We start from the raw sequence: 56,762 nt of genomic DNA on the forward strand, positions 1-56,762 counted from the left end.
CCCAACGGGGATCGGCCTTGATCCGTTCACTGACCTCGAACCCGGTCATGTCGCCGAGCCGCACGTCGAGCACGATCAGGTCGACGTCCTCGTGTTCCATCCGTTCCAGCGCCGCCGCGCCACTGTCGGCCTGGATCACCGTGAAACCGGCCCGGGTCAGCCAGCTCACCAGCAGGTAACGCTTCGCGGCCCGGTCGTCGACCACCAAAATCGTGGCGTCGGATGCCCTCTGGTTCGGCGCGGTCATGGCATCGGTCGTACGGGTAGGCGGACGGTGAAGGCGCTGCCCGCGCCGGGGGTGCTCTCGACGTCGAGGGTGCCGCCGAGCAGGGTGGCCAGCCGACGGGCGTAGGGGAGCCCGAGCCCGGTGCCGCCCGGTGAGCGGCCCGGCACCTGGTAGAACTCCTCGAAGATCCGCTCCTGGAGTTCGGGTGCGATGCCGATGCCGGTGTCGCTGACCCGCAGCGTCCAGGTCTGCCCGTCGCTTTCGGCGGTCATCCGCACCTCCCCCCGTTCGGTGAACTTGAGCCCGTTGTGCAGCAGGTTACGCAGCACATGGGTCAACAGGACCTCGTCCGAGCGGATCACGGCCGACGGGTCGGGCTCGACCACCACCAACTCGACCTCGGGACGGGTGCCGAGCGCCCGTGCCGTACCGCGCAACTGGCCGAAAACGGCCCGGAGTTCGATGTCGGACCAGGTCGGCTCGATCGTGCCGGACTCGGCCTTGGCCAGGTCGAGCAGGTCGTTGACCAGCGCCAACAGGTCGACCGCCGAACCACGGATCAGCTCTATCTGTTGCTGCTGCTCGTCGGTGAGCGGATCCGAGGACGGGTCGACCAGCAGCCGGGACAGCCCGATCACCGCGGTCACCGGCGCCCGCAACTCGTGACTGGCGTTGGCCAGGAACCGGGTTTTCGCCTCGCTCGCCGCCCGCAACCGCACCGAGCGGTCCTCCAACTCGGCGTGCAGGGCGACCACGCCCCGGTTCGTCTCGTCGAGTTCCTCGGAGAGCTGGGTGTAGAGCGCCAGCACACCCTGGTTCGTCTCGCTGAGCTCGTCGTTGAGCCGGGCGAGTTCGTCGCGCTGGGCCCGCGCCTGCTCCAGCGCGGCGAGCAACTGCTCGTTCTGCTCGGCCATCTCCTCCAGCGGCGTACGGGCGACCGAGGTGCCGAGTTTGTCGCGTACCACCGCCAGTCGGGCGGGAGTGAGCGGACCGGCCGACGCGGGGATGCGCCGGGACATCCGGATGACCGCCGTCGTCCCGTCCTGCCGTACGGCGAACGTGTCGACGAGCCGGGCCACGGCCAGCGCCTGCGACAGTTCCCGCTGTGACGTACCGGCCGTCACGCCGGTGGTGACCTCGATGACCAGTACCGCCTCCGCGTCGACCTCGACCGAGAACACCACCTCGCTGCGGGTCGGCGTACGGACGGCGCCCAGCAGGTAGCGGCCGATCTCGCTCAGCGCGGTGGCCAGCCGTACCTGGTCCTGGTGCTCGAAACCGACGGCGGCGGCCACCTCCCGGCCGCGTTGGCGGACCACGAACACGTCCGACTCCGTACGCAGCGCCATCCGCAGCAGCGGTGTGCCGGTGTCGGTCATGGTCGGGTCCGGGCGACGAGTACGCAGGCGTCGTCCCGGCGTACGCCCGCGTCCCGCAGTAGCGTCGCGGCGATCACCTGCGGGGAGCGGCGTTGCAGCCCCGGATAGTCCGTCAGCCGCCACCGGTCGGTCACCCCGTCGCTGTGCATGACCAGGTTCGCGTCGTCCGGCAACGGATACTCGAAGTCGCGTAACGTCCGGCGCTGGTGGCCGACGATTCCGGGCAGGGACACCAGTCCGCGTCGCTCCTCGCCGTCCGCCACGAACCCGGCGATGTTGCCCAGCCCGGCGTACCGGACCAGGTTGGCGTCCGGGACGAGTTCGGCGACCGCGGCGGCGGCACCACGGGTGTGGGAGATCGACCGGTGCAGGTGCTCCAGCACCGCCGACGGTGGCCCCACCGGAGCGGAGTGGAAGGCGTGTACGGCGGACTGAGCCGCCATCGCCGCGAGCGGCCCGTGGCCGAGCCCGTCACAGACCAGCACCTGCCGCCGGCCGTCGACGACCCGTACGGCGAACCCGTCGCCGCACGACTGCTCGCCGGTCATCGGGCGGCTGATCCCGGCGGTCCAGACCGGTTCGGGTTGTTCCGCCGGCCAGACCCGGGCGACCGTCACCGTGCCCCGACCGGGCGTCGAGAAGACGTCGACCCAGGTCGACTGCCGCAGGATCGCGCCGAGTCCGATGCCGAGCGAACCGGCGGTCGAGTGCCCGTCCCGCGACGACTTCGCCACGTCGGCCATGCCGGGGCCGGAGTCGACCGCGACGAGTTCCACCCCGGCGACCTTCCCTGCCCGGGCCGGACGGATCAGGAGCAGCCCGTCGTCGGCGTGCTTGACCAGGTTGGTGGCCAGTTCGGTCACCACGATCGCGAGCGCGTCGACCCGACCCTTGTCCAGGCCGACCCGCACCCCGAGTTGTTCGGTGGCCCGGCGGGCCGTACCGATCGTGCCCGGCTCCTCGACCCGGAACCAGACCCCGTCGTCGATCAGCCGGTCTTCGCCCGTCACGTCGACCGGGCCCACTTGGTGATGGTCACCCTGGTGCCGCGACCGGCGCCGGTGTCGATGTCGAACTCGTCGACGAGGCGTCGGGCTCCGCTGAGCCCCAGCCCGAGGCCGCCGCCGGAGGTGTAGCCGTCGGTGAGGGCGAGGTCCAGGTCGGCGATGCCGGGGCCGTCGTCGGAGAACACGACCCGTACGCCCTTTCGTCGGCCGCTGTCGACGAAGGTGACCTCGGCGGCCCCGCCGCCGCCGTAGACGAGGGTGTTCCGGCCGAGTTCACTCGCGGCGGTGACCAGTTTGGTTTGGTCGACCAGGGACAGTTTGACCGTGACGGCGGCGGTGCGGACGAGTTGGCGTACCCGGACGACGTCCCCGTCCGAGTTGATCGTCACGACCTGGGCGGTGCCCGGGTCGGAGCCGCCGGTCACGGGGCGGTCGGTGTCGGTGTGTCGAGGTCCGGGCCTCCCGGTAGCGCCCAGACGTCCGCCGGGTAGGGGTCGACCTCGTACGCCGCCTCGTCGGCCCGGGAACGGGCGAGGAGTTCCATGCCCCGTTCCACGTTCAGGGCGGTACGGATGCCGTCCAGCGACAGTCCCAGCTCGACCAGGGTGATCGCCACCGCGGGTCGCATGCCGACCACCACGGTCTCCGCGTCGAGGACCCGGGCGATGCCCGCGATGGTGGAGAGCATCCGGCCGACGAACGAGTCGACGATGTCCATCGCGGTGATGTCGATGATGACCCCGTGGCAGCCGGTCGCAACGATCCGGTCGGCCAGGTCTTCCTGGAGGGTGAGGGCGGTCTGGTCCTCCATGTCGACCTGGATCGAGACCAGGAGCAGGTCGCCGATCTTGAGGACGGGTACCCGGTCCATCAGGCGCTCCGGTGGCCGGTGGCGACCGCGCCGGTCGCCCGCCGGGACGCGTCGATCATCCGGAGCGCGTGCCGGAGCGCGTCGGCGAGGGTGGACTTGGTGGCGATGTCGCCGAACTCGATGCCGAGCGCCACGATGGTTTGCGCGATCTGCGGGCGGATGCCGGAGATGATGCACTCCGCGCCCATCAGCCGGGCGGCGACCACGGTCTTGAGGATGTGCTGCGCGACCTGGGTGTCGACCGCCGGCACCCCGGTGATGTCGATGATCGCGTACGGGGAACCGGTGTCGACCAGGGTCTGCAGGAGCCGTTCCATGACCACCTGCGCCCGTGCCGAGTCCAGCGTCCCGACCAGCGGGATCGCGACCACGCCGTCCCAGAGCTTGACCACCGGGGTGGACAGCTCCAGCAGTTGCTCGGTCTGGTCGGCGATCAGCCGTTCCCGCGACTTCGTGTACTGCTCGAAGGTGAACAGGCCGAGTTGGTCCACCACGGTCGACGCCGCGACGAACCCCGTCAACGTCTCCCGGTCACCGGCGCGTACGTCCAGCACGTCGAGCAGCGCGTCCTTCAACGCGAACACGCTGACCGCGGTCTCGGTGGCGGTGAATCCCTGCCGGGCCCGGGTGCGGGACAGATCCGCGAGCGTGGCCCGCAGTCCGGCGGCATTCTCGGCGGTCAGGTCGAACTGGCCGTTACCCAGGGTCGTGGTCAGGGTGCGGTGCAGTTCCTGCACCTCCTGGCGCAGCTCGGCCTCGGTCATCCGGCCGCGCAGCGACGCGGCGGCGGTCTCCGTCCACCGGGTCACCAGATGCTCTGCGTGCTCGCTCAGCAACGCAGCGAGACGACTGCTCTCGTCCGCCGTGATTCCCATGTTTCCTCCCCAGTTACCGGCCGGCTCGGCCCCTCGCCGGTCAGGCCGGTGGACTGTATCACCGGCGACGGACACGCCCGGTGGGTCGACGACAGGGCGGTGGCCTGCGGAAGTTGACCTTTCCGAATGGCCCGGTTCGTGACCGGAACGGCACCGGTCCGGGTGACGCGTGCCCCACCGCCGCGAGGGCACCGAAGCGGGGTCCGCAAAGCCCATAGGGTACGAGGATGGCCCACTCGTACGAGGATCCCGGGAAGCCGGACGTACGCGGTCCCGGGCGGTATCTGTGGTGGCTGGTGACCAGCCAGTGGCGGCGGGTGATCGCGGGTGCGTCGCTGGGCACGGTGTGGATGGTCGGCCTGGCGCTGCCTCCGTACCTGCTCAGCCGGGCGATCGACGACGGACTGCGGCCCCGGGACACCGGTGCGCTGGTCGGGTGGGTGGCGGCACTGTTCGGCGTCGGGGTGCTGAACGCCTTCGTCGGCATGCTGCGGCACCGGACGATGACCGGGATCCGGATGGACGCGGCCTTCCGTACCGTGCGGGTCGTGGTCGGTCAGGCGACCCGGCTCGGCGCCGCGCTGCCCCGACTGGTCACGGCCGGCGAGGTAGTCACCATTGGTATCGGTGATGTCTGGGTGATCAGCCGGGTGCTGACCCTCACCGGTCCCGGCGTCGGGGCGGTGATGACGTACGTCGCGGTCGCCGCGCTGCTGCTCTCCGTCACGCCGCTGCTCGCGGTGGTGGTACTGCTCGGTGTTCCGCTGCTCGCCGTGCTGGTCGGCCCGCTGCTGGGACGGTTGCAGCGGGTCGGCATGGTGTACCGGGAACGGGAGGGCGCGCTGGCCGCCCGGCTGGTCGACATCGTCGGCGGCCTGCGGGTTCTCGGCGGCCTCGGCGGCAAGCGGTTGTACGCCGAGCGCTACCGGCAGGGCTCGCGGACGTTGCAGGCCGACGGTTACCGGGTCGGTGCGGTGACGAGCTGGATCGAGGCCCTCGGGGTCGGCCTGCCGGCGATCTTCCTCGCCGGGGTGACCTGGCTGGCCGCCCGGACGGCCGCCGCGGGCGACATCACCGTCGGCGAACTGGTCGCCGTCTACGGATACGTCGCGGTCCTCGCCGTGCCGGTGTACTTCTTCATCGAGGGCGGACTCGACCTCAGCCGTGGCCTGGTCGCCGCCCGACGGGTGATCCGCTTCCTGTCCATGGAGCCCGGCTCCACGGTTCCTGCCGCAACGGTGAACCCGCCCGAGGCACCCGCGGTGCTGCGCGACCCCGTGTCCGGTGTGGAGGTGGCGCCGGGGCGGCTGACCGTACTGGCCGGAGCCCGCCCGGCGGAGACCGGGACCGTCGTCGACCGCCTCGGCGGTTTTGTCGCCTCGGACGTCACCTGGGGAGGGACCCGCCTCGACCGGCTCGACCCGGCCCGCGTACGGGACCGGATCCTGGTCGCCGAGAACGAGGCCGACCTCTTCGCCGGCACCCTGCGCGACATGATCGCCGGCCGGTGGGACCGGAACGACGACACCATCATGCAGGCCGTGTACGCCGCCGTGGCACAGGACATCGTCCTCGGCGCCCCGGACGGGCTCGACTCGACCATCGACGCGCAGGGGCGCAACCTCTCCGGCGGTCAGCGGCAGCGGGTCCGCCTGGCGCGGGCGCTGCTGGCCGACCCGGAGGTGCTGCTGGCGGTCGAACCGACCTCGGCGGTCGACGCGCACACCGAGGCCGCCGTCGCCACCCGGCTGCGGGCCGCCCGTGCCGGTCGCGCCACCCTGGTCACCAGCACGTCACCGCTCCTGGCCGACCAGGCGGACATCGTGTACCACCTGGTCGACGGGCGGGTCGCCGACGCCGGCACACACCGGGAACTCCTGGCCGGCTCCGCCGCGTACCGCCGGTTGGTCTCCCGCGACGCACCCGACGGACCGTTCGCGGCCGGTCCGGTGGACCCGCCCGACGAACCGCTCGCGGCCGGTTCGGGGGATCGGTCCGACGAGCCGGGGTTGCCGAACCAGCGGGTGGTCCGGTGACCGCCCCGGCGGAACCGGCGGCCGGCGGGCTGCCGGTCGCCGAACCGGTACGGGTACGCCGGGCGGCGCTGCGGCTGATCCGGCGCGACGGACGTGTCTTCGCCGCCCTCATCGTGCTGAACGCGCTCGCCGCCGCCGCCGGACTGGTCGGCCCGTGGCTGCTCGGCCGCATCGTCAACACGGTCGAGAGTGGCGGCGGGGTGGCCGCAGTGGACCGGATCGCCGTCGCCATCCTGGCCTTCGCCCTGGTCCAGGCGGTGCTGACCCGGTACGCCCGCTACCTCGGCCACCGCTTCGGCGAGCGGACCTCGGCCCGGATCCGGGAGCAGTTCGTCGACCGGGTCCTGACGCTGCCGACCTCGGTGGTGGAGCGGGTGGGCGCCGGTGACCTGACCGCCCGGGGCACCACCGACGTCGCCATCGTCGGCACCACCCTGCGCGACGCCGGGCCGGACGTGTTCATCGCCGGCATCCAGGTTGTTTTCATCCTCGGCGCGCTTCTTGTCCTCTCCCCGCCGCTCGGCGCCTGCGGCCTGATCGGGCTGCTCGGCATCTGGCTCGTCAGCCGCTGGTACCTGCGCCGCGCACATCCCGCCTACCTGGTCGAGGGGGAGGCGAACTCGGGCCTCGCGGAGGTGCTCGCCGCCACCGCCTCCGGTGCCCGTACGGTCGAGGCGCTGGGACTGCAACAACGCCGGATCACCGCCTGCCTGGAGGCGATCGAGCGGTGCCGGCGTACCCGGATGCGGACCCTGTTCCTGCGCAGCGTGCTCTTCCCCGGTACGGACATCTCACAGACCCTGCCGGTGGTCGGGGTACTCCTGCTCGGCGGTCTGCTGTACGGCCGGGGCGAGGTGAGCCTCGGCACGGTCGTCACGGCAGCGCTCTACCTGCGCCAGATGACCAGTCCGCTGGACACGATCCTGGTCTGGGTCGAGCAGTTGCAGAGCAGCGGTGCCTCGTTCGCCCGGGTCGAGGGTCTGGACCGGATCGCCCGACCGGCGCCTCCGACGTACGCCGAACCGGCCGACGACCGGATCGAGGTGACCGGTGTGCACTACGCCTACGACGGCGTACGCGACGTGCTGCACGGCGTCGACCTGACCGTACGGCCGGGCGAGCGGCTGGCCCTGGTCGGGCCCTCCGGTGCGGGCAAGTCGACCCTGGGCCGGTTGCTCGCGGGTGTGGACCGGCCGCGTACCGGCGGTGTGACCGTCGGCGGGGTGCCGATCGTCGACCTGCCACCGGAACGCCTTTGCCGCCAGGTTGTCCTGGTCACCCAGGAGCACCACGTGTTCCTCGACTCGTTGCGGGACAACCTGCTGGTCGCGTCGGCCGGCGCGGGTGACGGGGAGTTGCGCGCCGCCCTCGCCGCGGTCGGCGCCGACTGGGTCGACGACCTACCGGACGGGCTGGACACCGAGTTGGGCGAGGCCGGTCACCGGCTCGACGGGGCACAGGCCCAGCAACTCGCGCTCGCCCGGGTGGTGCTGGCCGACCCGCACACGCTGATCCTGGACGAGGCGACGGCGCTGCTCGATCCGGCCACCGCACGCAACACCGAGCGGGCGCTGGCCGCGGTCCTCGCCGGGCGTACGGTGATCGCGATCGCCCACCGCCTGCACACCGCGCACGACGCGGACCGAGTGGCGGTGCTGGAGGACGGCCGGATCTCCGAACTCGGCACCCACCACGACCTGGTGGCCGCCGACGGCGCGTACGCCGCACTCTGGAACTCCTGGCACGCCGAACGAACCCCGTCCTCCTGAGTGGACATCCGACCCTACGTCGGCCGGTACTCGACCTCGGGGCGGCCGGGGGTGCCGTACCGGGAACTGCGGCTCACCCGGCCGGTCCCGACCAGGTGTTCGAGGTAGCGGCGGGCGGTCACCCGGGAGGTGCCGGTCCGGGTCGACACCTCGGTCGCCGACAGTCCCGGCTCGGCCCGCAGCACCGCCAGCACCGCGTCCAGGGTCTCCGTGCCGAGCCCCTTGGGCAGGGTGTCGGCGTCCGCACCGCGCAACGTGGCGAACATCCGGTCGACCTCGTGCTGGGCCACCACCGTGCCGTCGGCGAGAGCCTGGCGGCGGTATTCGGCGTACCGCTCCAGCTTGTCGCGGAACGCGGCGAAGGTGAACGGCTTGAGCAGGTAGTGGGTCACGCCGAGGGCGACCGCCGCCCGGACCATGGTGAGGTCCCGGGCCGAGGTCACGGCGAGCACGTCGGTGCTGCTGCCGGCCGCCCGCAGCGCCCGGCAGACGTCCAGGCCGTGCAGGTCGGGCAGCCGGAAATCCAGCAGTACGAGGTCCACGCCGTCGCCACCACCCGCGCGCAGGGCCGCCATCGCGTCCCGGGCGGTGTGCACGACCCCGACCACGGCGAAGCCGGGCACCCGTTCGGTGTAGGCGCGGTGGGCGTCGGCGAGCAGGGGCTCGTCCTCCACGACCAGCACCCGGATGGTGGTCACGTCGGGGACTCCCGGGGGATGGGTAGCCGGGCCGGGATCGGCAGCCGGACGCTGAACAGCGTGCCACCTGCGGCGGGACGGCTCACGTCGACCTTGCCGTCATAGCGGGACACCACCTGTCCGACCAGTGCCAGGCCGAGTCCCCGGCCGGCGCTCTTGGTCGACCAGCCCCGCCGGAACGCGTCCGTGACCTGGGTCGGGTCCAGTCCGGGGCCGCTGTCGGCGACCCGTACGGTCACCTCCTGGTCGGTGGCACCGACGAATACCTGGACCTGTCGGGGCGGTTCGGTGCCACCGACGGCTTCGAGGGCGTTGTCGACCAGGTTGCCGACGACGGTGAGCAGGTCGCCGATGGGCAGCGGGTTGCCGTCGAGGCGGGAGTCGGGGTCGACGACCAGGTCCACGCCCCGTTCACCGGCCTGGGCGGACTTGCCGAGCAGGAGGGCGGCCAGCGCCGGTTCGGTGACCGCGCCGACGACCCGGTCGGTGAGTTGCTGGGCGAGGGTCAGCTCGGCGGTGGCGAGCTGCACCGCCTCGTCCGTACGCCCCAGTTCCACCAGCGTCAGTACGGTGTGCAGCCGGTTCGCCGACTCGTGCGCCTGTGCCTGTAGAGCTTCGCTGAGTCCGCGTACGGAGTCGAGTTCGCTGGCCAGGGTGCGCAGCTCGGTGTGGTCGCGCAGGGTCAGTACGGTCCCGACCGCCCGGCCGCCGAAGGTGGTGGGCCGCTGGTTGGCGACCAGGACCCGGTCACCGGCGAGCATCGGCTCGTCGTGTGCGGGTCGGCCGGAGATGATCAGGTCGGCGACGGACGGGGGGAAGCCGAGTTCGGCGACCGGGCGGTCCTGCACCGGTTGCGCCCCGGTGAGCCCGAGCAGGCGCCGCGCCTCGTCGTTCATCAGGGCCACCCGCCGGTCCGGGGTGAGTACGACCAGCCCCTCCCGTACCGAGTGCAGGACCGCGTCGTAGTACTCGTACATGCGGGTGATCTGGGCCGGGCCGAGGCCGTGGGTCTGTCGGCGCAGGCGGCGGCTGAGCAGCCAGGATCCGGCGGCGGCGAGGGCGAGTGCGGCGGCGGTGGCGAGGGCGAGGGCGGGTGCCTGGGCGAGCAGCTTGCGGTTGATCGCCTCGGTGGTGATGCCGACCGAGACCAGGCCGATGACCGTGCCGCCCTCGGCGCGTACCGGCACCACCGCCCGGACGGACTCGCCCAGGGTGCCGATGTTGATCGTGGTGAACGCCCGGCCGGCGAGCGCCGGTTCGATCTCGCCGACGAAGGGGTGACCGATCTGTGCCGGGTTGGGGTGCGAGTAGCGGGTGCGGTCGGGTGCCATCACCACGATGAAGTCGGTCCCGGTGGCCCGGCGGGTCGATTCCGCGTACGGCTGGAGGGTGGCGGCGGGGTCGGGGGAGCGCAGTGCGGTTGCCACGTCGGGGGACCGGGCGACAGCCTCGGCCACCGCGAGCACCTCCTCCTTGGCGGCGTCGCGTACGTCGGCACGGGCGAGCAGCACCGCCCCGGCCATGCCGGCCACCACCAGGAGGGTGACGACCAGGACCTGCAGGGCGAAGAGCTGGCCCGCGATGCTCCATCGTCGTCTGGACATGCGCACCAGTGTTCCCTGTGTGACGGGTCCGGCGCTTGACGACGCCGGGGAACAGCTCGTTGTTTCGGGTTGGGGTCGGCGCGGTGAACACAATGAACGCAAGGATGTGTGCTCGTGAGATCCAGGCCACAGTCTCGGGCATGGACACCCCCACCGCCCGGCCACGACGGGACCGCACCCACTATCTGTACCTCGCCGTCATCGTCGCCGTCGTCGCCGGCATCGTCCTCGGCTTCGCCGCGCCGGAGGCGGCCAAGGAGCTGAAGCCGATCGGTACCGGCTTCGTCGCGCTGATCAAGATGATGATCAGCCCGATCATCTTCTGCACCATCGTGCTCGGCGTCGGCTCGGTCCGGCAGGCCGCCAAGGTCGGCAAGGTCGGCGGCCTGGCGCTCGGCTACTTCCTGATCATGTCGACGGTGGCGCTCGCCATCGGGCTCGTGGTCGGCAACATCGTCCACCCCGGCTCGGGCCTGCACCTCGGTGCCGCCCAGGCCGCCGCCGGCCAGGCCCAGGTCAGCGGCGAGAGCGAGGGTACGGTCGACTTCCTGCTCGGCATCATCCCGACCTCGCTGCTGTCGGCGTTGACCGAGGGTGAGGTGTTGCAGACCCTGCTGGTCGCGCTCCTCGTCGGCTTCGCCGTACAGGCGATGGGACGCCGGGGTGAGCCGGTCCTGCGGGCGGTCGGTGTGATCCAGCGGCTGGTCTTCAAGATCCTGACGATGGTCATGTGGCTGGCGCCGATCGGTGCGTTCGGCGCGATCGCCGCCGTGGTCGGCGCGACCGGGATGGACGCGCTCAAGAGCCTGGCCCAGATCATGATCGGCTTCTACGCCACCTGTCTGATCTTCGTCGTCGTCATCCTGGGTCTGCTGCTCCGCCTCATCGCCGGCATCTCGATCTTCTCCCTGCTGCGTTACCTGGGCCGGGAGTTCCTGCTGATCCTCTCCACCTCCTCCTCGGAGTCGGCGCTGCCCCGGCTGATCGCCAAGATGGAGCACTTCGGGGTGAGCAAGCCGGTGGTCGGCATCACCGTCCCGACCGGCTACTCGTTCAACCTCGACGGCACCGCGATCTACCTGACCATGGCCTCGCTCTTCGTGGCCGAGGCGCTGGGCAAGCCACTCGCCATCAGTGAGCAGATCTCCCTGCTGGTCTTCATGGTCATCGCGTCCAAGGGGGCGGCCGGCATCACCGGTGCCGGGCTCGCCACCCTGGCCGGCGGGTTGCAGAGCCACCGGCCGGACCTGGTCGACGGGGTGGGCCTGATCGTCGGCATCGACCGCTTCATGTCCGAGGCCCGCGCGCTGACCAACTTCGCCGGCAACGCGGTGGCGACCGTACTGATCGGCACCTGGACCCGCGAGTTCGACAAGGAACAGGCGCTCGCGGTGCTCTCCGGTGAGCGGCCGTTCGACGAGTCGACCATGGTCGACGAGCACGGGCCGGCGGACGACGAGACGCCGGACGACGACTCCGGCGACCGGACCGCGTCCGAGGGCGCCGAGCCGGCATCGACGGGCGCTCGGAGCTGACCGTCAGCGTTCCGGTTTTCGGGCCATCCACCCCACGTGACGGGTGGATGGCCCGATAAGTATGTAAAGCGAAACTTGCGAGGTTTCGTCGGTAAAGTCGGGCCGTGACCAGAGGGCAGAAAATCCTCGCCGGGTCCGTGCTGACCCTGCTGATCGCGCTCACCGCCTGCACCGAGCAGACGCCGCGCCCGTCCGGACCGGCGTCGGTCCCGCCCGGCCAGCAGGCCGAGCCGCGGGCCACGCCGGCCCTGGAGCTGATCGCCGGCATGCCGCCCTACACCTCCACCACCAACGTGTACGCCGCCGCCGGCGCCGATCAGTTCATCGAGGCGGTACGCGGTGACAAACCCCTGGTGTACGTGCCGAACACGGGCAGCGACGACGTGTGGGTGATCGACCCGGAGACGTACGAGGTGGTGGACAAGTTCCCCGGCGGCCCGGAACCGCAGCACGTGGTCCCCTCCTACGACCTGCGCACGCTCTACGTCGCCTCCAGCCAGGTCCCGTCCGGCGGGCTGGTGCCGATCGACCCGCGTACCGGCACACCGGGCGAGATGATCGACGTGCAGGACGTCTACAACCTGTACTTCACCCCCGACGGCAAGCAGGGGATCGTGGTCGCCGAGTTCTACCAGCGACTCGACTTCTACGACGCCGCCACCTGGGAACGGACCAGCTCGGTGACCTTTCCGGAGTGCGCCGGGATCAACCACATGGACTACTCGGTCGACGGCCGGACCATGCTGGTGAGCTGCGAGTTCGACAACCGGATGCTGGTGGTCGACGCGGTCACGCGGACCAAGGTGCGCCAGTTCGACCTGGACGTGGTGGCCGACGGGATGCCGCAGGACACCCGGCTCACCCCGGACGGGCGGCACTTCCTGGTCGCGGACATGATGGCGGCCGGTGTGTACGTCTTCGACGGGGCGGCCACCCGACGGACCGGGTTCATCCCCACCGGCAAGGGCGCGCACGGCATCTACTTCAGCCGGGACGGCACCCTCGCGTACGTGACCAACCGGGACGAGGGCACCGTGAGCCTGATCGACCTGGCCACGCTCACCACGGCCGGACTCTGGCGGATCCCCGACGGGGGCAGCCCGGACATGGGCGGGCTCTCGGCCGACGGGCGGGTGCTCTGGCTCTCCGGCCGCTACCACGACGAGGTGTACGCGATAAGCACCGCCGACGGTCGCCTGCTGGCCCGGATCCCGGTCGGCTCCGGCCCGCACGGCCTGACCATCTGGCCCCAACCGGGCCGCTACTCCCTGGGCCACACCGCCAACATCCGCTGACCGGGCCGCCGCCTACCCTGCGGCCATGGATCTCGTACGCGCACAGGAGCTGTGGAACCCCGAGCCGGGCTGGCTCAACACCGCAAGCTACGGGCTGCCGCCGCGACCGGGCTGGGAGGCGTTGCAGCGGGCACTGGGCGAGTGGCAGGTCGGGGCCACCTCGTGGGAGGGGTGGGGTGCGGCGGCCGACCGGTCCCGGACCGCGTTCGCCGGGTTGGTCGGGGTGCCGGTCGCCGACGTGTGCGTGGGCGCCGGGGTCTCCCAGTTGCTCGCCCCGATCGCCGCCGCACTGCCGGCCGGCACCACCGTACTGGCGCCGGAGGAGGAGTTCACCTCGAACCTCTTCCCCTGGATGGTGCACACCGACCGGGGCGTACGGGTACGGACCGTACCGGCGGCGCGGCTGGTCGAGTCGATCGACGCGTCCACCGACCTGGTCGCGTTCAGCCTGGTCCAGTCCGCCACCGGGGCGGTCGCCGAGTACGAGTCGGTGGTGGCGGCGGCCCGTACACACGGCGCCCTGGTGGTGGTCGACGCGACCCAGGGCTGCGGCTGGCTGCCGTTCGACGCGGGACTGGCCGACGCGGTGGTGGTGGGGGCGTACAAGTGGTTGATGGCACCCAGGGGTGCCGCGTTCGGTTACCTCGCCCCGGCGCTGCGGGACCGGCTCACCCCGCTCGCCGCCGGCTGGTACGCGGGCGAGGACCCGCACGGCTCCTACTACGGACCGCCGCTGCGCCTGGCCACCGACGCCCGCCGGTTCGACCTCTCCCCGGCCTGGTTCAGCTACGTCGGGGCGGCACCCGCACTGGAACTTGTCGCCGAGATCGGCCTGCCGGCGATCCGGGACCACAACGTGGCCCTGGCCAACCGGTTCCTCACCGGCCTCGGGCAGCCGCCCGGCAACAGCGCGATCGTCACGGTGGACGTACCCGGGGCGGAGGAGCGGCTGGCCGCCGCCGGCATCCGGGCCGCCGTCCGAGCGGGCCGCGTCCGCGCCTCCTTCCACCTCTACTCCACCCCCTCGGACGTGAACCGCGCCCTCTCCGCCCTCACCTGACCCCACCCCCAACGCGCGTCGATCTAGGGCAAATACGTGTTCCTGGAGATCCACTAGCACGTATTTGCCCTAGATCGACGAGGAGGGGGAGGGGAGGGGGGAGGGGAGGTGGGGGGAGGGGAGGGTGAGGGGGGTCACAATTCGAAACGATACGGTTCCGTATCGGTTAGGAGGGGGCTAGGTTCTTTACGTTACGAGTCTGTTCCGTATCGTTTTGAGGATACGGAGTATCGGGGTAGGGGCGTTTTGATGCAAAACCCACAACCGTTCGAGAACACCGGGCACCCACGGCGGTGGGCGATCCTCGGCGTGCTGGTGATCAGCCTGCTGGTGGTGGTCCTGGACAACACGATCCTCAACGTCGCCCTGCGTACGTTGTCCGACCCGGTACACGGGCTCGGTGCCAGCCAGGGCGAGCTGGAATGGGCGATCAACTCCTACACGCTGGTCTTCGCCGGCCTGCTGTTCACCTTCGGGGTGCTCGGCGACCGGCTCGGGCGCAAGCGGTTCCTGCTGCTCGGTCTGGCCATGTTCGGGGCCTCGTCGCTGCTCTCCGCGTACGCCCAGAGCCCCGGCCAACTGATCGGGGCACGGGCACTGATGGGCCTCGGCGGTGCGGCGATCATGCCGGCCACCCTGTCGGTCATCTCCAACGTGTTCGACCCCCGCGAACGGGCCCGCGCGATCGGCATCTGGGCCGGCGCGGTCGGCCTCGCCGTGGCGATCGGCCCGATCCTGGGTGGCCTGCTGCTGGAGCACTTCTGGTGGGGCTCGGTCTTCCTGATCAACGTGCCGGTGGTGCTGGTCGGCCTGGTGGCCGCGTTCATCCTGGTCCCCGAGTCGCGGGACCCGCGACCGAACCGGGTCGACGTGATCGGCGTACTGCTCTCGGTGATCGGTCTGGTCGGCCTGACCTACGGCATCATCGACGGCGGTGAGCACGGGTTCGACCGCCCGCTGGTCTGGACCGCGATCATCGGTGGGCTCGCCGTACTGGCGGCGTTCGTCTTCTACGAGCGGCGGATCGAGTTCCCCGCGCTGGACGTACGGCTGTTCAAGCTGCCCCGGTTCGCCGCGCCGGTCGCGGTGGTCGGGCTGACCTTCTTCGCCGCCATGGGCGTGATGTTCTTCAGCTCGTTCTACCTGCAACTGGTCCGGGGCTACGCGCCGCTGCACACCGGCCTGCTGTTCCTGCCCTTCGCCGCCGCGCAACTGATCTTCGCCCCGCGCAGCGCGGGCATGGTCAAGCGGTACGGCGCCAAGGCGGTCTCCGCATTCGGGCTGACCCTGACCGCCCTCGCCCTCGCCGTGTTCATCTTCGTCGGGGCGGAGACGCCGATCTGGGTCCTGCTGGTCTCGTTCTTCTTCCAGGGCATGGGGATGGCGCACATCGTCGCCCCGGCCACCGAGTCGGTCATGTCCGCGCTGCCCCGGGAGAAGGCCGGCGTCGGTTCGGCGGTCAGCAACACCGTCCGGCAGGTCGGTGCCGCACTCGGCGTCGCGGTGCTCGGATCGGTGCTCTCCGCGGTCTACCGGGACCAGATCGCCGGGTCCACCGCCGCGCTGCCCGGTCCGGCTCGGGACGCGGTCAACGAGTCCATCTCCGGTGCGTACGGCGCCGCCGCCCAGATGGGTCCGGCCGGCCAGGGTGTGATCGGCGCGGCCAACGACGCGTTCGTCTCGGCCATGCACTGGGCCTCCGGACTGTCGGCCATCGTCGTGGTCCTCGGCATCCTGGTGGTACTGCGCTGGATGCCGGGACGTGCCGCGACCGACGCGCACGTCCAGCCGGAGACGGCGCCCGCGCCGGAACTGGCACCCGCGTCATAAGTCGGAAACAATGACCGACATGACCACCACCGCTGATGCTCCGCGGTCGCCCGGGCGACCGCGGAGCACCCGCGTCGACGAGGCGATCGTCGAAGCCACTCTGGACCTGCTCGCCGAGGGCAGCACCATCGAGGCGCTCTCCATCGAGGCGATCGCCGCCCGTGCGGGCGTCGGCAAGGCGACCATCTACCGTCGCTGGTCCGGCAAGGACGCTCTGATCATCGACACCCTCCGGACCCTCAAGGGTCCGCCGACGATGCCGAACGGGGCGACCGCCCGCGAGGACCTGGTGACGCTGCTCAGCCAGGTGGGCCACAACCCGGACTCCCGAGCGGCGTCGATCTTCCCGTGCATGATGCCGACCATCCAGCGCGACGCCGACATGCACCGGCTCTACCAGGAACTGCTCGAACCCCGCCGGCAGGTGATGCGGGACGTGCTCCAGCGGGGGATCGATCGCGGGGAACTCCGCCCCGACTTCGACATCGAGCTGACCCTGGCCATGCTCACCGCACCGGTGCTGCTCCAGCGGCTGCTGCGCTGGCACCCGAAGCTCGGCATCGCCGACGACGACCTGCCCGAGCGGGTGGTCGACGCCCTGCTCACCGGCATCGGCGCCGCCTGACACACCCGGACGCCCGGCGTACGGGCGTCAGGGGGTGGGCGTACGGAGGCGGTGCAGCCGGAGCGCGAGCTGGACCTCCAGCGCCCGCTCCGGCTTCTGCCAGTCCGGGCCGAGCAGTTGCCCGACCCGCTCCAGCCGCTGGGTCACCGTGTTCACGTGTACGTGCAACTGCTCGGCCGCCCGGGCCAGGCTGCCACCCACCCCGAAGTACGCCTCCAGCGTCTTCACCAGCGCCGTACCGCGCCGGGCGTCGTAGTCGACCACCGGACCCACCGTGTCGGCCAGGAACCGGGCCACGTCCCGGTCGCCGTCCTCGGTGACCGCGCCGAGGAGCAGCCCGACGAAGCCGAGTTCGGCGGTGCTCGCCCCCTCGCCGGCCCGGCCGAGCGCCCAGAGCGCGGTCAGGCAGCGGTCCGCCTCACGGAACGCGGTGCCCAGCGACGCCGGCCCGGTGGACGGGCCGCTGGAACCGGCGGTCACCGGCCGACCGGTCACCCGGGACAGGTCCCGGACCACCGCCCGCGCCGCCCCACCGGCGTCCTGACCGGGCAGCATCAGCACCACCCGGCCGTCGCGGGCCGCGGCCAACCCACCCCGGGTCGAGGCGTACGTGGTCGCCCACGACACCACCCGCTGCCGGGCCGAACCGGTTGCCGCGATCACGTCGTCCCCGACCGCCACCAGTACGTGCGGGGCGTCGAGTTCCACCCCGAGTCGGCGGGCCCGGCTGCGCAGCGCCTCCGCGTCGCGTACCGGGCGGGCGATCAGGTCGTCGAGCAGTTCACCGCGGACCCGTCCCTCGGCCTCGGCCACCGTCCGGCGGAACAGCAGCAGCAGCGCGGTGACCAGTGCCGCCCGCTCCAGGATCCGCTGGTCGGCGTTGACGAGTTCGTCGTCGGGATGCAGCACCAGGGCGCCGAGGTTCTCCGTACCGGCGACCACGGCGGCGTACCAGAGGGGTCCCCGGCGGACGCTGCGGCCCTCGGTCCGGGACGCGACCACGGCCTCGACCAGGGCCGACCGTTCCGGCTCGTCGATGGTGCCGACCCGGGCCAGGAGCCGGCCCTCGGCGTCGAGCGCGAGCAGCGCGCCTCCGAGCACCTCGGTCACCGCCGCCGCCACGTCCTCCACCCCGCCGCCGCGCAGCACCAGCGCGGTCATCCGGTCGTGGGCGGCGGCGGCCCGCTCGACCGACGCGCTGTGGGTCTGGATGGTGCCGTTGGCGAAGGAGAGTTCGGCGAGCGCGGCCTGGGTCTCGGCGAGCAGCCGGGCGGTGTCGATCGCGACCGCCGCGTGCGCGGCCAGCGAGACCAGCAGGGCCACCTCCTCGCGGGCGAACGGTCGGGCGGACCGGTTGGCCGCGTAGAGCACCCCGATCACGCTCGCACCGAGCCGCAGCGGTACGCCGAGGATCGCGACCAGCCCCTCCTCGCCGACCCCGGCGTCGATCTCCCCGGTGTGGTGGAAGCGGGCGTCCTCGGGATAGTTCGCGGTCGCGTACGGGGTGCCGCTCTGCGCGACCAGACCGCCGAGTCCCGCCCCCATCGGCAACCGCAGCCGCTGGAACCGGGCCGAGACGGAACCGTCGGTCACCCGCATGTACGTGTCGCCGTGCGCCTCGTCGTTGAGCGTCATGTACGCCACGTCGGTGCCGAGCAGGTGCCGGGCCCGGTGCACGATCGCGTGCAGCACCGCGTCCAGGTCACGCAGGCCGGCGAGATCGCTGGCGGTGTCGTACAGGCCGGAGAGTTCGACCTCGCGTTGGCGTCGTCGTTCCAGCAGCGCGCGCACCCGCAGCGCGACCACCTTGGCCTGTTCCAGCTCGGCCAGCCGCTCGGCCGGCAGGCCGGCGGCGCGGGCGGCGACCAGCGGCCCCTCGAACTCCACCGCCGCGGCCTCGCGGGCCAGTAGCTCCAGGAACTCGATCGGCGACGACATGGGACCCATTGTGCGGGTGGGGATCTTCAGTTTGCTGTCCAGCCCCCGTCGACCGCGATCGCGGCGCCGGTGATGAACGACGCCGCGGGCGAGCACAGGTACGCCATCAGTTCGGCGACCTCCTCCGGCTCGATCAGGCGTTTGATCGCGGCCCGAGCCAGCATGATCTTCTCGACCACCTCGCTCTCCGGGATGCCGTGGGTGGCCGCCTGGGCGGCGATCTGCCCCTCGACCAGCGGGGTACGCACGTACGCCGGGTTGATGCAGTTGGCGGTCACCCCGTGCGGGGCGCCCTCGAGCGCTACCACCTTGGAGAGCCCCTCCAGGGCGTGCTTCGCCGACACGTAGGCCGACTTGTACGGCGACGCGCGCAGCCCGTGCACGGAGGAGATGTTGATCACTCGCCCCCAGCCGCGCTCGTACATCCGGGGCAGCGCCCGCTGGATGATCAGGAACGGGGCCTCCACCATCACCCGGTGGATGTACGCGAACCGCTCGGCCGGAAAGTCCTCGATCGGGGCGACGTGTTGCAGGCCGGCGTTGTTCACCACGATGTCCACGGCCGCGTCCAGCGCCGAGGTCGCCGCCGGGTCGGACAGGTCGGCGGCCACGGCGTGCCCACCGATCTCCGCCGCCACCGCCTTGGCCGACTCGGCGTTGCGGTCGACCACGGTGACCTCGGCCCCGGCCGCCGCCAGCCGGACCGCGCAGGCCCGACCGATGCCGCTCCCACCACCGGTGACCAGCGCGCTGCGCCCCGACAGGTCGAGCCGTACGACGTGGGGATCCGCCACGCTTTCTGCCGTCATGGCGCAAGAAGCTACGACCCTGACGGGCAGGCGCACATGGGCAACGAACACATACTCGCCGGGGAGCCTATGTGGCTCCGACGGAGCGGGCGTGTCGCCGTGTCCCCGTTTCGACGCCGCCAGTAGGGTGTCGAACACGTGTACTGCCGGTGCGTAGGGGAGGGGGCGGCGTGCGGGTGCTCGGCGTCGACCCGGGGCTGACCCGGTGCGGAGTCGGTGTGGTCGAGGGCGTCCCCGGCCGACCGTGCACGCTGATCGCGTACACCGTGGTCCGTACCGATCCGGCCGCCGACCTGTCGCTGCGACTGCTGCACCTGGACCGGGCGCTGACCGAACTGGTCGCCGAGCACCAGCCGGAGAGCGTCGCGGTCGAGCGGGTGTTCAGCCAGTCCAACACCCGGACCGTGATGGGCACCGCCCAGGCGAGCGCGATCGCCGTACTGGCCGGCGCGCGGGCCGGGCTGCCGGTGCAGACGTACACGCCGAGCGAGGTGAAGGCGGCGGTGACCGGGTCCGGTCGCGCCGACAAGGACCAGATCACCGCGATGGTCACCCGGCTGCTCCGGCTGGACGCGCCGCCGAAGCCGGCGGACGCGGCGGACGCGCTGGCACTGGCCATCTGTCATGTGTGGCGGGGCGGGACCCGTGCCCGGCTGGCCGCAGCGGCGGACGCCGTCGCCCGGCGGACCGCGGCGGTCACCGCACCGCGACGTCCGGGGGCGGGCGCCGCCCGACGTGGAGGAACGCAATGATCGCGAGTGTGCGGGGCGTGGTGGCCGGGATCGGGGGCGACACCGCGGTGATCGAGGTCGGTGGGGTGGGGCTGGCCGTGCACTGCGCGCCGGGCACCCTGGCCGGGCTCCGGATCGGGGTCGAGGCCCGGTTGGCCACCACCCTGGTGGTCCGGGAGGACTCGCTGACCCTCTACGGCTTCGCCGACGACGACGAGAAGCACCTCTTCGAGCTGCTCCAGACGGCCAGCGGGGTCGGTCCCCGGTTGGCCCAGGCGGTGCTGGCGGTGCACTCGCCGGACGTGGTCCGCAAGGCGATCGCCAACTCCGACACCGCCACCCTGGTTCGGGTGCCGGGGATCGGCAAGAAGGGCGCCGAGCGCCTGGTGCTCGAGCTGCGGGACAAGATCGGGCCGGTGGCGATCGGCCCGGACGGCGCGGGCGGTGTGGTCGGCGGGGCGTGGCCGGACCAGATCCGGCAGGCGCTGGTCGGGCTCGGCTGGAGTGTCGCCCAGGCAGACCAGGCGGTGGCCACCGTGGCGGAGACCATCGACGGCCCGACACCGCCGGTGCCGGTGCTGCTCAAGCAGGCGATCCGGCTGCTTGGTAAGACCCGATGACCGACTCCGAGGACCTGGTCTCGGTGTACGCGGACGACGCCGAACGGGACGCCGAGGTCAGCGTCCGACCGAAGCGGCTGTCCGACTTCATCGCCCAGCACCGCGTACGCGACCAACTCGACCTGCTGTTGAAGGGCGCCATGGGCCGGGGCGCCCCGCCCGACCACATCCTGCTCTCCGGCCCGCCGGGCCTGGGCAAGACCACCCTGGCGAACATCGTCGCGGCCGAGCTCGGCACCGGCATCCGGGTCACCAGCGGCCCGGCGATCGAGCGCTCGGGTGACCTGGCGGCGATCCTGACCAGTCTCGCCGAGGGCGACGTCTTCTTCATCGACGAGATCCACCGGATCGCCAAGCCGGCCGAGGAACTGCTCTACAGCGCGATGGAGGACTTCCGGGTCGACGTGATCGTCGGCAAGGGCCCGGGTGCGACCGCCATCCCGATCGACGTGGAGCCATTCACCCTGGTCGGTGCGACCACCCGGTCCGGGCTGCTGACCGGGCCGATGCGTGACCGGTTCGGTTTCGTGGCGCACCTCGACTTCTACAGCGCGGCCGATCTGGAGGCGCTGCTGCACCGTTCGGCGCGCATTCTCGGCGTACCGATCACCGAGGAGGGCGCGGTCGAGATCGCCGGCCGGTCGCGGGGCACGCCCCGGATCGCCAACCGGCTGCTGCGCCGGGTGCGGGACTTCGCCGAGGTCCGGGCCGAGGGCGTGGTCACCCTGGAGACCGCCCGCGCCGCCCTCAAGGTGTACGACGTCGACGCGCTCGGGCTGGACCGGCTCGACCGGGCGGTGCTCACCGCCTTGATCGACTCGTTCCGGGGCGGGCCGGTCGGCCTCTCCACGCTGGCCGTGGCGGTGGGGGAGCAGCCGGACACGGTGGAGGAGGTGTGCGAGCCGTTCCTGGTCCGGGCGGGGCTGCTGGCCAGGACTCCGCGCGGGCGGGTGGCCACCGAGGCGGCCTGGCACCATCTGGGGCGTACTCCACCGAATGGTACATTTGGTGCCAGTCCGAGCGCGGCGCCCGATCTGTTCAGTGCCGAGTCGTAAGCGCCGTGATGTGTTTGTGATCCGTGCCGCATTCGGCGTACACAGACTCACCGACTAGACTTCGCCGCGATCTGTCTGTAGAGACAGGAGATTTCGCTTTCGTCGTGACGTACCACGTTGCGGCGGAGCCAATGGGAAGGTCATATCGTGGTTTTGGAAGCGGCAGCAAGCGGCGGTGGAGCCGGCAGCTTCACGCCGATCCTGATGATTGTCCTGCTCTTCGGCGTCATGTATTTCATGATGATCCGGCCGCAGCAGAAGCGCCGTCGCGAGGCTGAGAACATGCAGTCCTCGATCGGCCCCGGCGATGAGGTGGTCACCATTGGCGGCCTCCACGGCACCGTCGCCTCGGTCGAGGACGAGACAGTCACCCTCGAGGTGGCCCCCGGTGTACACAACAAGTACGCGCGGCCCGCAGTGGCCCGGGTGATCAACTCGGCTCCTAAGCTTGAGACGATCTCGGACGAGGTCGAAGCAAAGGAGTGACCCACCCCCCGGTGTACGGGGCGGGTCACTGATCGAAGATAGTTAATAGCTGTGCCGGCGTGACCCCACGCCGGAGAGGTACGCATGTCGCCGGGCATGCCGGCGCGCCCATCGCCGCCCACCACCAGCGGCCGAACCGTGCAGGGAGACAGGACAGCCGTGGCACCACCTCAGGGACAGATGCACCCCGGGCGGCAGCTAGCCGTACTCGGGGGCATCTTTGTCGTCCTCTACCTCTTAGTCTTCTTCGCCGGCGGTGCTAGCGGGAGCTTCCGCGACCGGTTGGAGCCGAAGCTGGGTCTCGACCTCGTCGGTGGCACCCGGATGACGCTCGAGGCGACCAGCCTCAACAACCAGCCCCCCACGGCCGAGAACCTGGAGGAGGCCCGGCAGATCATCGAGAACCGGGTCAACGCCCAGGGTGTCTCCGAGGCCGAGGTGGTGACCGAGGGCAACCGCAACATCGTCATCTCGCTGCCCGGCCAGAGTCGGGACCTCAGCGAGGTCGGCAACGCGGCCGAGCTGCGGTTCCGCAAGGTGATCAAGGCGACCGACGGCGGGGAGCCCGCAGCGGCCCAGCCGACGCCGCCGGCCGGCGCGACCCCGACCCCGTCCGGTGCGGCGGCGAACCCGTCCGCCGGTGCGACCCCGAGCGCCCCCGCCGCGGGTGCGCCGAGCACCACCCCGTCCGCGGGTGGTCAGGGCGGGATGGCACCGGCCCCGACGCCGAGCGCCGGTGCCACCAGCGCACCCCCGGCGACGCCGACCCCGAGTGCCTCGGCCTCGGCGGCCCCGGTGCCGCAGAGCGTGGAACAGGCGCGGGCCGCGGTCCAGCAGAAGGTGGGCCCGGCGGCCTGGCAGGCGGCGAGCGCGCTGCAGGCGCCGGCCGACCTGACCACCGATCCGACCCTGCTCGACACGCTCAAGCCGTTCGGCGAGCTGACCGGTCGTGAGGTCGCCGCGCTGCCGGCGGCCATGCAGTTCAACGTACCGACGATCACGTGTGACCTGCTCGGGCAGCGCCCGCCGGCCTCGATCAGCGCCCCGGACCAGCAGGTCGTGGCCTGTGAGGGCCCGGTGAAGAACCTGCTCGACGTGGCCAAGGTGCTGGGCACCGACGTCAGCGACGCGAGCGGCGTGCTGGACCAGAACAGCCAGTGGGTGGTCAGCCTCGACTTCACCGGCGACGGACAGAAGAAGTGGACCGACCTGACCCGCGAGGCGTTCGGCAACAAGGGCGGTACGTGCGACCAGAGCGCGCTCGGCCAGGACGGCAACTGCCGGGTCGCCGTGGTGCTCGACAACGCGATCGTCTCCTCGCCCGAGATCCAGGGCGTCCTCACCGGCGACTCGCAGATCACCGGCAACTTCACCAGCAAGGACGCCAACACCCTCGCCGGCCAGCTCCGCTTCGGTGCGCTGCCGGTGACGTTCGAGCCGCAGGAGCAGGAGAGCGTCTCCGCGACGCTCGGCTCCAGCCACCTCAAGGCCGGTCTGCTGGCCGCCGGTGTCGGCCTCCTGCTGGTCGCGATCTACTCGTTCTTCTACTACCGCCTGCTCGGTACGGTCATCATCCTCAGCCTCGGGCTCTCCGCCCTGCTGGTGTTCGGTGCGCTGATCGTGCTCGGCCGGCAGATCGGCTTCACGCTGACCCTCGCCGGCATCGCCGGATTCATCGTCTCCCTGGGTGTCGCCGCCGACTCGTTCGTGATCTATTTCGAACGACTCAAGGACGAGATCCGGGAGGGACGCAGCCCGCGTAGCGCGGTTCCCCGCGCCTGGGCCCGGGCCCGGCGGACGATCATCTCGGCCAACGCCATCTCGATCCTGGCCGCGGTCGTGCTCTACGTGGTCTCGGTCGGCACGGTGAAGGGCTTCGCCTTCGCGCTCGGCCTGGCCACGATCCTCGACCTGGTCGTCGTCTTCCTCTTCCGGCACCCGATCATGACGATGTTCGCCAACACCAGGGCCTTCCTGTCGCCCCGGGTCAGCGGACTCGGACGGGTCCTGCACAAGGCCGAGGCCGAGCCGACCGAGCCGCGCAACCCGCGCGCCAAGGAGGCCTAGCATGAGCGAGCCAGTCATCCAGGGCAGCGCCCCGGCCCACCCGGCCGTCGCAGAGCAAAGCGAGGTAGCGGCATGAGTCGCCGTAGCGGTCTGGCCACCCGGCTCTACCAGGGCGAGGCCGGTCTCAACATCATCGGACGCCGCCGGGTCTGGTTCGGCATCGCCGCCGGGCTGGTGCTGATCGCGATCCTGGGCATCTCGATCCCCGGGTTCAAGCTCGGCATCGAGTTCTCCGGTGGCAACTCCTTCCAGGTCCCGGCCAGCGTCGGCTCCATCACGCACGCCGAGGAGCAGGTCGACGCGGCACTGGGCAGCCTCGACGGTGCCGAGGCGGCGCACGTCGTCTCCACCCAGACGGTCAACGGCGTCGGTGGTTCGTTCTACGAGCTGCGTACCACCGAGCTGAACACCCAGCAGTCCAACGAGGTGCAGGCCGACCTGGCCCAGAAGTTCGGCATCGCCGAGGACCAGATCAGCATCAACCAGGTGAGCGCGGCCTGGGGTGACCAGGTCACCGAACGGGCCCTGCTCGGTCTGGTGGTCTTCGTCGTACTGGTCATGATCTACCTGATCCTGCGGTTCGAGTGGCGGATGGCGGTCGCCGCCGTCTCCTCGCTCTTCCTCAACCTGGTGCTGACCGCAGGCATCTACGCCCTGGTCGGCTTCGAGGTCACCCCGTCGACCATCGTCGGCTTCCTCACCATCCTCGGCTTCGCGCTCTACGACGTCGTGGTGGTGTTCGACAAGGTCCAGGAGAACACCCGCGGGATCACCGCGAGCGGCACCCAGACCTACGGCGAGGCGGCCAACCTGGCCATCAACCAGACGCTGATGCGGTCGATCAACACCGGTCTGGTGGCGCTGCTGCCGGTCGGTGGCCTGCTCTTCATCGGTGCAGGCCTGCTCGGCGCGGGCACCCTGGAGGACCTCGGCCTGGTGCTGTTCCTCGGTATGGGCATCGCGGTCTACTCCTCGATCTTCTTCGCGACCCCGGTGCTGAGCCTGCTCAAGGACTACGAGCCGCGGATCCAGACGCACACCAAGCGGGTCCTGGCCCGGCGCTCCTCCGGCGGCGGACGACCCGCCTCCGGTGCCCGCCGGCCGGCCGCCCGTACCGGCGAGGAAACGGTCGACGACGACACCGCACCGTCCGGCCCGACCGACGAGGAGGCGGCGGCGCTTGCCGGCGCGGCCCCGAAGGTCGGTGCCCGTCCGGCCGGCAAGCGGTCCACCGGTGGTGCCCGGGGTGGTCGACCGGGTGGCGGCGGCGGTAGCCGGCCCAGTGGGGCCAAGCGCCGCTGACCCTGGCGAAACAGGCGACGGAGGCGTCCGGCATGCTGGCTTCGGCGGCGTGCCGGGCGCCTTTCGCATCGCGTATCGGCACGGATGTCCGGTAACGCGGACGTCCGGTGAGAGGAGCAGCGTGACGGAGACCCAGACCGGGGTACGGGGCGACAGCGGCCCCGCCACGGCGGAACTGGTGGCCAGCCGGGTGCTGGACGTACCGGACTTTCCCCAGCCCGGAGTGATGTTCAAGGACCTGATGCCGCTCTTCGCCGACGGCGCGGTGTTCCGCCAGGTGATCGACGAGATCATCGGGTACCACGGGCGGGACTCGTTCGACGTGGTCGCCGGCATCGAGGCGCGTGGCTTCGTGCTCGCCGCCGCGATCGCGTACGCCACCGGGCTGGGTGTGGTGCCGGTACGCAAGGCCGGCAAGCTGCCCCGGGCCGCGTACGCCGCCTCCTACGCCCTGGAGTACGGCGAGGCCACGCTCGAGGTGCACCAGGACGCCTTCACGGCCGGTCACCGGGTACTGGTGGTGGACGACGTGCTCGCCACCGGCGGTACGGCCGACGCGACGCTGAGCCTGGTCGAGCGGGCCGGTGGGACCGTGGCGGGGCTGTCCGTACTGCTGGAACTCTCGTTCCTCGGTGGCCGGGAGCGGCTTGCTCCCCGTCCCGTACATGCACTTCTGACGGTTTAGCAGCTCTTGTCACCGGGGACCGATCCGGTGCGTGCGGGGGAGCGGCATCCGGCCGTCGAGACGGGTAGCATTGCCTTTCGCTGACCAGGTGGAGGCCGTTCTACCAGGCTGGTGCAGGACCAGGTCGACCGGTTACGGTCGGCTCGTCCCAAGCGAGGTGTGAGGAGGCCGGTGTCCCACGATGTCGCCCCTCCGGCGGAGGGCACGGTGCAATCGACCAGCGAGGCCGACGGTGTCGGGTATCCCGTGGCCGGGTCCCCCAGCGGGCCGGCTCCGGCCGCGCCCGGTTCTCCCGTCCCCAGCGATGGGGGCGGTGAGGCCGAGCCGGTCGACGCCGCCACGGCGGCTGATCCGACCACCCGCGACGATTCCGGCAACGAAACCGGCGCCGGTGCTCCGACCGCATCCGGCACTGACGGCACGGGCACGCCCGCTGCCGGCAACGCCAGCACCCCGCCGGCCGACGGTGAAGGCCGTCCCGTCGCCGGCCCCGGCAGTTTGTCCGCCGGCCCTGGCAGTTTGTCCGCCGGCCCCCGCAGCCCGTCCGACGACTCAGGAGCCGCATCGGCACAAGGTCCCGACGGCGCCGCTCCGACCGCCGCAGCACCGGTCGCCCCGAGCACGCAGGCACCGGTTGCCCCGAGCGCCGCAGCACCCGTCGGCCCGAGCGCTACAGCACCCGTCGGCCCGAGCGCGGCTGCACCCGTTGCCGCGGTGGCCGTCGGCTCGATCAGGGAAAAGCCGATCGCTGTGGTGGCCGGTGACGATCCCGCCGCCGTGGTCCCGATCGCCGTCGCCCCGTCGGGCGCCGCGGTCAACGGTCTCGGCGCGCCCGCCACGCCCGTACCCCTCGGGGGTGTTGTGGTGCCGGTCGGCGCGGCCGGTCGGGTCATCACGACCGACGAGCCCGGCGCGGCCACGTCCAGCTTCGGTCTGGCCAGCGCGCCGACCGGGCGACGGGTTCGGGCCCGGCTGGCCCGGTTCAACGCTCCCTGGCAGACGCCGCAGGTGAGCGAGGTGCTCGAACCACTGATCGCCACCCACCGGGCCGCCCATCCCAAGATGGACCCCCGGATGTTGCAGCGCGCCTTCGACATGGCCGCCCGCTGGCACTCGGGGCAGTACCGCAAGTCCGGTGACCCGTACATCACCCACCCGCTCGCGGTCGCCACCATCCTGGCCAACCTCGGCATGGACACCACCACGCTGGTGGCGGCGCTGCTGCACGACACCATCGAGGACACCAACTACGGCCTCGACCAGATGCGGATCGACTTCGGGGCCGAGGTCGCCCTGCTGGTCGACGGGGTCACCAAGCTCGACAAGGTGAAGCTGGGTGACGCGGCCAAGGCCGAGACGATCCGCAAGATGGTCGTCGCGATGGCCAAGGACCCCCGGGTCCTGGTGATCAAGCTCGCGGACCGGCTGCACAACATGCGTACGCTGACCTTCCTGCCCCGCGCCAAGCAGGAGCAGAAGGCCAAGGAGACGCTGGAGATCCTTGCTCCGCTGGCGCACCGCCTGGGTATGAACACGATCAAGTGGGAGCTGGAGGATCTCGCCTTCGGTACCCTGTTCCCCAAGCGGTTCGAGGAAATCAACCGGCTGATCGGCGAGCACCAGCCGCAGCGGGAGGCGCTGCTGCGCCAGGTGACGCAGAAGGTCCAGGTCGACCTCAAGGCCGCCAAGATCAAGGCGGAGACGACCGGGCGGCCCAAGCACCTCTACTCGATCTACCAGAAGATGATCGTCCGGGGCCGGGACTTCAACGACATCTACGACCTGGTCGGGGTCCGGATCCTGGTCGAGACGGTGCGCGACTGCTACGCGGCACTCGGTGTGATCCACGCGAACTGGCAGCCCGTACCGGGCCGGTTCAAGGACTACATCGCGATGCCGAAGTTCAACATGTACCAGTCCCTGCACACCACCGTGATCGGCCCGAGCGGCAAGCCGGTGGAGATGCAGATCCGGACGTACGCGATGCACCGCACCGCCGAGTTCGGCATCGCCGCGCACTGGAAGTACAAGGAGCAGAAGGGCGCCACCGTCGTCGGCCCGCCGGCCAACATCGACGAGATGACCTGGCTGCGGCAACTCCTGGACTGGCAGCGGGAGGCGAGCGACCCGAGCGAGTTCCTGGACGCGCTCCGCTTCGACCTGTCCAGCCAGGAGGTGTACGTCTTCACGCCGAAGGGCGACGTGATCCCGCTGCCGACCGGCTCGACCCCGGTCGACTTCGCGTACGCGGTGCACACCGAGGTCGGCCACAAGTGCATCGGCGCCCGGGTCAACGGCAAGCTGGTGCCGCTGGAGTCGACGCTCTCCAACGGCGACGTGATCGAGATCTTCACCTCGAAGTCCGACACCGCCGGCCCGACCCAGGACTGGCTGGGCTTCGTCAAGAGCCCTCGGGCGCGGACGAAGATCCGTCAGTACTTCAACAAGGAGCGCCGCGAGGAGGCGATCGAGGCCGGCAAGGACGCGATCGTCAAGCAGATGCGCAAGCAGGGCATGCCGTTGCAGCGGATGCTCAGCTCGGACAACCTGATGGCGATCGCCCGGGACCTGCACCTGGCCGACGTCGCGTCGCTCTACGCGGCGGTCGGCGACAGCCAGGTCTCCGCCCAGTCGGTGGTGCAGCGGCTGATGGCCGGCTACGGCGGCGAGGAGGGCGCGGCGGAGGACATCGCCGAGACCGCCGTCGCCACCCGGCCGCCGCGCAGCCGTACGTCCAGCCACGACCCCGGTGTGGTGGTCCGTGGGGTCAGCGACGTGTGGATCAAGCTCGCCCGTTGCTGCACCCCGGTGCCGCCGGACTCGGTGTTCGGCTTCGTGACCCGCTCCGGCGGGGTGAGCGTGCACCGTGACGACTGCGCCAACGCCGAGGACCTGCGGGTCCAGGGGGAGCGGATCGTCGAGGTGAGCTGGAAGCTGACCTCGGCGTCGACCTTCCTGGTGGCGATCCAGGTGGAGGCGTTGGACCGGCACAAGTTGCTCGCCGACGTGACCCGGGTGCTCTCCGACGAGCGGGTGAACATCCTGTCCGCGACCGTCACCACCACCCGGGACAGGGTGGCGGTGAGCCGGTTCAGCTTCGAGATGGCCGACCCGAAGCACCTGGGGCACCTGCTGGCGGCCGTACGGAAGGTCGACGGTGTCTTCGACGCGTACCGGGTCACCTCCGGCGCCTGACCGGCACCACATCCGGCAACCAGGCACGGCACGGGAACAGCGGTAGAGACGAGTAAAGGGGCGGCCCGCCGTAGCGGGCCGCCCCTTTCGTTCGGTGGCGCTGGTGGCGGCTGGCTCAGCCGGCCACGGCGCTCATCGTCAGCGACTTGATCAGAACTTCCTTCTTCGGGTGGCCGCCGCCGGCCTGCTGGGCGAAGGCGCCGTCGTCGCCGGCCGCGCCGACCTCCTTGACCAGGTCCATCCCGCTGGTGACCGTACCCAGCACGGTGTAGGTCGCGTCGAGCTGCGAGTCACCGTAGACGATGAAGAACTGGCTGCCGCTGCTGCCGGGCTGGCCGGAGTTCGCCATCGCGATCACACCCGCCGGGTACGGCGGACGCTGCTCGGTCGGCAGGTTCTCCTCGGCCATCCGGTAGCTCGGTCCACCGGTGCCGTCGCTGTCCCGCCAGCCGGCGCCGGTGGCGCTCGGGTCGCCGCACTGGAGCACCTGGAGGCCCTCGGTGACCAACCGGTGGCACTTGGTGTTGTCGAAGAACTTCTTCTCCGCCAGGTGGGTGAAGCTGGCCGCGGTGCACGGGACCTTGGTCAGGTCGAGCTTGGCGGTGATCGGTCCGAGCCCGGTGTCGATGGTCATCGTCTGCGACCCGGTGTTCGGCGCCGCGACCGGCGGCAGCCCGACGTCCTTGGTCGTCGGCGTCCGCTGGTCGGCCGGGATGTCGGTCCAGGTGCACTGGGTCGAGCCGGCGCCGACCGGGGCCGCGTCGGTGGTCTTGTCGTCGCCGCCGAGGCTGGCGACCAGCCACACGGTGCCGGCGATGACCACTAGCAGACCCGCCCCGGCCGCGATGATCGTCTGCAGCTGACGGCGCTTGCGGGCAGCGCCGGCCCGCTGGGCCATCTCCCGTTCGAGCCGGGCCCGCGCCGCGGCGCGCTGCCGCTCTCTCGTGGACGTCACGGTGACTCCTCCTGGACTATCTGCGCTGCGGTGCTGCGTCCGCGGCTGGTGTCTGGGGCTTGGCTCAGGACTGCCCGGCCGCCGTCGGGCTGGCGGTCGGCGTCGCCGGTGGGGCGGCGGGCGGCGCGTCGGTGGCGACCTCGCCGACGGTCAGGCTCTGGATCACCACGTCGGTCTTCGGCTTGACCTTCTCGCCACTGCCATTGTCCACCAGTTCGGTGGTACCGATCTTCTGGATCACGTCGAGTCCGGCGCTGACCTTCCCGACGATCGGGTAGGTCGGGTCGGCCGGGTTGAAGTCCTTGAAGAAGACGAGGAACTGGCTGCCGTTGGCGCCCGGCGCGCTGCCGATCAGGGCGACCGTGCCGGCCGGGTAGAGCGGCGGCTCACCCGGTGCCGGGCTGGCCGACGGGCTCGGAGCCGGTGCGGACGGGACGTTCTCGCTGGTGAACGAGTAGGTCGGGCCGCCCTGCCCGGTGCCGCTCGGGTCGCCGCAGCGCAGGGCGCCCTCGGCGGTGATCTCGTGGCACGTGGTGTTGTCGTAGAACGACTGGCCGGCCAGGTGGGCGAAGCTCGCCCCGGCGCACGGCGCGTTGGCCAAGTCCAGGTCGACCGTCACCGGGCTGCCCTGGTTGGTCGTGATGGTCATCGGGCGGGTGCCGGCGGTCGGCAGCCCCGTGGTCGCCGGCTTGCCGACGTCCTTGAGGCTGCTGTTGCCCGCCGCGTCCTGCGGCGTCCAGGCGCAGATCTCGGGGGCCGCGGCCGGAGCCGGCTCGCGGTCGAACCCGCCGAGCGCCCAGACCGAGCCGAGTACGATCAGCGCCAGCGCGAGAGCCGCGCCGACCCCGGCCTGGATCTGTCGCCGACGACGGGCGGAGGCGGCTCGCCGAGCCATCTGCCGGTCGAGCTTGGCACGCGCCAACTTGCGCTGCCGGTCCCTGCTGGAAGCCACCCGCGCTCCTTTTCCCTCTACCCTGGTCGTGGCGGACGGCCACGTTCTCGCCGTCGGGCGTCAAGTGCGCCACGCCACACGCCCGCCAGAGTGTACGGCTATCGGCTGAGAATGTGGTGTACGAGGTGGCCGCTACGTGAATCTGTGCCTCCGGACCGTCCACCGCCGCCGTTCCGGACCGTTCTATCGGATATATCCCCCACGTCGGCCGACTCGACCGGCCTCGTCTGTGCCGTACGGCGCCCGGTGTCCGGGTCCGGTGCCGCCCCGATCGCCCACCCGTCCCCTCGCCGACCGTGTGTGCGGCGCGGCACGCGACCGGACGGGCGGATAGGCTGCGGGGGACGCCAACGTCTACGGGAGGGGAGCGGACGTGTTCGTCGCCGGGTTTCCCGCGGATGCCTTCGGCACCAACTGCTACGTGGTCGCGACCGCGCCGGGAGAGCAGTGTGTCGTGGTCGACCCGGGAATCGGAGTGGTCGACCGCCTCGACGAGCTACTCGCCGAGCACCGGTTGCAGCCGGCCGCCGTCCTGCTCACCCACGGCCATCTCGACCACGTCTTCTCCGTCGCACCCGTCTGCGGCGCCCGCGGGATCACCGCGTACGTGCACCCGGCCGACCTGGAACTGCTCGCCGACCCGAGCAAGGGAATCTCGATCGACCTGGAACAGCTCCTCGGCGGTCGGCTGCCGTACACCGAGCCGGACGACGTGGCCGAGCTGACCGACGGGGCGACCATGGCCCTCGCCGGGCTGGAGATCACCGTCGACCATGCACCCGGCCATACCGGCGGGTCGGTGATGTTCCGGTTGCCGGGGGCCGGCTCGCAGTGGGACGCGGATCAGATCTGCCTCTCCGGAGACGTCCTGTTCGCCGGTTCGATCGGTCGCACCGACCTGCCGGGCGGCAGCATGCCAGCCATGCTGACCAGCCTGCGGGACAAGGTCCTCCCGCTCGCCGACGACACCGTCGTCCTGCCCGGCCACGGACCCCGGACCACCATCGGCCGTGAGCGCGGGAGCAACCCGTACCTGCGTCAGGTCGCCTCGCCCGACGAAGCGCGACCGGCCGGTTCCCGCCGAGGCTGGTAAGTCCGCGCCTCGCGTCACCCAGATCCCGCCCGCGTGCCCCGCGGAAGTTCAAGGAGCATCATGAGCAAGCCCACGCCCATCTCCGGTTTTCCCGAGTGGGCCCCGCCGCAGCGGATGATCGAGCAGTACGTGGTCGGTCGGATCCAACGGACCTTCGAGTTGTACGGCTTCGCGCCGCTGGAGACCCGGTCGGTCGAGCCACTGGACCAGCTCCTGCGCAAGGGGGAGACCTCCAAGGAGGTCTACCTGCTGCGCCGGTTGCAGGAGGATCCGGGCGGTTCGAACAGTGACGACGCCCTGGGCCTGCACTTCGACCTGACCGTGCCGTTCGCCCGGTACGTGCTGGAGAACGCCGGCAAGTTGCAGTTCCCGTTCCGGCGCTACCAGATCCAGAAGGTGTGGCGGGGTGAGCGCCCGCAGGAGGGGCGCTACCGCGAGTTCCTCCAGGCCGACATCGACATCGTCGACCGGGACACCCTGCCGACGCACTACGAGGCCGAGTTGCCGCTGGTCATCGGCGACGCCCTCGGCGGCCTGCCGATCCCGCCGATCGTGATCCAGGTCAACAACCGCAAGGTCAGCGAGGGCTTCTACCGGGGGGTCGGGTTGACCGACCCGGCCGCCGCGCTGCGGGCGGTGGACAAGCTCGACAAGATCGGACCGGACCGGGTCGCCGCGTTGCTGGTCGAGACGGCGGGGGCGACCGAGGCGCAGGCCAAGGCGTGTCTCGCCCTGGCCGAGATCAGCGGTCCGGACGCCTCGTTCGCGGACGCGGTCCGGGCCCTCGGGGTGGAGCACCCGCTGCTCGACGAGGGGCTGGCCGAGCTGGTTACGGTGGTGGAGACGGCGGCTGCGCACTCGCCCGGTCTCTGCGTCGCCGACCTGCGCATCGCCCGTGGCCTGGACTACTACACCGGTACGGTCTACGAGACCCAGATGCGCGGCTACGAACGGTTCGGCTCGATCTGCTCCGGTGGCCGTTACGACAACCTGGCCACCGCCGGTTCGACCACCTTCCCCGGTGTGGGCATCTCGATCGGTGTGACCCGGCTGCTCGGCCTGCTCTTCGGCGCCGGTGAGCTGAACGTTTCCCGTTCGGTACCGACCTGCGTCCTGGTGGCACTGGGGGCCGAGGAGGACCGGTCGGCCGGTGACCGGATCGCGTCGGCGCTGCGCCGGCGCGGCATCGCCACCGAGGTCTCACCGTCCGCGGCGAAGTACGGCAAGCAGATCCGGTACGCCGAGCGGCGCGGGATCCCGTACGTGTGGTTCCCGGGTGCGGAGGGGGCGGTGGACGAGGTGAAGGACATCCGCTCGGGCGAGCAGGTGCCGGCGACCCCGGACGACTGGACGCCGCCGGTCGAGGACCTGCGTCCCCTGGTCAGCTGACCGTCGGGCGGCCCGAGCGCGGCTCGGGCGATCCGGGTGGGCGAGCGATCCGGCTGGGCGGGCGGACTGGCGCTGCGGTCCGGCTTGACCTACGGTAGCGTAACTTACGCCACCGTAGGGAGAGCCTGTGACTGCCGCCATCACCCGTCCGCTCAGCCAGACCGCGCTGTTAACCGAGCTGGACTCCGTCGTCGCCCAGAACCTCGACCGGCACCTCGCGGTCGCCAAGGAGTGGTTCCCGCACGAGTACGTGCCGTGGAGCGACGGGCGTACGTTCGACGGGCTGCTCGGTGGTGAGGCCTGGTCCCCGGAGGACTTCGAGCTTCCCGAGGTGGCCCGGACCGCGCTGGTGGTCAACCTGCTCACCGAGGACAACCTGCCCTCGTACCACCACGAGATCGCGACGCTGTTCGGTCGCGACGGCGCCTGGGGGACCTGGGTGCACCGGTGGACCGCCGAGGAGGGTCGCCACGGTGTGGCGATCCGCGACTACCTGACCGTCACCCGGGCGGTCGACCCGGTGGCGTTGGAGCGGGCCCGGATGGTCCACATGTCCACCGGGTACACCAACGCCCACTCCAACGAGGTCCTGCACTCGTTGGCGTACGTGTCGTTCCAGGAACTCGCCACCCGGATCTCGCACCGCAACACCGGCCGGGTCACCGGCGACCCGCTCTGCGAGCAGTTGCTCGCCCGGGTCGCGGCCGACGAGAACCTGCACATGATCTTCTACCGCAACCTGCTCAACGCCGCGTTCGAGCTGTCACCGAGCCAGGCGATGCGGGCGGTGGCGGACGTGGCGGCCGACTTCGCGATGCCGGGCAACGGCATCGACGGCTTCGCCCGCAAGTCGGTGGCGATCGCCCTGGCCGGCATCTACGACCTGCGTCAGCACCGCGACGAGGTGCTGGTGCCGGTGCTGCGCCAGTGGGACGTCTGGAACCGTACCGGCCTGGACGCCGACGGCGAGGCCGCCCGCGAGCAGCTCGGCGCGCAACTGGAGGAGCTGGACAAGGCGGCGTCCCGGTTCGAGGAGAAGCGCGACGCCCGGGCCGCCCGCCTCGCCGCCCGCTGACCACTGACCGCGAAGGGCCCCGCTCCGGCGCGGAGAGGGGCCCTCACGTCGATCACTACTCGGTACGCAGCCCGTCCGGGCGCATCAGCCGCCAGAGCGCCGGCAGGCTGAGTACGGTCACCAGCAGCACCACCCCGGCGGCCACGCCGGAGAGCTGGGCCAGGATCACCCAGTTGACCCGTACGGGGCCCTGCACCACCCGTTGCAGGGCCGCACCCAGGGCGGTGCCGAGCAGGGCGGCCAGGGCCAGTCCGAGCGTCACCGGCACGGCGGTCTGGAAGAGCACCGACCAGGTCATCGTGCTGCGTCGGGTGCCGAACGCGACCAGCACGGCGAGCAGCCGGCGCCGCTCCCGCAACTGCTCCAGCGTGGTGACCAGCAGACTCGCGCCGAGCAGCAGCATGACCGCCACCACCCCGATGAACAGCCCCCGGCGGATGTCGCGGAACGTGGTGTCCTCCGTCGAGGATCGCAGCGGCCAGATGTCGATCAGAGGGCTGATGCCCGCCGCGGTGTTGCGTACGCGCTCGACCGCGTCCGGCGCCGCCGGGTCCAGCCCCACGTAGACGAGCATGTTCTGGTTCGGGACGGCGGCCATGTCCACCGCCCCGGGGGTGGCCAGCACCCCGGCGTGCAGGGCGCCGTCCGGCGAGGGCCGGGGCGACACCACCCGCAGGGCGGGTACGGTCCACGGTCGGCCGGGTGTGCTGCCCTCGTACGGCGAACCGACCTCGACCCGTTGTCCGGGGGTGGGCAGCGGGCCGGAGAGCTGGTCGGGGATGTCGACGGCGAACGTGTCCCCGTCGGCGCAGTCGCCCACGGCGGCCAGTTCGGCCAGGGCGGCGCAGTCGCCGACGAACAGCGGCCACCGCTGGCGCTCCCCGTCCGGACCGGCCGGTCCCTCGGTCAGCGCGATGCCGGTCCGCTCGACGTGGAACACCGACCGGACGCCGGTGGTGGTGTGCAGCCGTTCGGCGATGGTCGCGGGGTTGGCGCCGTTGGTGCTGTCCAGCGGGATGGTGGCGGTCATGGTGGCGCGGTCGGGATCCGCACCGGTCCGGACCTGGTAGTCGGGCGAGATGCCGGAGAAGAGCATCTGCAGCGCGATCCCACCGGCGACCGCGACCGCCACTCCGTTGACCATCCGGGCGGAGGCGGCGCTGTCGAGCTGCAACCGCCGGGTGGCGAGCTGCCAGGAGACGCCGCCACCGCGCAGCCGGCCCACGACCGCCTCGACCAGCCAGGGCAGGACCGTGGTGACCCCGCCGAGCAGGAGCACCACGCCGACGGTGATCTGTGCCTGGTTGGCCGGCTCCCCGGTCTGGCTGACCCGGCCGAAGAGGGGGAGGAGCAGCGCGGCGCCGACGACGGGCATGATCAGCCGCCACCAGAGCCGCCGTCGGGTGCCGGCTGCCCGGCGGACCACGCCGAGCGGCTCGATCACCACCCGGCGCAGGGCGAGCAGCGCCACCGCCACCGCCGTGACCGGTACGCCGAGCAGGATCAGTACGGCCAGCGCCGGGTCCGGTCGGACGTCGGACGGGAAGACGCTGATCTCGCGCAGCGAGACGAAAGTGACGAGCTGCCGCCCGGCGAGGAAGAACAGCGCCCCGGCGGCCAGCCCGAGCAGGGCGCTGACCAGCGACTCCCCGGCCGCGATCCGGGTTGCCATCCGTCGGTCGGCGCCGACCAGGCGCAGTGCCGCCAGCCGACGGTCCCGGTGTTCGCCGCCGAACCGCACGGTGGTGCCGATGAACACGGCGATCGGCAGCAGCAGCACTACCAGGATGATCGCCACCAGCAGCAGCAGGACGGGGTCGAGGCCCTCGTTGGTGCTCGGTTCGCCGAAGTGGTCGATTCGGAGCACGGCGGACTGTTCCGGCGTGAGCTGGTCGCTGCCGAGGTAGAAGGCGTACTCGCGGGGGCCGGTCAGGCCCGGGTCGCCGATGGTGCCGACGACCGGGTGGTCGAGCCGGGGCCGGAGCAGGGCACCCTCGGGCGAGGCGAGCAGGTCGGCCAGGGCGGGGGAGACGACGATCTCGCCCGGTCGGGGCAGCCGGTGAAGGCCCGGCGGCACCGGTGCGTCCGGCCCCTCCGGTTGTAACACCCGGCCCCGGATGGAGCGCTCGCCGTAGGTGGTGTTGAACGGGCCGACCAGCATGGTGTTCGCGGCGGCGGCGGTCAGCTCCTCCCCGTACGACTGGTCGTCGCGGGCGTCGCCGCGCGCGGACCGGTCGTCGAGCATGTTCGGGATGGAGACGGCCACCAGGAGCAGCGACACGCCCAGGCCGACGCCGACCGCGGCCAGTACGGTCCGGAGCAGTCCCTCCCTGCCCCCCACGAACACCATCCGGGCGCCGAGCAGCAGGTCGTCGCGCCAGCGGACGGGGCCGGACCGGCTGCTCACGGCGCCACCAGTTCGAGGTCGCGGGCGCGGCCGTCGCGGACCACCACCTCACGATCGGAGTACGCGGCCACCCGTGGCTCGTGGGTGACCAGCACCACCGCCGCCCCGCTTTGCTTGGCGGCCTCGGTGAGCAGCCGCATCACCCGTTCGCCGTTGAGCGAGTCCAGCGCCCCGGTCGGCTCGTCGGCGAAGACCACCCGGGGTGCGGTGACCAGTGCCCGGCCCACCGCCACCCGCTGGCCCTGCCCGCCGGAGACCTCACCCGGCCGCTTGCCGGCCACGTCGGTCACCTCGAGCCGTTCCAGCCACTCCGCCGCCCGCCGTTCGGCCTCCCGGCGCCGGACCCCGTCCAGCCGCAGCGGCAGGGCCACGTTCTCCAGGCAGGTCAGCTCGGGTACGAGCTGGCCGAACTGGAAGACGAACCCGAACTCGCCCCGGCGCAACGCACTGCGCTCGCCGTCGGACATCGCGGACAACTCCCGGTCCCGGTAGCGGACCTGGCCGGAGTCGGGTGTGACGATGCCGGCCAGGCAGTGCAGCAGTGTCGACTTGCCGGAGCCCGACGCACCCATCACGGCCACCACCTCGCCGGCCCGTACGGTGATCGACGCCCCGTCCAGGGCGGGGGTCGGCCCGTACCGTTTGTGCAGGTCGAGCCCGAGTAGCAGGGGTTCGCCGGGGCCGGGCTTCGGGGTGTCGGTGGTCATGTCCTTCTCCTGTCCCGGGTCGGGCGTCACTTGCGCACCGTCGCGGCGAGCTGGTCGAGCCGGGCGGTGGTCAGCTCCAGCCAGCGCAGGTCGGCTTCCAGGTGGAACAGGGCGTGGTCGCAGATGAGCTGGTCGGCCAGGTCGCCGTTGAGTTTGCGTACGGTCAGCTCGCGCATCAGGCGCAGGTGTTCGGCCCGCTGTACGTCCAGGATCTCGGCCGCGTTCCGCTCGGTCAGCAGGGCGAGCAGGACCTTCGTGTAGAGGGTGCTCTGGAGGTAGAGATCGGGCTTCTCGGGGCTGGCCAGCCAGCTCTGTACGTCGGTCACCCCGGCCGTGGTGACCGCGTACCGCTTGCGTTCGGGGCCTTCGCCCGGTTCGACGCCGTCGACCTCGACCAGGCCGCTCTTCAGCAGCCGGGCCAGGGTCGAGTAGACCTGCCCGTAGTGCAGGGGTCGGCCGTGTCCGAAGCGTTCGTCGTAGGCCCGCTTGAGGTCGTAACCGTGGCGGGGGCGGGACTCCAGGAGTCCGAGGAAGGTCTGCCCGATTGACATGCGGAGCACTCTACATGAGGGTGTATACCCGTGATGTATAGCCCCTGACCAGGGCGGTGGCGAGCCCTCACCTGCTGCTCCGGATGGCTGTGAGGGGCCGTTAACATTTACGACATCGATGTACTCAGATACTTGAAATCCCTCGTCCCTACGGTGGCGGGCACTCTGACATCGACTCGAGGGAGCCCCGGATGGCACGAGGTTTGCGCAACCGGCTAGCCGTTCTCTGTATATTGTCGACATTTTTGCTGACCACGGGCTGCGTCGAGGATCCCGGCAGCTCAGCCGGGGGATCGGACACCATCAAGGTCGGCATCCTGCACTCGCTCAGCGGCACGATGGCGATCAGCGAGGTCACCGTCCGGGACGCCGAGCTGCTCGCCATCGAGGAGATCAACGCCGCCGGTGGCGTACTCGGCAAGAAGATCGAGCCGGTGGTCGAGGACGGCGCGTCGGACTGGCCCACCTTCGCCGAGAAGGCACAGAAGCTGATCTCGCAGGACAAGGTCGCCACCGTCTTCGGTGGCTGGACCTCGGCCAGCCGCAAGGCGATGCTCCCGGTCTTCGAGCGCAACAAGGCGCTGCTCTGGTACCCGGTCCAGTACGAGGGCCTCGAAAGCTCGCCGTACATCTTCTACACCGGGGCCACCACCAACCAGCAGATCGTGCCCGGTCTGGACTACCTCGCCGAACAGGGCAAGAAGAAGATCTTCCTGGTCGGCAGCGACTACGTGTTCCCGCGTACCGCTAACAAGATCATCAAGGCGTACGCGGCCGCGAACGGGATGCAGGTCCTCGGCGAGGAGTACACCCCGCTGGGCCACACCGAGTACAGCACCGTGGTCAACAAGCTCCAGCAGGCCAAGCCGGACGCCGTCTTCAACACCCTCAACGGGGACAGCAACGTCGCCTTCTTCAAGCAGCTGCGCAGCGCCGGCATCACCGCCCAGACCATGCCCACGGTCTCGGTCAGCGTCGCCGAGGAGGAGGTCGTCGGCATCGGCGCGGACAACGTCGCCGGACACCTGGTCGCCTGGAACTACTACCAGACCACGGCCGGCGCCCGTAACGACACCTTCGTCAAGGCGTTCAAGGCCAAGTACGGCGCCAACAAGGTCACCTCCGACCCGATGGAGGCCGGCTACAACGCCGTCCACCTCTGGGCCGAGGCGGTCAAGAAGGCCGGCAGCGTCGACGTCGCGGCGGTCAAGCAGGCGGCCGGCGGGATCACCCTCGACGCCCCCGAGGGCACCGTCACCATCGACGGCGAGAACCAGCACGTCTTCAAGACCGCCAGGATCGGTCTGGTCCAGCCCGACGGGCAGATCAAGGAGGTCTGGAACTCCGGCAAGCCGATCAAGCCCGATCCGTACCTCAAGGGCTATCCGTGGGCGAGCGGGCTGTCCTGACCGGCGGCGACGGGAGGAGGAGTCACCGGTGGCGACACTCAACCAACTGGTCATCGGCGCGAGCATCGGCGCGGTCCTGCTGCTGATCGCGCTCGGGCTGACCTTCACGTTCGGCCAGATGGGCGTCATCAACATGGCGCACGGCGAGTTCATCATGGCCGGGGCGTACACCGCGTACCTGCTGCAACCGGTGTTCGGGGCGCAGGCCGTCCCGGCCGCCATCCCGGTCGCGTTCCTGGTCGGCGGGGTGCTCGGGCTGATCCTGGAACGGCTGGCGATCCGGCACTTCTACGGCCGCCCGCTGGACACCCTGCTGCTCACCTGGGGGGTCAGCCTGGTCCTGCAACAGGTGGCCCGGGACATCTTCGGCGCCCCCAACGTCCAGGTACGCGCACCCGGCTGGCTCACCGGCGGCCTGGACCTCGGCGGCGTACGGCTGCCGTACAACCGGATCTTCATCATGCTGCTCGCCGCCGCCTGCGTGTTCGGCATCTGGGCCTACCTGACCAAGCTCCGGCACGGCCGGCGGATGCGCGCGGTGATGCAGAATCGGCAGCTCGCCGCGGTCAGCGGCGTCGCCACCGGCCGGGTCGACCAGCTCACCTTCTTCATCGGGTCGGGTCTGGCCGGGGTCGCCGGGGTGGCGCTCACCCTGATCGGCCCGGTCGGACCGACCCTCGGCACCAACTACATCGTCGACGCGTTCCTGGTCGTGGTGGCCGGCGGACTCGGGCAACTGCGCGGAGCGGTGATCGCCGCGTTCGCGCTCGGCATCCTGAACAGCTTCGTCGAGTTCTGGGTCGACAACGGCGCCAGCTTCGCCAAGGTGGTGCTGTTCGCCGTGATCATCGCCTTCCTCCAGTTCCGGCCGCAGGGCATGTTCGTGGTCCGGACCAGGGGGCTGGCATGAGCGCCCCGCAGGTCGCCGCCGCCGGCAGGTGGCGGGGCCGGGTCGCCGGACCGGTGCTCTTCCTCGTGGTGGCCCTGCTGTTCCTGGCCGCGCCGAACCTGCTCTCGCCGTTCCGGCTGGACCTGCTCGGCAAGTACCTCTGCTTCGCCATCGTCGCCGTCGGGATCGCCCTGGCCTGGGGGCGGGGCGGCATGCTCACCCTCGGCCAGGGCGTCTTCTTCGGCCTCGGCGGCTACGCCATGGGCATGCACCTCAAACTGCGCGAGGCCGGACCGGGCGGGCTGCCCGACTTCATGGTCTGGAGCGGGGTGGAGAGCCTGCCGGCGATCTGGCGACCGTTCGCCAACCCGGTCTTCGCCCTCGCCATGGCGGTGCTGCTGCCGGTGACCGTGGCGGTCCTGCTCGGCCTGCTGGTCTTCCGCCAGCGGGTACGGGGCGCCTACTTCGCCGTACTGTCCCAGGCGCTCGCGGCGGCGTTTGTCATCCTGCTCGTCGGCCAGCAGGGCCTGACCGGCGGCACCAACGGGTTGACCAACTTCCAGTTCTTCTTCGGCCTCGACCTCTACGACCCGGCCGACAAACGCCTGCTCTACCTGGTCGTGGTGCTGGTGCTCGGGGTGACGTTCCTGATCGCCTGGCAGCTCAGCCACAGCCGGTTCGGCAAACTCCTGGTCGCGATCCGCGACGGCGAGGACCGGGTACGTTTCCTCGGCTACGACCCGGCCGTGGTCAAGACCATCACGTTCGCCATCTCGGCCGGCATGGCCGGGCTCGCCGGTGCCCTGTTCGTGCCCATGGTCGGCCTGCTCAGCCCGGCCAACCTCGGCATCGTCGCCTCCCTCGAACTCCTCGTCGGGGTGGCCATCGGCGGTCGCTACTCGCTCGCCGGGGCGGTCGGCGGGGCGCTGCTGGTCAACTACGCCAAGACGGTCTTCAGTGAGGAGTCCGCCGACAACTGGATCTACCTACAGGGCGCCATGTTCATCGCGGTGATGATCTGGGCACCGCGCGGACTCGCCGGACTCCTCGCCGACGGACGGGCGGTGGTGCGCCGCCGCAGGCGTACCCGATCGACGGTCGCGCCCGACCAGCCGGCGGGGGCCGCGGACCCGCCGGTGGCGACCACGCCGGCCGCCTCGGCGCCCGAGCCGAGCGAGGTGGCGAGATGACCGAACTGCTCCGGGTACGCGGGCTGAACGTCACCTTCTCCGGGTTCCGGGCCATCACCGATCTCGACTTCACCGTCGCCGCCGGTGAGCTGCGTTTCCTGATCGGGCCCAACGGTGCCGGCAAGACCACCCTGATCGACGTCATCACCGGGCTGACCAGACCCGCCTCCGGCTCGGTCACCTTCGACGGCACCGAACTGGTCGGCCGGCGCGAGCACCGGATCGTCCGGCTCGGCGTCGGGCGCACCTTCCAGACCTCGGTGGTCTTCGAGGAACTGTCGGTGCTGGAGAACCTCGACCTCGCGGCCAGCTTCCGGCGCCCGCTCGGCGCCCTGCTGCGCCGTCGCCGGGGCACCTCCGACGAGGTCGCCGCGGCACTGGAGACCACCGGGCTGACCGCGCTCGCGGACCGCCCCGCCGGGGTCCTCTCGCACGGCCAGCGGCAGTGGCTGGAGATCGGGATGCTGGTCGTCCAGCGGCCCAGCCTGCTGCTGCTGGACGAGCCGGTGGCCGGGATGAGCCGGCCGGAACGGGAACGTACCGGCGAACTGCTCCAGGAGGTCGCCCGGGAACACACCGTGATCGTGATCGAGCACGACATGGAGTTCCTGCGCCGGTTCGCCAGCACGGTCAGCGTCCTGCACGAGGGGCGGCTGCTCTGCGAGGGAACGGTGGCACAGGTCCAGGCCGACCCGCGGGTGCAGGAGGTCTACCTCGGCCGGACCCGCAAGGAGAGCACCGAGCTGATCAAGGAGGCGGGTTAGTTGCTGCGGGTGTCGGGACTGGACGTCGCGTACGGCCGGGCGCAGGCCCTGTTCGGGGTGGACCTGTGGGCCCCCGGCGGCTCACTGGTCTGCGTGATGGGACGCAACGGGGTCGGCAAGACCACCCTCCTCAAGGCGATCATGGGTGTGCTGCCGGCGAAGAAGGGCAGAATCGAGTTCGGTGACCGGGACATCACCCGCCTCAAGACCCACGAGCGGGTACGCCTCGGCCTCGGTTACGTGCCGCAGGGGCACGAGACCTTCCCCCAGCTCACCGTCTGGGAGAACCTCCAGGTGGCGCTGGAGGCGTCACCCGGTGGCGGCGACAGGAGCGCGGTGGACGAGGCGCTGGACCTCTTCCCGGCCCTGCCGCCGCTGCTGCGCCGCCGGGCCGGTTTCCTCTCCGGCGGACAGCAACAGCAACTCGCCATCGCCCGGGCCCTGGTCACCCGCCCGAAGATGCTGCTGCTCGACGAGCCCACCGAGGGCATCCAACCGTCGATCATCCTGGAGATCGAGGCCGCGATCGAGCGGCTGCACAGCGAACTGGGACTGGCGATCCTGCTGGTCGAGCAGTACCTCGAACTCGCCCTGCGGATCGCGGACCGGTTCGTCATCCTCGACGCGGGCGAGGTGGCCCGCTCAGGCGAGCGCGCCGACCTCCAGGACGAGTCGGTGCACCGCCTGCTCGCCGTCTGACCCGTACGGGGCGGCCGTCCGCACGGTCGGCCGCCCCGGACCGGGAACCTGCTACCAGCCGAAGCCGGCGGCGTACGTGACGTTCGCCAGGACCTGCTGACCGGTGGCGTTCGGGTGGAAGTAGTCCCAGCTCGAAAGCTGGTTCAGCGCGAACGGATAGTTGAACACCGCGTTGTTGTCGAACTTGCAGTTGGCGCCGTACGCGGCACAGGCGGCGGCGAGCTGGGTGTTGTAGTCGACCACGCGCTGGCGTACCCGGTTGCGCCGGTCGACGTCGGCCTGCGCGTTCGAGGTCGGGTTCGCCAGCATCGACTGGCAGATGCCGAACAGCGACCACGCCGTACGGGCACTGCCGCTGCCCCGGCCCACCGACCAGAGCCGCTGGATGTCCGGCACGCTGATCACGTACACCCGGGCACCGGGCAGGCCGGACTTCAGCCGGTTCAGCCCGGCGTCGACGTTCGCCCGGAAGGTGCCGACCGGGGTCATGCTCGACTCCGAACCGGTACAGGCGTCGTTGGCGCCGATCAGCACGGTGACGTACTGGACCCCACGGGAGACCGCGCTGTTGGCCTGACCGGCGAGGTCAGCGGAGTCGGCGCCGGTCTGCGAGTCGTTGTAGTTGCGCCCGTTGATGGCCGGGTTCACGGCCCGGATCCGCAGGTAGTGGGGGTTCACCGACGAGTTGTCGCCGGTGCTGAACGACCGCGAGGTGCAGTCGACGTACCAGCCGCAGGCGTTGAAGCCGCGGGTGATCGAATCGCCCAGGCTGGACATCGAACCGGGCGGGGGACCGGGGGCTGCGGCGGCGGGGACGGCGCCGACGACAACCGAACCGATCAGTACGGCAAGAGCGGTGAGCAGGGGCAGGGTGCGCCGGGATAGGGACATGGGGGCCTCCGGATCACGGGTGCCTGGCGGTGGTGGTGCTGGGTGCCGGGAATCATATAGACGTCCATCGCTGCACACAATGTGTCGGCGACACCCTCGGCCTGCTCGTGAAGTGGTGATCCAGCCTCTGGGGCTGCGGTGGTCCGGTCCTTGGGCGGCGGTGATCCGGCCCCTCGGGCGGTGGTGATTAAGCCCCTCGGGCGGCGGTGGTCGGGTGGCTCAGTCTCGCGGGTGGTGCTCGGTTCGGCGGGGTCGGCTCACTCGACCGGGCTTGGTTCGGTCGCCGAGTCGGTCCCGGCGGCCGGCAGCGCGGACGGGGCCAGGCGGGCGCTGATCGCCACCACCATCGGCCAGATCGACTCGGCCCCGGCGGCGAACCGTTCGGTCAGCCCGATCCACGGGCCACGACTGAACATCTCGACGCCGAACCAGGCACAGAGCCCGATCGGTACCAGGCTCGCGATGATCGCGGCGGGTCGGCGTACCGCCCAGGGACGGGGCGCGGTCGGGTCGGCCCAGGTCGGCCAGAACCTGTCTCGCAGTGCGACCGTGGATGCCAGTGGCCAGAGGGCGAGCGCGACGAAGGCGGTCCCGGCGACAAACGCGTGCTCGTCCGAACCGCCGTTCTCCGGTTGCGGAAACAGTGCCACCAGTCCGGTGGCGATCCCGCCGAGGGCGAGCAGGGCCCGGCCCAGCACCCCGGCCAGCACCAACCCGATCGCGGTGACCAGGTAACAGGCCCCGGCGGCGGCCAGCCCGAGCTGCATGATCCACGGGTCGGTCGCGCCGGGCCCGGCGAGCACGCTGATGGTGTCGAAGACCGGGTCGTAATGGTCGGGTTGGCGAGCCGCCCCGGCGGTCCAGGCGCCGATCAGGAAGAACGGGGCACCGATGGCGGAGAGTAGGGCCCACCACGGCACGGGTCGCATTCGGTCACCGTACTGCGGTGCATCGGTGCAGGTCCGGCGATTGCGGACGGTCGTTGAGCCTCGGTGAGCGGCACTGTCAGTGACGCGCGCCCAACTCCAGTGCGGCCACTCCGGCGATCACCAGCACCAGCCCACCGACCTGGATCCAGGTGAGGCTGTCGCCCAGGAACGCGGCACCGATCACCGCCACCAGGGCCACCCCGATGGCCGACCAGACCCCGTACGCGACGCCGACCGGCATCCCCCGCTTCAGCACCTCGGCGAGGAGTACGAACGCGATGATGTAACCGATCACGACGATCACCGACGGAACCAGCTTCGAGAACCCCTCGGAGATCCGCAGCGCGATGGTCGCGCTCACCTCGCTGAGGATCGCGGCACCCAACAGGATCCAGATCATGCGCGTCCTCCCGGTTTCCGGCCTCGAACGCGAACCCTATTTCCTTCCGCGATCACCGCGAAGCGGAACCCCTCCCTCCGGACACGCCCCGGGTAGGGATCCCCCCGATCGGTGGCCGCTCGTGGCCGCTCGACTTCGGGTGCCCGCCGCCGCGAGCGGACCCCTCGATCGTCGGCTGCTCGACCCTGTGCCACGCCGCGTCGAGTGGATCCTCGATCGTCGGCTACTCAGCCCTGTGCCACGCCCATCGGAACAGGGTTCAGCAGCCGACGATCCGGGTTCACCCGCCGATTCCGCCGATCCCGGCGGGGGCGGGGTTCGCGGCGGGGGCGGGGTTCGCGGTGGGCGGAGCGGGGGCGTCATGCAGGGCGTCGCGGACCGTGGCGAGATCGGGGCCGGTCGCGTTGACCAGTACGGCCGGTCCGCCGGCCAGTGGCATTCGGGCCGCGCACACCCCCAGCGGTGTCGCCCTCGGCACCCCGGTCTCGACCCAGCCGGGGTCGACCCGCAGAAGTGTTCCGGTGACCCGTGCACCGCCGAGCCCCGCCGGACCCGCCCACCCCGGTGCACCCGGCCCCACCGCCAGTTCGTTGCGCAGCAGCGTACGGCCGGCGTAGCGCACGGTCGTGCTGATCCGTACGTCACCGACCGGCTCGCCGTGCCGCCCGCAGACCAGCTCCTCCCGCCAGACCAGGGCGGCGCCCTCCGCCAGCTCCAGCACCGAGCGGGAGAGGTGATCACAGCGCGCGGCCCCGATCAGCGGCTCGGGCAGCCACCGCAGCCGACCTCCCGCCGCCACCCGTGCCACCACCTCCAGCCGGGACTGCCCACCGCCCGCCCCCGGCAGCGCCAACGACGCCGCCACGGTCCGTACGCACAGCAGCGCGCTCGCGCCCACCTCGATCTCGATCCGTAGCCGGTCCCCGCCGAGCGGTCCGGCCGCGCCCCCGACCAGGTGCACCTGCACCTCGCCGGGGTCGCCATCGGGTCCGGTACGCCGCACCAGCAGCGGAGCCTCCCCGCGCAGCTCGGTCAGCCTGGTGCCCCGCGAGCCGTCCGCCACCGCCACGATCCGGGCAACCGCCCGCATCAGTACGAGGCCGGTGACCGTACGACCCCGGTCCGGTTCGCTACGAGGGCGCGTACCCAGTCGGCGACGGGGGTTGCCGAGCGGTCCTGGACCAGGGAGAGGAAGACGGTCGGCAGGTCGCCCCGGCGGGCCGCCGCGTCCCGGGACATCACCGACAGGTCGGCCCCGACCAGCGGCGCCAGATCCGTTTTGTTGATCACGAGCAGGTCGGCGCCGGTGACCCCCGGCCCACCCTTGCGGGGCACCTTGTCCCCGCCGGCCACGTCGACCACGAAGATCTGCTGGTCGATCAGCCCCTTACTGAACGTTGCGGTCAGGTTGTCGCCGCCGCTCTCCACCAGCACCAGGTCCAGCGGCCCGAGCGTCGCCTCCAACTCCTCGACCGCGTCGAGGTTGGCGGAGATGTCGTCCCGGATCGCGGTGTGCGGGCAGCACCCGGTCTCCACCGCCCGGATCCGTTCGGCCGGCAGGACACCGTGCCGGAGCAGGAAGTCCGCGTCCTCGGTGGTGTAGATGTCGTTGGTCACCACCGCCAGCCGCAACTCGGCCGACAGTGTCCGGCACAGCGCCGCGACCAGCGCGGTCTTGCCGGAACCGACCGGCCCGCCGATCCCGATCCGCAACGCCCGACCACCGTCGACCGGTGCTCCGGCCAGCGGCGGATGCGGATCGACCCCCGGATCGGGATGGGTGTGCGGCGGCTCGTCCGGGTCGTGCACGTGCGGCGTACCGGCCGGGTGAGAGGTATCAGGATGCAAAGAGACGCACCTCCTGGCTCGCGTGCAGTTCGGCGCCGATCTCCAGCAGGACAGCGGAGTCGGCAGGCAGGTCGTCGACCGGATCATCCACCCGACCGGCAGCGTCGGCCGCCAGCCGGTCGCATTCGCCGGCCAGACCGGCAAGCAGGGCATGGACCGCGTACGGGTCAAGACCGAGCAGGCGTACGGCGGCACTGGCCGGACCACTGACCGACCCGTACGCGCAGGCCACCGCCGCCTCGGTCGGGCCCAGCCCGGCGGCAGCCGCCACCAGGCCGAGCGCCACCGGTTGGTGCAGACCGGCCGGGGAAACCTCGACCGGCACCGCCACCGGGCCGAAGATCGCCCGTCCGGCGCGTACGAGTGCTCTGCCCTGGGCTCGCGACGCCCGCCGCAGCGCGGGTGAGGGCGTACGCGCGTCCAGGCCGTCGTCCAGGTCGGCGGCCGGCACTCGGCCGGCGCAGGCGCTGGCGGCGAACGCCGCGCCGACCCGGCCCGTGGTGGCGAGCCGGCCGCGCAGGAACTCGGCCAGCCCGGCCAGGTCCCGCAACCTGCCCGAGGCGACCGCCGACTCCAGCCCACCGGAGTGGGCGTGCGAACCGGCGGGCAGCCGCCCGTCGGCGAGCACCAACAACGTGGCCAGCGAGGACATGTCGGCTAGAAGAGGAAGTAGCGCTGGGCCATCGGCAGCTCCGTCGCCGGTTCGGGCTCGATCACCGCGCCGTCGATCCGGACGGTGAAGGTGTCCGGCTCGACCTCGATCCGAGGCAGCGCGTCGTTGAGCGGCATGTCCGCCTTGCCGCGCGACCGGACGTCGGCCACCGGGGCGAGCCGTCGACCCAACCCGATCCGCTCACCGAGCTTGTCCTCGATCGCGGCCGGCGCGACGAACGCCAGGCTGGTCTGGGCCGGTGCGGTGCCGTACGCGCCGAACATGGGGCGGGGCAGGACCGGTTGCGGGGTCGGGATCGAGGCGTTGGCGTCACCCATCTGCGCCCACGCGATCATGCCGCCCTTGATGACCAGGTGTGGGCGTACGCCGAAGAACACCGGATCCCAGAGCACCAGATCGGCGAGCTTGCCCTTCTCGACCGAGCCGACCTCGGCGTCGATGCCGTGCGCGATGGCGGGGCAGATCGTGTACTTGGCCACGTACCGCCGGGCCCGCTGGTTGTCCGCGGCCCCGTCACCGGGCAGCGAACCGCGCCTGGCCTTCATCACGTGCGCGGTCTGCCAGGTACGCAGGATGACCTCGCCGGCCCGCCCCATCGCCTGCGCGTCCGACCCGATCATCGAGATCGCCCCGAGGTCGTGCAGCACGTCCTCGGCCGCCATCGTGCTCGGCCGGATCCGACTCTCCGCGAACGCCAGGTCCTCCGGCACGGTCGGGTTCAGGTGGTGGCACACCATCAGCATGTCGAGGTGCTCGTCCAGGGTGTTGCGGGTGTACGGCCGGGTCGGGTTCGTCGACGACGGCAGCACGTTCGGCTCGGCGGCGACGGTGATGATGTCCGGTGCGTGCCCGCCGCCCGCCCCCTCGGTGTGATAGGCGTGGATGGATCGGCCGCCGATCGCGCGCAGGGTGTCGGCGACGAACCCGGCCTCGTTCAGGGTGTCGGTGTGGATCGCCACCTGTACCCCGGAGGCGTCCGCGACCCGCAGACAGGCGTCGATCGCGGCCGGGGTGGTGCCCCAGTCCTCGTGCAGCTTGAAGCCGCCCGCGCCGCCGCGCAACTGCTCCCACATGGACTCTTCGCGGACGGTGTTGCCCTTGCCGAGCAGCAGTACGTTCACCGGCCACGGGTCGATCGAGGCCAGCATCCGGGCCAGGTACCAGGCGTTCGGGGTGACCGTGGTCGCCTTGGTCCCCTCGGCCGGGCCGGTCCCACCACCCATGATCGTGGTGATCCCGCTGGCCAGCGCCGTTTCCAGGATCTGCGGACAGATCAGGTGTACGTGACTGTCGATCCCACCGGCGGTCAGGATCTTCCCGTTACCGGAGATGATCTCCGTTCCCGGCCCGATCACCAGGTCAGGATGCACACCGTCCATGGTGTCCGGGTTGCCGGCCTTGCCGAGCGCCACGATCCGCCCGTCCCGGATCCCCACATCCGCCTTCACGATGCCCCAGTGATCGAGCACCACCACACCCGTGATCACCGTGTCCGGCGCACCCTCGGCCCGGGTAGCCATCGACTGCCCCATCGACTCCCGAATCACCTTCCCCCCGCCGAACACCGCCTCATCCCCGTACCCGCAGTAGTCCCGCTCGACCTCGACCAGCAGATTCGTGTCCGCCAGCCGGATCCGGTCCCCGGCCGTAGGCCCATACAGCGCGGCATACCGCCGCCGATCCATCGTGCTCACACCACACCCCCACTGCCGCCCGCGCCGCTGCCCGCCTCGCCCTCGCCCGCCTCGTTGATCATGAAGTTAGCGACGGTTTTCGGCCTGAAATCTGCGCTAACTTCATGATCAACGCGCTGATCGACTGGGTCGAGGGGGCCGGCGGAGGCGGAGCGGAGGCCGGGGACTGTGCGGGTGCCGGCTAGTGGGATCAGGTCCACCGTGCGGGTGATGCCGGGTTCGAAGCGGATGGCGGTGCCGGCGGGTACGGCGAGTCGGTGGCCCCAGGCGGCGGATCGGTCGAACTCCAGCGCCGGATTCGCCTCGGCGAAGTGGTAGTGCGAACCGACCTGAACCGGCCGGTCGCCGGTGTTGTTGACCGGCAGGGTCAGCACCGGCCGACCGGCATTGATCTCTATGTCGCCCGCACCAGGAAGCACCTCGCCCGGGATCATGTGGTCCACCTTCCCAACGGAGCCGCTGCGGGCCCCTGGCCTACGAGATCGGGTCGTGTACGGTCACCAGCTTCGTACCGTCCGGGAAAGTTGCCTCGACCTGCACTTCGGGCAACATCTCGGGCACCCCTTCGAGGACGTCCTCGCGGCCGAGCACCCGCCGGCCGGCGTCCATCAGGTCGGCGACGCTGCGACCGTCGCGCGCCCCCTCCAAGAGGAACGCGGTGATCACCGCCGTCGCTTCCGGGTGGTTCAGCCGTAGCCCACGTTCTCGTCGGCGCCAGGCGACGTCGGCGGCGACGTGGATGAGCAACCGGTCCTGCTCGTGTCGGGTGAGGAACAACGCAGTACCTCCGGACAGGGGAGCGAACATTGTGGATCGTGCCAGTCGCAGGTAACGCAGGTGTTACGCCGTATGGCCGCTGCTCACGGGGCTTCGCGACCCGGTCGGTCCCGGTAGCTTCGTCGATGTACGCAGCATTGCCACGTTAACGGGGGATGGGACAGCGGTCGGTTGTGGAACCAGGGCGGCCCATACGGGGAGGCCGGCTACGGGCGGTGACCCGGACGGCCAGCCTGATCGTACTGGTGGTGGTCGGCTCGCTGCTGACCGGATGCGGGCAGGACAACGCACCGACGCCCGATCCGACGTCGGCGCCGAGTCTGACGCCGACACCGGATCCGATGACGTCGGCCAGTCCGGCGAAGACGATCACCGTCACCAGTTCGGCCTTTGCCGAGGGAACGCGCATACCCGAGCGGTACACCTGCAAGGGCGGCAGCGAGCGCCCGCCACTGGCCTGGTCCGGTGACATCGGGGACGCCGCCGCGTTCGCGGTCATCGTTGACGACCCGGACGCACCGGGCTTCACGTACGTGCACTGGATCGCCTACGACATCCCGGCCGCCACGAAGGAGATCCCGGCCGGTGACCTGCCCGCCGATCTGCTCCAGGCGTCGAACTCCAACGGTGGCGCGACCTGGACCCCGCCCTGCCCGCCGAGCGGCGTACACCGCTACCAGTTCACCGTGTACGCCCTGGAGAAGAGGATCGGCCTGCCGGCCGGCACCGAAGCCGGCGAAGCGCGTAAGGCGATCGAGGCGGCGGCGATCGGTACCGGCACCCTGACCGGCCTCTACGGCAACCCCTGACGTCATCGGCGGTGTGTGGGCGCGGCAGGCGGTTGTCCGGCGCGAGCAGCAGACGCGCCGAACGGCTGGTCAGTCGCCGGTCAGGTCGCGGCGGATGGCGATGACCGCGCCCACCAACGCCAGGGCCGCCCAGGCGGCGGCGATCAGCAGACTGTCGCGCTCACCGGCACCGCCGCCCAGGAAGGCGGAGAACGGCAGCGGTGCCTTCAACCGGCCGACCAGCCCCTCGATGAAGACGAACCAGCCCGCGCACCCCAGGAACAGCCAGGTCGGACGACGTACGATCGCCGCGGTGGCGGCACCGAAGACGGCCATGATCGGCACGACGGTCAAGGTGTACCGGTACTGGGTCACGTCACCCTTGGCGAGCACGGTGGCACCGCTCACCGCAGCGACTCCCGAGGCGACGACCACGCTCGCGATGACCTGGGCGACCAACACCAGCGCCCGCTTCGGCTGGGCCAGGTAGAGCAACACCGCCGTACGGTGCTGGTAGTGCTGGGCGACGGTCATCACGGCCAGCCCGAACGCGCCGAGGCAGGTCAGCAGCGCCCACGAGTCGACGTTGAACGAGCCGAACAACGCGCCCACCGTGCTGAGGATGGCTATCGAGATCCAACTGGACCGGATCGTCGCCGCCCGGTAGAGCTCACTGCGTACGAGAGCGATCATCAGGCGGCTGCCAGGTCGAGGAAGATCTGTTCGAGGTTCGGGGCGTCGACGGTCATCTCGTAGATGGGTACCTGCGCACCGAAGGCGATCTCACCTGCGTCCTCGGGGGACAGTCCGACCACTTCCAGTGCGTGTCCGTCCGTGGTCACACTGCCACCGGCACCCTCGAACGCCCGCCACAGGCGTTGCGGGTCGCGGCCGCGTACCCGAAGTTTGCGGTTCGTGGCGCCGTAGAGGCTGGCGAGCGGTGCCGTACAGCGGACCTGCCCTTTGGCGATGATGACCACGTCGTCGATGAGCTGTGCCAACTCGGCCAGCAGGTGACTGGAGATGAGTACGGTCCCACCCTCGCGAGCGTGGTCGCGCAGCAGTTGACGAAGCCACGCGATGCCCTCGGGGTCGAGCCCGTTCGCCGGCTCGTCCAGGATGAGCACCGCCGGACTCCCCAACAGCGCGGTCGCCACCGCGAGACGCTGCCGCATTCCCAGCGAATAGTCACCGCTGCGCTGGTCGGCGGCGTGCGCCAACCCGACGTACTCCAGCAGGGTGTCCGCACGGGAGCGGGGTGCACCGGCCGCGATCGCCTGGGAGATCAGGTGGGCCCGACCGGTCTGACCCGGATGACTGACGCCCTGTTCGAGTACCGCGCCGACCTGTCGCAGCGGATGCGCGAGGTCACGGAACCGCCTGTTGTTGATCAGCGCGTCGCCGGACGTCGGTCGGCTCAGCCCGAGCAGCATCCGCAGCGTCGTGGTCTTGCCCGAGCCGTTGAGCCCGAGAAACCCGGTAACCCTGCCCGGTACGGCAGTGAAGCTGACACCGTCCACGGCGCGCACCCGGCGGTACTGCTTGGTGAGTTCGAGGGCCTGGATCATCGCGCCCATTATTGCCAGGCGGCCATCGCCGCGCAGCCCCCACCGATCCGGCCAGGCCCGTCGCGGTCAGCCCGCGTCCGAGCCGTCCATCCGCCGGACACGCCCTTCCGCGTACGCCTGGACCTCGGCCGCCAACCAGATGCGTCCCACCCCGAGAGTGTGTCGATCGGGGCGGGGAAATCCGGCCGGTCGACCAGGATCGCGGCACGCTGACGACTGACCCCGAGAAGGTCGGCCACCTCGGCGAGCGCCATCATCCGCACCGCTGCACTCTGCGGTGCCTCGGGGTAGGCAGGTAGTCAACGAGGGTGTTGACGAGCTGTCACCAGTGGCCCCGGCAGCCTCGATCCATGTGGACGCGACGTGCGCTCAAACCGATTCCGTTGGCACCCCTGCACCGCCGCACCTGGCGCCGATTCCGCCGCTGGTGCTCCTGCGGTCTCCGTTGGACCTCGGCGCAGCGCTGGCGGGCAAACGGCGGTCGCTGGTGACCACGCCGCCGCTCCAGCAACGCCAACACCTCCCGCTCCGGCCCCTCTGGATCTGCCGAATCTGCGCCGCGCCCTGGCCCTGCGCCCCCGCCCGCCTCAGCCTTCGGCGCAAGTACGCGCACGACCTCGTCTCGCTTGCCATCTACCTATCGACGGTGCTGCACGAGGCCGCCGCCGACCTCTACCGTCTGAGCCCGAACCCGGCCCCGACCCGACGGATCTTTTCGCCAGGTTCCTCGGCTGGACTCGTCGTGGTACTCCTGACGTACTGCCGTGAGGTCGTGAATCGATTGGGGCGTACACCATCAATGATGTGGCGACATCGTCTTTGATGTACGCCCTTGTCGTGTGTGCATCGCAGAATCCGGAGGCGAGGCAAACAGTGAGTTCTGTCCGAAAAGGATGGAAGAGGCTAGCTATCAACGGCTTTCTTGTTCTTGCCGGGGGACTTGCCCTGCCGGACCTCATTGCCGAGGGCAGTTGGCGTCGGTGGATCGTTGGCCCCGGCTTGGTTGTCATGATCGCGGTAATAATCACTGACCTTGTGAAGTTGGTCAGGGAACGCGTCGCGGAGCGGGAAGAGAAGCAACAGGGACGGCGATGACGACTGCTGGGACGTCCTGCACCACTTTGTGGTCGGCATTGGATGTGGAGGTGATATGAAAGCGCTGCATCGGCTCATCGGTATCGTGCGTGGTCTGCTCCTGGTGGCACTCACGTTGGATACGGTGCTGGTCGGATGGCTCGTCTTCTCGGCGGAATCGGTACAGGAGATGGTTGTCGGGCTCTTGGTCTCACTCCTGATCCCTGGCGGCCTCTACATACTCCTGGGACTCCTGGAACGAGTGGCGTACAGCTCTGCCGAGCCCGGCAGGCACTCCAAGCGAACAGGCTTCCCCTGGAGATGAGGGCCTGACGGGCCGATGGATGGGGGAGGACTCGGCGCAGTCAGGCGTGGGTGCGTACGCGCTGTTCGCCGGCTTCTACGGGGAAGGGGAGGATGTTCTGGCGGGGCGGGAGGGGGCAGATGAAGGCGTCGGAGAAGGCGCACGGCGGCAACTCCACCCGATTGAAGTCCAGCGTCACCGGCCCCGGACCGGTCGGCAGCGGTACGAACAGGAAGCGCGAAGCCGCGTACGACTGCTTCCCGCTCGTGGCGTCCCGGAAGGTCAGGTGCGCCTCGCCCACGTGACCGGTGTCGAGCCCCACCATCTCCACCTCGTGACCGTCCACAGCGAACGAGAACGTACCGATCACCTGGTAGTCGACCTCGCGCCCCGAGTTGGTGTGCACGATGTGCTCGGTGGTGTCCACCTCCGCCGGGCGGAACTCGGCCGTCACCACCCACGCCGGGTTCGGGGCGAACGCGTCGATGCCGGCGAAGGTCCGTACCCCTTCGGAGTTCGGGTCGTAGGTCCGTACGGCGGTGTCGTTGCCCCGGCGGATGATGACCAGCGCGACATCGCCCACGGCGAGCCACTGACCGTCGCGGAGCACCGCCTCGGTGACCGGCTCCCCGTCGACGGTGAGCCCGGCCGCGTCGGTGACCCGGACGACTCCGTTCTCGACCGACCAGCGTCCCGGCACACCCTCGATGACCGTCTCCTCGGAAATCCAGTTGGTGCCGGTCAGGGTGAGGTCACCACCGGGGGAGGAGACCTTGGTTTCCCGCTGGTCGTGCCACTTTCGCCACTCGTCGGCGAAGTTGTCGCTGGTCACATCGGTGTCGACGCTCATGCCGTCTCCTCGGTTCGTGCAGTGGGAAGCGCCGGAAGGGCCGCCGCGCTCGGAAGCAGATCAGCCGTACCCGGCGGGGCAGTCAGGTCGGCGGGGAGTTGGGGGATCGCGGCCAGTAGCGCGCGGGTGTAGTCCTGGGTCGGTCGTTCGAGCACGGTCGCGGTCGGGCCGGACTCGACCACCCGCCCGTGCCGCATCACCAGCACCTGCTGGCAGAGCTGGCTGACGATCGCCAGGTCGTGCGACACCAGGACCAGCGTCAGCCCCAGTGTGTCGACCAACTCCCGCAGCAGGTCGACGATCTGGAGACGTACGGAGACGTCGAGGGCGCTGACCGGTTCGTCGGCGAGCAGCAGTCGGGGCGACGGGGCGAGGGCTCGGGCGATGGCGATGCGCTGCCGTTGGCCGCCGGAGAACTCGTGCGGGTAACGCCTGCCGTCGTCGGGGTGCAGGCCCACGGCGGTCAGCACCTCGGCGACCCTGTCCGCGCGTTCCGCCCGGTCCTTGCCGATTCTCAGGGACCGTAGCGGCTCGGCGACGATCGCGCCGACCGACATCCGGGGGTTCAGCGACGAGCGCGGGTCCTGGAAGACCACCTGCACCTGGCTCCGGAACTCCCGCCGGGGCACCTTCGCCAACGGCTGCCCACCGAAGAGAACCGAACCCGAGGTGGGCCGATCGACCCCGAGCAACAGGCGCAGCAGCGTGCTCTTACCCGCACCGGACTCACCGACGATGCCGAGGCTGACGCCACTGTCGATGGTGACATCCACCTGGTCCAGCGCGGGCCGGGGACGCTCGGCGTACTGACGGGTCAGCGAACGACCGGCGAGCAGTTCGGCGCTCATTGTTCAACCGTCCCAACCGTCAGGCGGGTCACCTGGGCCGCGCTGGTGACCAACTGCCGGGCGTACGCGGACCGCGGGCGGCGCAGGACGTCTTCGGTGGCGCCGGACTCCTCCACCCGACCGTCGCGCATGACGATCAGCCGTTGCGCCAGGTTGGCCACCACCGGCAGGTCGTGGCTGATGAAGAGCAGCGCCACCGAGGTCTCCTCGATCAGTTCGTCGAGCAGGCTGAGGATCTGCGCCTGCACGGTCACGTCCAGCGCGGTGGTCGGCTCGTCGGCGATCAGCACCCTGGGGCGGCAGGCCAGGGCCATCGCCAGCGCGACACGTTGCCGTTGGC

The 56,762-nt window shown here is 70.8% G+C and carries 53 protein-coding genes and 1 pseudogene (2 of these 54 cut by a window edge); 25 read left to right on the top strand and 29 right to left on the bottom strand.

The window, feature by feature from the left end; all coding sequences use genetic code 11:
• The 6 genes in view from ACWEFB_RS15300 to ACWEFB_RS15325 are tightly spaced (each overlapping or abutting the next) and all read right to left on the bottom strand, a layout consistent with a single transcriptional unit that may run on beyond the window.
• A protein-coding gene (locus ACWEFB_RS15300) for a SpoIIE family protein phosphatase (RefSeq protein WP_452285829.1) crosses the window boundary here: on the bottom strand, nt 1-247 show its 5' end (the start). 1,313 nt of this gene lie to the left of the window's left edge; only the first 247 of its 1,560 coding nucleotides appear in the window; its start codon is at nt 245-247; its stop codon lies off the left edge, out of view.
• Nucleotides 244-1,605, bottom strand: a complete 1,362-nt coding sequence (locus ACWEFB_RS15305) for a sensor histidine kinase (protein ID WP_452285831.1) — start codon at nt 1,603-1,605, stop codon at nt 244-246. Before ACWEFB_RS15305 ends, ACWEFB_RS15300 begins: the two co-directional genes overlap by 4 nt.
• Nucleotides 1,602-2,630 (bottom strand): SpoIIE family protein phosphatase, encoded by a 1,029-nt coding sequence (locus tag ACWEFB_RS15310; protein WP_452285833.1) that lies wholly within the window; start codon nt 2,628-2,630, stop codon nt 1,602-1,604. Before ACWEFB_RS15310 ends, ACWEFB_RS15305 begins: the two co-directional genes overlap by 4 nt.
• Complete coding sequence (locus ACWEFB_RS15315) at nt 2,612-3,037, bottom strand: anti-sigma regulatory factor (RefSeq protein ID WP_452285835.1); 426 nt, start codon at nt 3,035-3,037, stop codon at nt 2,612-2,614. Before ACWEFB_RS15315 ends, ACWEFB_RS15310 begins: the two co-directional genes overlap by 19 nt.
• Nucleotides 3,034-3,483 carry an STAS domain-containing protein gene (locus tag ACWEFB_RS15320; RefSeq protein WP_452285837.1) on the bottom strand — a complete coding sequence of 150 codons (450 nt, stop codon included), beginning with the start codon at nt 3,481-3,483 and terminating at the stop codon, nt 3,034-3,036. The genes ACWEFB_RS15315 and ACWEFB_RS15320 overlap by 4 nt, the downstream gene beginning before the upstream one ends.
• A complete protein-coding gene (locus ACWEFB_RS15325) occupies nt 3,483-4,358 on the bottom strand; it encodes an STAS domain-containing protein (protein ID WP_452285839.1) in 876 nt (291 codons plus the stop codon). Before ACWEFB_RS15325 ends, ACWEFB_RS15320 begins: the two co-directional genes overlap by 1 nt.
• A 317-nt stretch (nt 4,359-4,675) precedes the next feature.
• On the opposite strand from ACWEFB_RS15325, the gene ACWEFB_RS15330 reads away from it, so the two are divergent.
• Together ACWEFB_RS15330 and ACWEFB_RS15335 are read left to right on the top strand one after the other, a co-directional pair.
• On the top strand, nt 4,676-6,394 hold the full coding sequence (locus ACWEFB_RS15330) for an ABC transporter transmembrane domain-containing protein (RefSeq protein WP_452286047.1): 1,719 nt from the start codon (nt 4,676-4,678) through the stop codon (nt 6,392-6,394).
• Nucleotides 6,391-8,163: an ABC transporter ATP-binding protein gene (locus tag ACWEFB_RS15335; RefSeq protein WP_452285841.1), complete on the top strand. Its 1,773-nt coding sequence runs from the start codon at nt 6,391-6,393 to the stop codon at nt 8,161-8,163. Before ACWEFB_RS15330 ends, ACWEFB_RS15335 begins: the two co-directional genes overlap by 4 nt.
• A 14-nt stretch (nt 8,164-8,177) precedes the next feature.
• Here the strand turns inward: ACWEFB_RS15335 and ACWEFB_RS15340 are convergent, their stop codons facing one another.
• Nucleotides 8,178-8,861: a response regulator gene (locus tag ACWEFB_RS15340; protein WP_326559522.1), complete on the bottom strand. Its 684-nt coding sequence runs from the start codon at nt 8,859-8,861 to the stop codon at nt 8,178-8,180.
• Complete coding sequence (locus ACWEFB_RS15345) at nt 8,858-10,465, bottom strand: sensor histidine kinase (RefSeq protein WP_452285843.1); 1,608 nt, start codon at nt 10,463-10,465, stop codon at nt 8,858-8,860. The genes ACWEFB_RS15340 and ACWEFB_RS15345 overlap by 4 nt, the downstream gene beginning before the upstream one ends.
• A gap of 140 nt (nt 10,466-10,605) precedes the next feature.
• On the opposite strand from ACWEFB_RS15345, the gene ACWEFB_RS15350 reads away from it, so the two are divergent.
• From ACWEFB_RS15350 to ACWEFB_RS15370, 5 genes are all read left to right on the top strand, one after another.
• Nucleotides 10,606-12,000, top strand: coding sequence for a cation:dicarboxylate symporter family transporter (locus ACWEFB_RS15350; protein ID WP_452285845.1), 1,395 nt, complete (start codon nt 10,606-10,608; stop codon nt 11,998-12,000).
• A 104-nt stretch (nt 12,001-12,104) separates the two neighbouring features.
• Nucleotides 12,105-13,295 (top strand): YncE family protein, encoded by a 1,191-nt coding sequence (locus ACWEFB_RS15355; protein WP_452285847.1) that lies wholly within the window; start codon nt 12,105-12,107, stop codon nt 13,293-13,295.
• Between the two features lie 25 nt (nt 13,296-13,320).
• A complete protein-coding gene (locus ACWEFB_RS15360; RefSeq protein ID WP_452285849.1) occupies nt 13,321-14,355 on the top strand; it encodes an aminotransferase class V-fold PLP-dependent enzyme in 1,035 nt (344 codons plus the stop codon).
• Nucleotides 14,356-14,604: 249 nt separating this feature from the next.
• Complete coding sequence (locus ACWEFB_RS15365) at nt 14,605-16,185, top strand: MFS transporter (protein ID WP_452285851.1); 1,581 nt, start codon at nt 14,605-14,607, stop codon at nt 16,183-16,185.
• Nucleotides 16,186-16,204: 19 nt separating this feature from the next.
• Nucleotides 16,205-16,810, top strand: coding sequence for a TetR/AcrR family transcriptional regulator (locus ACWEFB_RS15370; RefSeq protein ID WP_452285853.1), 606 nt, complete (start codon nt 16,205-16,207; stop codon nt 16,808-16,810).
• A 27-nt stretch (nt 16,811-16,837) separates the two neighbouring features.
• On the opposite strand, the gene ACWEFB_RS15375 is transcribed toward ACWEFB_RS15370, so the two are convergent.
• Nucleotides 16,838-18,757 carry a helix-turn-helix domain-containing protein gene (locus ACWEFB_RS15375; protein WP_326559515.1) on the bottom strand — a complete coding sequence of 640 codons (1,920 nt, stop codon included), beginning with the start codon at nt 18,755-18,757 and terminating at the stop codon, nt 16,838-16,840.
• 17 nt (nt 18,758-18,774) lie between these two features.
• Entirely contained in the window at nt 18,775-19,557 is a 783-nt protein-coding gene (locus tag ACWEFB_RS15380; protein ID WP_326559514.1) for a 3-hydroxybutyrate dehydrogenase, read from the bottom strand.
• A gap of 170 nt (nt 19,558-19,727) precedes the next feature.
• On the opposite strand from ACWEFB_RS15380, the gene ruvC reads away from it, so the two are divergent.
• The 8 genes from ruvC to ACWEFB_RS15420 all read left to right on the top strand — a co-directional run bounded on the left by ruvC (nt 19,728) and on the right by ACWEFB_RS15420 (nt 29,698).
• Nucleotides 19,728-20,309, top strand: coding sequence for a crossover junction endodeoxyribonuclease RuvC (gene ruvC, locus ACWEFB_RS15385; RefSeq protein ID WP_326559513.1), 582 nt, complete (start codon nt 19,728-19,730; stop codon nt 20,307-20,309).
• Entirely contained in the window at nt 20,306-20,908 is a 603-nt protein-coding gene (gene ruvA, locus ACWEFB_RS15390; RefSeq protein WP_326559512.1) for a Holliday junction branch migration protein RuvA, read from the top strand. Before ruvC ends, ruvA begins: the two co-directional genes overlap by 4 nt.
• A complete protein-coding gene (gene ruvB, locus ACWEFB_RS15395; RefSeq protein ID WP_452285856.1) occupies nt 20,905-21,963 on the top strand; it encodes a Holliday junction branch migration DNA helicase RuvB in 1,059 nt (352 codons plus the stop codon). The genes ruvA and ruvB overlap by 4 nt, the downstream gene beginning before the upstream one ends.
• A gap of 153 nt (nt 21,964-22,116) precedes the next feature.
• On the top strand, nt 22,117-22,449 hold the full coding sequence (gene yajC / locus ACWEFB_RS15400; protein WP_326562960.1) for a preprotein translocase subunit YajC: 333 nt from the start codon (nt 22,117-22,119) through the stop codon (nt 22,447-22,449).
• 159 nt (nt 22,450-22,608) lie between these two features.
• Complete coding sequence (gene secD / locus ACWEFB_RS15405) at nt 22,609-24,516, top strand: protein translocase subunit SecD (RefSeq protein ID WP_452285858.1); 1,908 nt, start codon at nt 22,609-22,611, stop codon at nt 24,514-24,516.
• A 72-nt stretch (nt 24,517-24,588) separates the two neighbouring features.
• Nucleotides 24,589-25,818: a protein translocase subunit SecF gene (gene secF / locus ACWEFB_RS15410; protein ID WP_452285860.1), complete on the top strand. Its 1,230-nt coding sequence runs from the start codon at nt 24,589-24,591 to the stop codon at nt 25,816-25,818.
• Nucleotides 25,819-25,939: 121 nt separating this feature from the next.
• Nucleotides 25,940-26,503, top strand: coding sequence for an adenine phosphoribosyltransferase (locus tag ACWEFB_RS15415; RefSeq protein WP_452285862.1), 564 nt, complete (start codon nt 25,940-25,942; stop codon nt 26,501-26,503).
• Nucleotides 26,504-27,253: 750 nt separating this feature from the next.
• On the top strand, nt 27,254-29,698 hold the full coding sequence (locus tag ACWEFB_RS15420; RefSeq protein WP_326562959.1) for a RelA/SpoT family protein: 2,445 nt from the start codon (nt 27,254-27,256) through the stop codon (nt 29,696-29,698).
• 115 nt (nt 29,699-29,813) lie between these two features.
• Here the strand turns inward: ACWEFB_RS15420 and ACWEFB_RS15425 are convergent, their stop codons facing one another.
• Nucleotides 29,814-30,653, bottom strand: coding sequence for a peptidylprolyl isomerase (locus tag ACWEFB_RS15425; RefSeq protein WP_326559507.1), 840 nt, complete (start codon nt 30,651-30,653; stop codon nt 29,814-29,816).
• A 64-nt stretch (nt 30,654-30,717) separates the two neighbouring features.
• The gene (locus ACWEFB_RS15430; protein WP_452285864.1) at nt 30,718-31,605 is read right to left on the bottom strand and encodes a peptidylprolyl isomerase; all 888 of its coding nucleotides are present in this window, start codon (nt 31,603-31,605) and stop codon (nt 30,718-30,720) included.
• 373 nt (nt 31,606-31,978) lie between these two features.
• Here ACWEFB_RS15430 and ACWEFB_RS15435 point away from each other — a divergent pair, with 373 nt between their 5' ends.
• The 3 genes from ACWEFB_RS15435 (at nt 31,979) to ACWEFB_RS15445 (ending at nt 35,162) form a co-directional block, all read left to right on the top strand.
• Entirely contained in the window at nt 31,979-32,698 is a 720-nt protein-coding gene (locus ACWEFB_RS15435) for an MBL fold metallo-hydrolase (RefSeq protein WP_452285865.1), read from the top strand.
• A 60-nt stretch (nt 32,699-32,758) separates the two neighbouring features.
• Complete coding sequence (gene hisS, locus ACWEFB_RS15440; protein ID WP_452285867.1) at nt 32,759-34,087, top strand: histidine--tRNA ligase; 1,329 nt, start codon at nt 32,759-32,761, stop codon at nt 34,085-34,087.
• A 127-nt stretch (nt 34,088-34,214) separates the two neighbouring features.
• Nucleotides 34,215-35,162 (top strand): acyl-ACP desaturase, encoded by a 948-nt coding sequence (locus ACWEFB_RS15445; protein ID WP_452285869.1) that lies wholly within the window; start codon nt 34,215-34,217, stop codon nt 35,160-35,162.
• Between the two features lie 55 nt (nt 35,163-35,217).
• On the opposite strand, the gene ACWEFB_RS15450 is transcribed toward ACWEFB_RS15445, so the two are convergent.
• From ACWEFB_RS15450 to ACWEFB_RS15460, 3 genes are read right to left on the bottom strand one after another with little or no spacing between them, the layout of a single operon-like run.
• Nucleotides 35,218-37,569 carry an FtsX-like permease family protein gene (locus ACWEFB_RS15450; protein WP_452285871.1) on the bottom strand — a complete coding sequence of 784 codons (2,352 nt, stop codon included), beginning with the start codon at nt 37,567-37,569 and terminating at the stop codon, nt 35,218-35,220.
• Nucleotides 37,566-38,276, bottom strand: a complete 711-nt coding sequence (locus tag ACWEFB_RS15455) for an ABC transporter ATP-binding protein (RefSeq protein WP_452285873.1) — start codon at nt 38,274-38,276, stop codon at nt 37,566-37,568. Before ACWEFB_RS15455 ends, ACWEFB_RS15450 begins: the two co-directional genes overlap by 4 nt.
• Nucleotides 38,277-38,302: 26 nt before the next feature.
• Nucleotides 38,303-38,827, bottom strand: a complete 525-nt coding sequence (locus ACWEFB_RS15460; protein ID WP_326559500.1) for a PadR family transcriptional regulator — start codon at nt 38,825-38,827, stop codon at nt 38,303-38,305.
• A gap of 245 nt (nt 38,828-39,072) precedes the next feature.
• Here ACWEFB_RS15460 and urtA point away from each other — a divergent pair, with 245 nt between their 5' ends.
• Genes urtA through urtE form a run of 5 tightly spaced genes read left to right on the top strand, consistent with a single transcriptional unit; the run spans nt 39,073 to nt 43,778 of the window.
• On the top strand, nt 39,073-40,236 hold the full coding sequence (urtA, locus tag ACWEFB_RS15465) for an urea ABC transporter substrate-binding protein (protein ID WP_326559499.1): 1,164 nt from the start codon (nt 39,073-39,075) through the stop codon (nt 40,234-40,236).
• Between the two features lie 28 nt (nt 40,237-40,264).
• Nucleotides 40,265-41,146: an urea ABC transporter permease subunit UrtB gene (urtB, locus tag ACWEFB_RS15470; protein ID WP_452285876.1), complete on the top strand. Its 882-nt coding sequence runs from the start codon at nt 40,265-40,267 to the stop codon at nt 41,144-41,146.
• Nucleotides 41,143-42,315 (top strand): urea ABC transporter permease subunit UrtC, encoded by a 1,173-nt coding sequence (gene urtC / locus ACWEFB_RS15475; protein ID WP_452285878.1) that lies wholly within the window; start codon nt 41,143-41,145, stop codon nt 42,313-42,315. Before urtB ends, urtC begins: the two co-directional genes overlap by 4 nt.
• Nucleotides 42,312-43,079 carry an urea ABC transporter ATP-binding protein UrtD gene (gene urtD / locus ACWEFB_RS15480; protein WP_452285880.1) on the top strand — a complete coding sequence of 256 codons (768 nt, stop codon included), beginning with the start codon at nt 42,312-42,314 and terminating at the stop codon, nt 43,077-43,079. The genes urtC and urtD overlap by 4 nt, the downstream gene beginning before the upstream one ends.
• 9 nt (nt 43,080-43,088) lie before the next feature.
• A complete protein-coding gene (gene urtE, locus ACWEFB_RS15485) occupies nt 43,089-43,778 on the top strand; it encodes an urea ABC transporter ATP-binding subunit UrtE (RefSeq protein ID WP_452286050.1) in 690 nt (229 codons plus the stop codon).
• 51 nt (nt 43,779-43,829) lie between these two features.
• Here urtE and ACWEFB_RS15490 read toward each other — a convergent pair whose 3' ends face one another.
• From ACWEFB_RS15490 to ACWEFB_RS15530, 9 genes are all read right to left on the bottom strand, one after another.
• Nucleotides 43,830-44,669: an SGNH/GDSL hydrolase family protein gene (locus tag ACWEFB_RS15490; RefSeq protein ID WP_452285882.1), complete on the bottom strand. Its 840-nt coding sequence runs from the start codon at nt 44,667-44,669 to the stop codon at nt 43,830-43,832.
• 257 nt (nt 44,670-44,926) lie between these two features.
• Nucleotides 44,927-45,598, bottom strand: a complete 672-nt coding sequence (locus tag ACWEFB_RS15495; RefSeq protein WP_452285884.1) for a DUF998 domain-containing protein — start codon at nt 45,596-45,598, stop codon at nt 44,927-44,929.
• A gap of 76 nt (nt 45,599-45,674) precedes the next feature.
• Nucleotides 45,675-45,998 carry a DMT family transporter gene (locus ACWEFB_RS15500; protein WP_326559493.1) on the bottom strand — a complete coding sequence of 108 codons (324 nt, stop codon included), beginning with the start codon at nt 45,996-45,998 and terminating at the stop codon, nt 45,675-45,677.
• Nucleotides 45,999-46,278: 280 nt separating this feature from the next.
• Nucleotides 46,279-47,088 carry an urease accessory protein UreD gene (locus ACWEFB_RS15505; RefSeq protein WP_452285886.1) on the bottom strand — a complete coding sequence of 270 codons (810 nt, stop codon included), beginning with the start codon at nt 47,086-47,088 and terminating at the stop codon, nt 46,279-46,281.
• Complete coding sequence (gene ureG / locus ACWEFB_RS15510) at nt 47,088-47,846, bottom strand: urease accessory protein UreG (protein WP_452285888.1); 759 nt, start codon at nt 47,844-47,846, stop codon at nt 47,088-47,090. The genes ACWEFB_RS15505 and ureG overlap by 1 nt, the downstream gene beginning before the upstream one ends.
• Entirely contained in the window at nt 47,836-48,498 is a 663-nt protein-coding gene (locus ACWEFB_RS15515; protein WP_452285890.1) for an urease accessory protein UreF, read from the bottom strand. Before ACWEFB_RS15515 ends, ureG begins: the two co-directional genes overlap by 11 nt.
• Nucleotides 48,499-48,503: 5 nt before the next feature.
• Nucleotides 48,504-50,204: an urease subunit alpha gene (locus ACWEFB_RS15520; protein WP_452286052.1), complete on the bottom strand. Its 1,701-nt coding sequence runs from the start codon at nt 50,202-50,204 to the stop codon at nt 48,504-48,506.
• A gap of 5 nt (nt 50,205-50,209) precedes the next feature.
• Nucleotides 50,210-50,647 (bottom strand): urease subunit beta, encoded by a 438-nt coding sequence (locus ACWEFB_RS15525; protein WP_452285892.1) that lies wholly within the window; start codon nt 50,645-50,647, stop codon nt 50,210-50,212.
• Nucleotides 50,648-50,687: 40 nt separating this feature from the next.
• Nucleotides 50,688-50,990 (bottom strand): urease subunit gamma, encoded by a 303-nt coding sequence (locus ACWEFB_RS15530; RefSeq protein WP_326559487.1) that lies wholly within the window; start codon nt 50,988-50,990, stop codon nt 50,688-50,690.
• A gap of 215 nt (nt 50,991-51,205) precedes the next feature.
• Between ACWEFB_RS15530 and ACWEFB_RS15535 the strand changes: the two genes are divergently transcribed.
• Complete coding sequence (locus ACWEFB_RS15535) at nt 51,206-51,799, top strand: YbhB/YbcL family Raf kinase inhibitor-like protein (protein ID WP_452285894.1); 594 nt, start codon at nt 51,206-51,208, stop codon at nt 51,797-51,799.
• A gap of 69 nt (nt 51,800-51,868) precedes the next feature.
• On the opposite strand, the gene ACWEFB_RS15540 is transcribed toward ACWEFB_RS15535, so the two are convergent.
• Both ACWEFB_RS15540 and ACWEFB_RS15545 read right to left on the bottom strand, forming a co-directional pair.
• Nucleotides 51,869-52,471 carry a hypothetical protein gene (locus ACWEFB_RS15540; RefSeq protein WP_452285896.1) on the bottom strand — a complete coding sequence of 201 codons (603 nt, stop codon included), beginning with the start codon at nt 52,469-52,471 and terminating at the stop codon, nt 51,869-51,871.
• Nucleotides 52,471-53,346 (bottom strand): ATP-binding cassette domain-containing protein, encoded by an 876-nt coding sequence (locus ACWEFB_RS15545; RefSeq protein ID WP_452285898.1) that lies wholly within the window; start codon nt 53,344-53,346, stop codon nt 52,471-52,473. The genes ACWEFB_RS15540 and ACWEFB_RS15545 overlap by 1 nt, the downstream gene beginning before the upstream one ends.
• 487 nt (nt 53,347-53,833) lie before the next feature.
• Between ACWEFB_RS15545 and ACWEFB_RS15550 the strand changes: the two are divergent.
• Nucleotides 53,834-54,114, top strand: a pseudogene (locus tag ACWEFB_RS15550) (hypothetical protein).
• 671 nt (nt 54,115-54,785) lie between these two features.
• On the opposite strand, the gene ACWEFB_RS15555 reads toward ACWEFB_RS15550, so the two are convergent.
• The 3 genes in view from ACWEFB_RS15555 to ACWEFB_RS15565 are tightly spaced (each overlapping or abutting the next) and all read right to left on the bottom strand, a layout consistent with a single transcriptional unit that may run on beyond the window.
• Nucleotides 54,786-55,574: a DUF1684 domain-containing protein gene (locus ACWEFB_RS15555; RefSeq protein ID WP_452285900.1), complete on the bottom strand. Its 789-nt coding sequence runs from the start codon at nt 55,572-55,574 to the stop codon at nt 54,786-54,788.
• Nucleotides 55,571-56,422, bottom strand: coding sequence for an ABC transporter ATP-binding protein (locus tag ACWEFB_RS15560; RefSeq protein ID WP_452285902.1), 852 nt, complete (start codon nt 56,420-56,422; stop codon nt 55,571-55,573). Before ACWEFB_RS15560 ends, ACWEFB_RS15555 begins: the two co-directional genes overlap by 4 nt.
• Nucleotides 56,419-56,762 carry the 3' end of an ATP-binding cassette domain-containing protein gene (locus tag ACWEFB_RS15565; protein ID WP_452285904.1) on the bottom strand. It continues 457 nt past the right edge of the window, so only the last 344 of its 801 coding nucleotides appear in the window; its start codon lies beyond the right edge, outside the window; the stop codon is at nt 56,419-56,421. Before ACWEFB_RS15565 ends, ACWEFB_RS15560 begins: the two co-directional genes overlap by 4 nt.

The sequence above is a fragment of the Micromonospora sp. NPDC004704 genome (genome assembly GCF_053601675.1).

Bases quoted from the DNA above. Each gene is read 5' to 3' on its own strand.
- ACWEFB_RS15305 (WP_452285831.1), bottom strand. From the start codon at position 1,605: ATGACCGACACCGGCACACCGCTGCTGCGGATGGCGCTGCGTACGGAG.
- ACWEFB_RS15320 (WP_452285837.1), bottom strand. From the start codon at position 3,483: ATGGACCGGGTACCCGTCCTCAAGATCGGCGACCTGCTCCTGGTCTCG.
- ACWEFB_RS15325 (WP_452285839.1), bottom strand. From the start codon at position 4,358: ATGGGAATCACGGCGGACGAGAGCAGTCGTCTCGCTGCGTTGCTGAGC.
- ACWEFB_RS15345 (WP_452285843.1), bottom strand. From the start codon at position 10,465: ATGTCCAGACGACGATGGAGCATCGCGGGCCAGCTCTTCGCCCTGCAG.
- ACWEFB_RS15350 (WP_452285845.1), top strand. From the start codon at position 10,606: ATGGACACCCCCACCGCCCGGCCACGACGGGACCGCACCCACTATCTG.
- ACWEFB_RS15360 (WP_452285849.1), top strand. From the start codon at position 13,321: ATGGATCTCGTACGCGCACAGGAGCTGTGGAACCCCGAGCCGGGCTGG.
- ACWEFB_RS15365 (WP_452285851.1), top strand. From the start codon at position 14,605: ATGCAAAACCCACAACCGTTCGAGAACACCGGGCACCCACGGCGGTGG.
- ACWEFB_RS15370 (WP_452285853.1), top strand. From the start codon at position 16,205: ATGACCACCACCGCTGATGCTCCGCGGTCGCCCGGGCGACCGCGGAGC.
- ACWEFB_RS15375 (WP_326559515.1), bottom strand. From the start codon at position 18,757: ATGGGTCCCATGTCGTCGCCGATCGAGTTCCTGGAGCTACTGGCCCGC.
- ACWEFB_RS15380 (WP_326559514.1), bottom strand. From the start codon at position 19,557: ATGACGGCAGAAAGCGTGGCGGATCCCCACGTCGTACGGCTCGACCTG.
- ruvA (WP_326559512.1), top strand. From the start codon at position 20,306: ATGATCGCGAGTGTGCGGGGCGTGGTGGCCGGGATCGGGGGCGACACC.
- ruvB (WP_452285856.1), top strand. From the start codon at position 20,905: ATGACCGACTCCGAGGACCTGGTCTCGGTGTACGCGGACGACGCCGAA.
- secF (WP_452285860.1), top strand. From the start codon at position 24,589: ATGAGTCGCCGTAGCGGTCTGGCCACCCGGCTCTACCAGGGCGAGGCC.
- hisS (WP_452285867.1), top strand. From the start codon at position 32,759: ATGAGCAAGCCCACGCCCATCTCCGGTTTTCCCGAGTGGGCCCCGCCG.
- ACWEFB_RS15455 (WP_452285873.1), bottom strand. From the start codon at position 38,276: ATGACCACCGACACCCCGAAGCCCGGCCCCGGCGAACCCCTGCTACTC.
- ACWEFB_RS15460 (WP_326559500.1), bottom strand. From the start codon at position 38,827: ATGTCAATCGGGCAGACCTTCCTCGGACTCCTGGAGTCCCGCCCCCGC.
- urtC (WP_452285878.1), top strand. From the start codon at position 41,143: ATGAGCGCCCCGCAGGTCGCCGCCGCCGGCAGGTGGCGGGGCCGGGTC.
- urtD (WP_452285880.1), top strand. From the start codon at position 42,312: ATGACCGAACTGCTCCGGGTACGCGGGCTGAACGTCACCTTCTCCGGG.
- ACWEFB_RS15490 (WP_452285882.1), bottom strand. From the start codon at position 44,669: ATGTCCCTATCCCGGCGCACCCTGCCCCTGCTCACCGCTCTTGCCGTA.
- ACWEFB_RS15495 (WP_452285884.1), bottom strand. From the start codon at position 45,598: ATGCGACCCGTGCCGTGGTGGGCCCTACTCTCCGCCATCGGTGCCCCG.
- ACWEFB_RS15500 (WP_326559493.1), bottom strand. From the start codon at position 45,998: ATGATCTGGATCCTGTTGGGTGCCGCGATCCTCAGCGAGGTGAGCGCG.
- ACWEFB_RS15505 (WP_452285886.1), bottom strand. From the start codon at position 47,088: ATGCGGGCGGTTGCCCGGATCGTGGCGGTGGCGGACGGCTCGCGGGGC.
- ACWEFB_RS15515 (WP_452285890.1), bottom strand. From the start codon at position 48,498: ATGTCCTCGCTGGCCACGTTGTTGGTGCTCGCCGACGGGCGGCTGCCC.
- ACWEFB_RS15520 (WP_452286052.1), bottom strand. From the start codon at position 50,204: ATGGATCGGCGGCGGTATGCCGCGCTGTATGGGCCTACGGCCGGGGAC.
- ACWEFB_RS15525 (WP_452285892.1), bottom strand. From the start codon at position 50,647: ATGATCCCGGGCGAGGTGCTTCCTGGTGCGGGCGACATAGAGATCAAT.
- ACWEFB_RS15540 (WP_452285896.1), bottom strand. From the start codon at position 52,471: ATGATCGCTCTCGTACGCAGTGAGCTCTACCGGGCGGCGACGATCCGG.
- ACWEFB_RS15545 (WP_452285898.1), bottom strand. From the start codon at position 53,346: ATGATCCAGGCCCTCGAACTCACCAAGCAGTACCGCCGGGTGCGCGCC.
- ACWEFB_RS15555 (WP_452285900.1), bottom strand. From the start codon at position 55,574: ATGAGCGTCGACACCGATGTGACCAGCGACAACTTCGCCGACGAGTGG.
- ACWEFB_RS15560 (WP_452285902.1), bottom strand. From the start codon at position 56,422: ATGAGCGCCGAACTGCTCGCCGGTCGTTCGCTGACCCGTCAGTACGCC.